This window comes from uncultured Porphyromonas sp. (assembly GCF_938039215.1).
Lineage (GTDB): Bacteria > Bacteroidota > Bacteroidia > Bacteroidales > Porphyromonadaceae > Porphyromonas.
Genome location: NZ_CALHVI010000028.1, coordinates 1 through 57,671, shown reverse-complemented (window position 1 = coordinate 57,671; position 57,671 = coordinate 1). Strand labels below are relative to the sequence as shown.

Annotated in this window: 43 protein-coding genes (1 of these 43 running past the window's edge); 16 read left to right on the top strand and 27 right to left on the bottom strand. The window is 54.9% G+C overall.

What is annotated here, in order from left to right; translation table 11 throughout:
• On the bottom strand, positions 1 to 772 hold the 5' portion of the coding sequence (locus Q0336_RS03775; RefSeq protein WP_298525870.1) for a HemK/PrmC family methyltransferase. 128 nt of this gene lie to the left of the window's left edge; 772 of the gene's 900 nt are visible here — the first part of the coding sequence; it begins with the start codon at positions 770 to 772; the stop codon falls past the left edge of the window.
• 22 nt (positions 773 to 794) lie between these two features.
• Between Q0336_RS03775 and ribD the strand changes: the two genes are divergently transcribed.
• Positions 795 to 1,799, top strand: coding sequence for a bifunctional diaminohydroxyphosphoribosylaminopyrimidine deaminase/5-amino-6-(5-phosphoribosylamino)uracil reductase RibD (gene ribD / locus Q0336_RS03770; protein WP_298525868.1), 1,005 nt, complete (start codon positions 795 to 797; stop codon positions 1,797 to 1,799).
• Positions 1,800 to 1,910: 111 nt separating this feature from the next.
• On the opposite strand, the gene Q0336_RS03765 is transcribed toward ribD, so the two are convergent.
• From Q0336_RS03765 to Q0336_RS03755, 3 genes are read right to left on the bottom strand one after another with little or no spacing between them, the layout of a single operon-like run.
• Complete coding sequence (locus tag Q0336_RS03765) at positions 1,911 to 3,095, bottom strand: cytochrome d ubiquinol oxidase subunit II (RefSeq protein ID WP_298525866.1); 1,185 nt, start codon at positions 3,093 to 3,095, stop codon at positions 1,911 to 1,913.
• A gap of 45 nt (positions 3,096 to 3,140) precedes the next feature.
• Positions 3,141 to 4,721 carry a cytochrome ubiquinol oxidase subunit I gene (locus Q0336_RS03760; protein ID WP_298525864.1) on the bottom strand — a complete coding sequence of 527 codons (1,581 nt, stop codon included), beginning with the start codon at positions 4,719 to 4,721 and terminating at the stop codon, positions 3,141 to 3,143.
• 57 nt (positions 4,722 to 4,778) lie between these two features.
• Positions 4,779 to 5,042, bottom strand: coding sequence for a DUF4492 domain-containing protein (locus Q0336_RS03755; RefSeq protein WP_298525862.1), 264 nt, complete (start codon positions 5,040 to 5,042; stop codon positions 4,779 to 4,781).
• A gap of 512 nt (positions 5,043 to 5,554) precedes the next feature.
• On the opposite strand from Q0336_RS03755, the gene Q0336_RS03750 reads away from it, so the two are divergent.
• The 4 genes from Q0336_RS03750 to priA are packed head-to-tail and all read left to right on the top strand — an operon-like array spanning position 5,555 to position 11,160.
• Positions 5,555 to 6,139 carry a cob(I)yrinic acid a,c-diamide adenosyltransferase gene (locus Q0336_RS03750; RefSeq protein ID WP_298525860.1) on the top strand — a complete coding sequence of 195 codons (585 nt, stop codon included), beginning with the start codon at positions 5,555 to 5,557 and terminating at the stop codon, positions 6,137 to 6,139.
• A gap of 1 nt (position 6,140) precedes the next feature.
• Positions 6,141 to 7,631 (top strand): cobyric acid synthase, encoded by a 1,491-nt coding sequence (locus Q0336_RS03745; RefSeq protein WP_298525858.1) that lies wholly within the window; start codon positions 6,141 to 6,143, stop codon positions 7,629 to 7,631.
• Positions 7,628 to 8,674 (top strand): aminotransferase class I/II-fold pyridoxal phosphate-dependent enzyme, encoded by a 1,047-nt coding sequence (locus Q0336_RS03740; protein ID WP_298525856.1) that lies wholly within the window; start codon positions 7,628 to 7,630, stop codon positions 8,672 to 8,674. Before Q0336_RS03745 ends, Q0336_RS03740 begins: the two co-directional genes overlap by 4 nt.
• Positions 8,662 to 11,160, top strand: a complete 2,499-nt coding sequence (gene priA / locus Q0336_RS03735; protein ID WP_298525854.1) for a primosomal protein N' — start codon at positions 8,662 to 8,664, stop codon at positions 11,158 to 11,160. Before Q0336_RS03740 ends, priA begins: the two co-directional genes overlap by 13 nt.
• A 24-nt stretch (positions 11,161 to 11,184) precedes the next feature.
• On the opposite strand, the gene dnaG is transcribed toward priA, so the two are convergent.
• From dnaG to Q0336_RS03700, 7 genes are all read right to left on the bottom strand, one after another.
• Positions 11,185 to 13,314 carry a DNA primase gene (dnaG, locus tag Q0336_RS03730; RefSeq protein ID WP_298525852.1) on the bottom strand — a complete coding sequence of 710 codons (2,130 nt, stop codon included), beginning with the start codon at positions 13,312 to 13,314 and terminating at the stop codon, positions 11,185 to 11,187.
• Positions 13,315 to 13,326: 12 nt separating this feature from the next.
• On the bottom strand, positions 13,327 to 14,073 hold the full coding sequence (kdsB, locus tag Q0336_RS03725) for a 3-deoxy-manno-octulosonate cytidylyltransferase (protein WP_298525850.1): 747 nt from the start codon (positions 14,071 to 14,073) through the stop codon (positions 13,327 to 13,329).
• A gap of 265 nt (positions 14,074 to 14,338) precedes the next feature.
• Positions 14,339 to 15,070, bottom strand: coding sequence for a hypothetical protein (locus tag Q0336_RS03720; protein WP_298525848.1), 732 nt, complete (start codon positions 15,068 to 15,070; stop codon positions 14,339 to 14,341).
• Between the two features lie 588 nt (positions 15,071 to 15,658).
• Positions 15,659 to 16,849: a DNA/RNA non-specific endonuclease gene (locus Q0336_RS03715; protein WP_298525846.1), complete on the bottom strand. Its 1,191-nt coding sequence runs from the start codon at positions 16,847 to 16,849 to the stop codon at positions 15,659 to 15,661.
• A gap of 9 nt (positions 16,850 to 16,858) precedes the next feature.
• Positions 16,859 to 18,559, bottom strand: a complete 1,701-nt coding sequence (locus Q0336_RS03710) for a DUF5689 domain-containing protein (RefSeq protein ID WP_298525844.1) — start codon at positions 18,557 to 18,559, stop codon at positions 16,859 to 16,861.
• A 50-nt stretch (positions 18,560 to 18,609) separates the two neighbouring features.
• The gene (locus Q0336_RS03705; RefSeq protein ID WP_298525843.1) at positions 18,610 to 19,431 is read right to left on the bottom strand and encodes a DUF5689 domain-containing protein; all 822 of its coding nucleotides are present in this window, start codon (positions 19,429 to 19,431) and stop codon (positions 18,610 to 18,612) included.
• Positions 19,432 to 19,444: 13 nt separating this feature from the next.
• A complete protein-coding gene (locus tag Q0336_RS03700) occupies positions 19,445 to 22,219 on the bottom strand; it encodes a TonB-dependent receptor (RefSeq protein WP_298525842.1) in 2,775 nt (924 codons plus the stop codon).
• 204 nt (positions 22,220 to 22,423) lie between these two features.
• Between Q0336_RS03700 and Q0336_RS03695 the strand changes: the two genes are divergently transcribed.
• Positions 22,424 to 23,485 (top strand): endonuclease/exonuclease/phosphatase family protein, encoded by a 1,062-nt coding sequence (locus Q0336_RS03695; RefSeq protein ID WP_298525840.1) that lies wholly within the window; start codon positions 22,424 to 22,426, stop codon positions 23,483 to 23,485.
• A 102-nt stretch (positions 23,486 to 23,587) separates the two neighbouring features.
• Here the strand turns inward: Q0336_RS03695 and msrB are convergent, their stop codons facing one another.
• The 7 genes from msrB to Q0336_RS03660 form a co-directional block, all read right to left on the bottom strand.
• Positions 23,588 to 24,664 carry a peptide-methionine (R)-S-oxide reductase MsrB gene (gene msrB / locus Q0336_RS03690; protein ID WP_298525838.1) on the bottom strand — a complete coding sequence of 359 codons (1,077 nt, stop codon included), beginning with the start codon at positions 24,662 to 24,664 and terminating at the stop codon, positions 23,588 to 23,590.
• A 453-nt stretch (positions 24,665 to 25,117) separates the two neighbouring features.
• A complete protein-coding gene (locus Q0336_RS03685) occupies positions 25,118 to 27,178 on the bottom strand; it encodes an Ig-like domain-containing protein (protein ID WP_298525836.1) in 2,061 nt (686 codons plus the stop codon).
• Positions 27,179 to 27,245: 67 nt separating this feature from the next.
• Entirely contained in the window at positions 27,246 to 28,574 is a 1,329-nt protein-coding gene (locus tag Q0336_RS03680) for an L-serine ammonia-lyase, iron-sulfur-dependent, subunit alpha (protein WP_298525834.1), read from the bottom strand.
• A 40-nt stretch (positions 28,575 to 28,614) separates the two neighbouring features.
• On the bottom strand, positions 28,615 to 29,475 hold the full coding sequence (locus tag Q0336_RS03675; protein WP_298525832.1) for a 5'-nucleotidase, lipoprotein e(P4) family: 861 nt from the start codon (positions 29,473 to 29,475) through the stop codon (positions 28,615 to 28,617).
• A gap of 14 nt (positions 29,476 to 29,489) precedes the next feature.
• Positions 29,490 to 30,080 (bottom strand): thymidine kinase, encoded by a 591-nt coding sequence (locus tag Q0336_RS03670; RefSeq protein ID WP_298525830.1) that lies wholly within the window; start codon positions 30,078 to 30,080, stop codon positions 29,490 to 29,492.
• Entirely contained in the window at positions 30,074 to 30,532 is a 459-nt protein-coding gene (tsaE, locus tag Q0336_RS03665; protein WP_298525829.1) for a tRNA (adenosine(37)-N6)-threonylcarbamoyltransferase complex ATPase subunit type 1 TsaE, read from the bottom strand. The genes Q0336_RS03670 and tsaE overlap by 7 nt, the downstream gene beginning before the upstream one ends.
• 186 nt (positions 30,533 to 30,718) lie before the next feature.
• On the bottom strand, positions 30,719 to 33,469 hold the full coding sequence (locus Q0336_RS03660) for a TonB-dependent receptor (RefSeq protein WP_298525827.1): 2,751 nt from the start codon (positions 33,467 to 33,469) through the stop codon (positions 30,719 to 30,721).
• Between the two features lie 558 nt (positions 33,470 to 34,027).
• Here Q0336_RS03660 and Q0336_RS03655 point away from each other — a divergent pair.
• Both Q0336_RS03655 and Q0336_RS03650 read left to right on the top strand, forming a co-directional pair.
• Complete coding sequence (locus tag Q0336_RS03655; protein ID WP_298525826.1) at positions 34,028 to 35,329, top strand: acetyl-CoA hydrolase/transferase C-terminal domain-containing protein; 1,302 nt, start codon at positions 34,028 to 34,030, stop codon at positions 35,327 to 35,329.
• Between the two features lie 316 nt (positions 35,330 to 35,645).
• Positions 35,646 to 36,392, top strand: a complete 747-nt coding sequence (locus Q0336_RS03650; RefSeq protein WP_298525825.1) for a WGR domain-containing protein — start codon at positions 35,646 to 35,648, stop codon at positions 36,390 to 36,392.
• A 94-nt stretch (positions 36,393 to 36,486) separates the two neighbouring features.
• Here the strand turns inward: Q0336_RS03650 and tilS are convergent, their stop codons facing one another.
• Genes tilS through Q0336_RS03620 form a run of 6 tightly spaced genes read right to left on the bottom strand, consistent with a single transcriptional unit; the run spans position 36,487 to position 43,579 of the window.
• Positions 36,487 to 37,845: a tRNA lysidine(34) synthetase TilS gene (tilS, locus tag Q0336_RS03645; RefSeq protein ID WP_298525822.1), complete on the bottom strand. Its 1,359-nt coding sequence runs from the start codon at positions 37,843 to 37,845 to the stop codon at positions 36,487 to 36,489.
• Between the two features lie 8 nt (positions 37,846 to 37,853).
• Entirely contained in the window at positions 37,854 to 38,729 is an 876-nt protein-coding gene (locus tag Q0336_RS03640; protein ID WP_298525820.1) for a C4-type zinc ribbon domain-containing protein, read from the bottom strand.
• Positions 38,729 to 39,835, bottom strand: a complete 1,107-nt coding sequence (locus Q0336_RS03635) for a Nif3-like dinuclear metal center hexameric protein (RefSeq protein WP_298525818.1) — start codon at positions 39,833 to 39,835, stop codon at positions 38,729 to 38,731. The genes Q0336_RS03640 and Q0336_RS03635 overlap by 1 nt, the downstream gene beginning before the upstream one ends.
• Entirely contained in the window at positions 39,832 to 41,388 is a 1,557-nt protein-coding gene (locus tag Q0336_RS03630) for a PepSY domain-containing protein (RefSeq protein WP_298525817.1), read from the bottom strand. Before Q0336_RS03630 ends, Q0336_RS03635 begins: the two co-directional genes overlap by 4 nt.
• Complete coding sequence (locus tag Q0336_RS03625; protein WP_298525815.1) at positions 41,389 to 42,570, bottom strand: 1-acyl-sn-glycerol-3-phosphate acyltransferase; 1,182 nt, start codon at positions 42,568 to 42,570, stop codon at positions 41,389 to 41,391. It abuts the gene before it with no gap.
• 22 nt (positions 42,571 to 42,592) lie between these two features.
• On the bottom strand, positions 42,593 to 43,579 hold the full coding sequence (locus Q0336_RS03620) for a D-alanine--D-alanine ligase (RefSeq protein ID WP_298525812.1): 987 nt from the start codon (positions 43,577 to 43,579) through the stop codon (positions 42,593 to 42,595).
• Between the two features lie 314 nt (positions 43,580 to 43,893).
• Here Q0336_RS03620 and Q0336_RS03615 point away from each other — a divergent pair, with 314 nt between their 5' ends.
• From Q0336_RS03615 to Q0336_RS03580, 8 genes are all read left to right on the top strand, one after another.
• Positions 43,894 to 44,688, top strand: a complete 795-nt coding sequence (locus tag Q0336_RS03615) for a thymidylate synthase (RefSeq protein ID WP_298525810.1) — start codon at positions 43,894 to 43,896, stop codon at positions 44,686 to 44,688.
• 27 nt (positions 44,689 to 44,715) lie between these two features.
• Complete coding sequence (locus Q0336_RS03610) at positions 44,716 to 45,210, top strand: dihydrofolate reductase (RefSeq protein ID WP_298525808.1); 495 nt, start codon at positions 44,716 to 44,718, stop codon at positions 45,208 to 45,210.
• A gap of 41 nt (positions 45,211 to 45,251) precedes the next feature.
• A complete protein-coding gene (hisS, locus tag Q0336_RS03605) occupies positions 45,252 to 46,619 on the top strand; it encodes a histidine--tRNA ligase (protein WP_298525806.1) in 1,368 nt (455 codons plus the stop codon).
• Positions 46,620 to 46,632: 13 nt separating this feature from the next.
• Positions 46,633 to 48,549: a 1-deoxy-D-xylulose-5-phosphate synthase gene (dxs, locus tag Q0336_RS03600; protein WP_298525804.1), complete on the top strand. Its 1,917-nt coding sequence runs from the start codon at positions 46,633 to 46,635 to the stop codon at positions 48,547 to 48,549.
• 23 nt (positions 48,550 to 48,572) lie between these two features.
• Positions 48,573 to 49,925, top strand: coding sequence for a Trk system potassium transporter TrkA (gene trkA, locus Q0336_RS03595; RefSeq protein WP_298525802.1), 1,353 nt, complete (start codon positions 48,573 to 48,575; stop codon positions 49,923 to 49,925).
• Positions 49,926 to 49,949: 24 nt separating this feature from the next.
• Positions 49,950 to 51,401 carry a TrkH family potassium uptake protein gene (locus tag Q0336_RS03590; protein ID WP_298525800.1) on the top strand — a complete coding sequence of 484 codons (1,452 nt, stop codon included), beginning with the start codon at positions 49,950 to 49,952 and terminating at the stop codon, positions 51,399 to 51,401.
• Between the two features lie 523 nt (positions 51,402 to 51,924).
• Positions 51,925 to 54,378 carry an FAD-dependent oxidoreductase gene (locus Q0336_RS03585; protein ID WP_298525875.1) on the top strand — a complete coding sequence of 818 codons (2,454 nt, stop codon included), beginning with the start codon at positions 51,925 to 51,927 and terminating at the stop codon, positions 54,376 to 54,378.
• A 9-nt stretch (positions 54,379 to 54,387) separates the two neighbouring features.
• Positions 54,388 to 54,759: a winged helix DNA-binding protein gene (locus Q0336_RS03580; RefSeq protein ID WP_298525798.1), complete on the top strand. Its 372-nt coding sequence runs from the start codon at positions 54,388 to 54,390 to the stop codon at positions 54,757 to 54,759.
• Positions 54,760 to 54,882: 123 nt separating this feature from the next.
• Here the strand turns inward: Q0336_RS03580 and Q0336_RS03575 are convergent, their stop codons facing one another.
• The 3 genes from Q0336_RS03575 to Q0336_RS03565 are packed head-to-tail and all read right to left on the bottom strand — an operon-like array spanning position 54,883 to position 57,511.
• Complete coding sequence (locus Q0336_RS03575; protein ID WP_298525797.1) at positions 54,883 to 55,629, bottom strand: HesA/MoeB/ThiF family protein; 747 nt, start codon at positions 55,627 to 55,629, stop codon at positions 54,883 to 54,885.
• Entirely contained in the window at positions 55,620 to 56,732 is a 1,113-nt protein-coding gene (thiH, locus tag Q0336_RS03570) for a 2-iminoacetate synthase ThiH (RefSeq protein WP_298525795.1), read from the bottom strand. Before thiH ends, Q0336_RS03575 begins: the two co-directional genes overlap by 10 nt.
• A gap of 5 nt (positions 56,733 to 56,737) precedes the next feature.
• A complete protein-coding gene (locus tag Q0336_RS03565; RefSeq protein WP_298525793.1) occupies positions 56,738 to 57,511 on the bottom strand; it encodes a thiazole synthase in 774 nt (257 codons plus the stop codon).
• Positions 57,512 to 57,671: the final 160 nt, after the last annotated feature.

The following is a 57,671-nucleotide window of genomic DNA, read 5'->3' as shown; positions in this document are numbered from 1 at the left end:
TGAGTTCGACCCAAAGGCTCCCACCCGAGCGAAGGTAGCCCTGCTGGATGAGAGCTCCTAGAGCGAGGTAGTAAATAATAGGTGAAGCTTCGGGGGCAAATAGCGCTAGATGGGGCTCATGGAGGAGGACTTGTGGTGTCATCTCCATAGCCTCATCGGGATGGATATAGGGGGGATTGCTGACGATGAGGTCAAAGGGAGTGCTGGGGGGAGTATGCTCCTCGACGAGGGCGAAGAGATCCTTCTTCCATAGGGTGATATGACGGCCTGTCTCCTCACGAAGTGCCTCGAAGTTCCGCTGAGCTATAGGTATGGCTCCGCTAGAGACTTCGATAGCGAAGCTCTCTGAGACCTCGGGTAGGAGTGCCGTGAGAGCATGAGCGATACAGCCACTCCCCGTACCTACGTCGAGGAGACGCTGAGAGGCTTGGCTCTTAGGGTGCTGAAGGATGAGCTCAATGAGTTCCTCTGTCTCTGGACGAGGAATGAGCACCCCAGGAGCCACCTGTATGCGTTGTCCTGCGAAGAGGGTATAGCCCAGGGTGTACTGCAGGGGACTACCCTGAGAGAGCTCGTGGAGCATACGCTCTAGTCTCCCCGCCTCCAGAGGGGATAAAAGTGTATCTTTGTCTAGGAGAAGCAGGTGCGTCCTAGAGCAGTCTAGGACTTCCTCAAGTAGCTGACGAGTGATCTCTCTGCTCTCCGAAGGGTCATAGAGCTTCGAGAGATGCTCTTGAGCTACATACTCGAATGATCGAATCGTATCCACCATAAAGCAAATATAGCGAATACAGATGACAGATGATGAGCGCTACATGCTCCGAGCTCTAGAGCTAGCATCACTGGGGATGGGGTCTACTGCACCCAATCCCATGGTCGGAGCTGTCCTCGTCCACGAGGGACGAATCATCGGTGAGGGGTATCATCATCGTAGTGGTATGCCCCACGCTGAGGTCATGGCCGTAGCCAGTGTACAAGCGCGTGACCTCCTTCCCCAGTCTACACTCTACGTGACGCTAGAGCCTTGCTCGCACCATGGGAAGACTCCTCCCTGCGCAGAGCTCATTATCCGAGAGCGCATCCCTCGGGTAGTAGTGGCTACACAAGATCCCTTCCCTCGGGTCTCGGGTAGAGGCATACAGCTCCTAAGAGAAGCAGGGGTAGAAGTCATCGTCGGAGTACTGGAGGAAGAGGCTCTGCGCCTCAATGCTCCCTTCATCACAGCACAGACGAAGCACCGCCCCTTCGTCACACTGAAGTGGGCTCAGAGCATGGATGGCTTCATCGACCGCCTCCGTGAGGATCGTACGATGAGCCCCGTGATCTTCAGTTCGCCCCTGCAGCAGCGTCTGGTGCATGCCGAGCGGATGCGACACGATGCCATCCTCGTAGGATATAGGACAGCCCTGCTGGATGATCCTCAGCTCACCAATCGTCTGTGGTACGGGAAGAGCCCACTACGCATCGTCCTAGATCCTCGCTTACAACTTCCCCACGACCTTAGACTCTTTAGGGATCAGCTTGCTCCTACTTGGGTGATCTACCTTTGTGGAGTAGAGCCTCCAGCTGAGCCTATGGAGGGTGTACGCTACCTAGAGCTAGAGGGGGAGCGCATTGAGGCCTCGGTCTTGCTGTCGCTCCTACACCGAAAGGGGGTGCAGTCGCTCCTTGTCGAGGGAGGTGCTTCGACACTGGAGTGCTTCCTCGAGAGTCAGCTCTATGATCAGCTCCTCATCGAGGTGAGCCCTCGCCCTCTAGGTAGGGGAGTACCTGCCCCTGCTATCAGAGACCTAGAGTAGGGGATCGACCTACTATATATAAAGGACTTGCCCCAAGGTGCGAGCTTATACGCTCAGTCACCTTGGGGCAAGTTCGTTGGTACGGGGAGTGAGGATTAGATCCTCATGCTCCTAGTAGTTGTGACCATTGGGGTCGAGGATCTCCTTTCTCGTGATCTTGTGTAGGTCAAGGGCACGCCAAGCATAGACGATATATGCCAGGACGAAGGGGATGAGGAGTGAGACCACGCTCATCGCCTTGAGGGTGAAGGGGCTGGATGAGCTATTGCGGATGTTCAGCGAGTTATTGATGATCTCGGGCATCTCAGGGCTATAGGCGGGGTAGAAGGAGGTATTGTTCCACCCAGCGATGAGTAGCAGAGCCAGAGCCGTCAGTACGACACCGATACCCTCGAGCCAGATCCCCTTGCGGAATCCCTCCTTGAGGAGCGTCAGCAGGATCCCTGCTAGCACGAGGACTACCCCGATGAAGAAGACGGCGAAGACGGCGGGCATCTCGATGAGATTGAGCCAGTACTTGTAGTCGACGAGGAAGGTGACCTCAGGGTGAGCAGGATCATAGCCAAAGCCCTGCTTAGTCAGTAGGAAGAAGAGCCAAGCGAGGAAGAGGAGGAGGAAGGCAGCCGCATTCCAAGGGAGGGCACTGCGCGAACGCTTGTAGATCGTCTCATCATCGATGTTGTTGATGAAGAAGAGAAGCGCTGTCGTGCGGGAGAGGAAGAAGACGGCTAGGCCGAAGACGACATTCCAGACGTTGAGCACTGCCTCTAGTCCGTGGAGCTGGAGACCCTTGTAGGGGAGCCACTGAGAGATGATCTGGTTAGCTCCGGAGAGGTCTGCGATGGCATCACGGTTCACCACGAAGGTCGATCCCGTGAAGAAGGTCGAGACGGCTGCTCCGAGGAGGATAGGAGCCAGGAGCCCATTGATGAAGAGGAAGATCTGGTAGGTACGGCTACCGAGCACGTTCCCATTCTTATTCTGATACTCGTAGGAGACTGCCTGGATGATGAAGCAGAAGAGGATGAGCATCCACACCCAGTAAGCTCCACCGAAGCTCGTCGAGTAGAAGAGGGGGAAGGAGGCGAAGAAGCCCCCACCGAAGACCACAAGGGTCGTGAAGGTGAACTCCCACTTACGCCCGACGGAGTTCACGAGGAGCTTGCGCTCCACCTGCTCCTTGCCGATGCTGAAGAAGAGTGATTGTCCCCCCTGGACGAAGAGGAGGAAGACGAGAAGAGCCCCGAGGACAGAGACTAAGAGCCACCAGTATTCTTGGAAGAATGCGTAGTCCATAATTGATCGTTTGCTTAGATAATAAATGTACTTCGTCAGGGAGGCTTAGTGCTTATCTGGCCCCTGCTTGATCGCCTTGCGCATGATGTTGATCTCAGCGACGAGCATGATCGTGAAGAGGAGGAAGAAGAGCGTGAAGGTGATCATCACCGAGGAGGCTTCGATCTTCGAGATAGCGGCCTTGACAGGGAGGAGGTTCTGGATCGTCCAGGGTTGGCGTCCTACCTCAGCTACGACCCAGCCGGCTTCACTAGCGATCCATGCCAGAGGGGTGAGGATGAGCGAGGTCCAGAGGAGCCAGCGTGTAGACTCGATCTTGTCATTGCGCTTGTAGGCGTACCAGGTCAGGATCAGGAGGAGCAGGATGAAGGCGCCACCTAGACCGACCATGATGCGGAAGGAGTAGTACGTGAGAGGCACGTTGGGCATGGTCTCATACTTGCTGGTGAAGTAGCCATAGCCATAGTAGGGGAAGTGCTCCATCAGCACAGCTCGGTGCTGCTCAGCGGAGATGCTATCACCAGCCTTGCTCGCTGCACGGAAGGCGTTGAGGGCATCGATAGCGATACGACCACGACGCATCTTCTCTTCGATCGATAGAGCCGTCTGCCCGTCTGGCTGACGATAGCCCCCCTCGAGGATGTTGTTGATCCCTGGGACGTAGTGCGTACCCGTGCCTGCTACCATGAAGGAGAGGAGGCGGGGAGCCTCGATGTTGAAGAGGTGAGAGGGCTTACCATCATCGGGAAGCTGCTTGTCGGGATTGAGCAGGCCGATGATACCGAGACCGACACCTTCGCCATTCTCAGTGCAGCCTTCGCTGGTGCACTTACCCGTGTCATAGATGGCCTCCATGGCGGCGAGCTTCATGGGCTGGTTGGTAGCGACATCGACAGCAGAGCTGTGCCCCGTCATAGCCGTCAGCAGAGCTGCTACGAGACCGAAGGGAGCGATGATCTTGAGGTTGCGACGAGCGAACTCTACATTGCGCTTACGCAGGAGATAGAGAGCACAGACTCCGAGGGCGAAGAAGGTACCCAGCGTCCAGGACGAGGTCACTGTGTGAAGAAACTTCACGATCGCCGTGGGGGAGAGGGCTACGGCCCAGAAGTCGTTCATCTCGTTGCGCATCGTCTCGGGGTTGAAGACCATCCCCTGAGGGTTCTGCATCCAAGCATTAGCGACGAGGATCCATACCGCAGAGATCGTTGCTCCGATGATGGTGAGCCAGCTGGAGGCTAAGTGGAAGCCCTTGCTGACCTTGCCCCATCCGAAGAACATCACGGCGATGAAGGTCGACTCCATGAAGAAGGCGAGGATCCCTTCGATAGCCAGAGGTGCGCCGAAGATGTCACCGACGAACCAGCTGTAGTTCGACCAGTTGGTACCGAACTGGAACTCTAGGATGATCCCAGTAGCGACACCGATGGCGAAGTTGATCCCGAAGAGCTTCTGCCAGAACTGGGCCGACTTCTTCCAGAATTCGTCACCGCTACGATAGTATTTCGTCTCCGCCAGCGACATGATGACGCCGAGACCTAGGGTCAGCGGGACGAAGAGCCAGTGATACATGGCCGTCAGCGCAAATTGCGCTCGTGACCAAGAGACTAATGATTCTACATCCATGTGTAAATAGTTATTTGTACTTGAGAATTTATATTCGGTCTAAGTGATGTGTCCAACTTAGTGGGGGAGTGTGTCCCCTGGTGCTCGGCGGTCAAGGAGTTCGCTTCCGACGAACTCAGACTTATCTATATGTTGCTCTGCGGCCTGCTGCTTCACGTGATTGGGGAAGAAGAATACCCGTAGGATGGCAAACATAATGAAGAGCTTGAGTGCAATGATGAGCCAGAGCTTCTTGCTCGTAGGTGTGAGGCCACGGAAGCCATCACGGTAGAAGCGATAGGCACGCACGAAAGGATTTGGTCTAGGTGTCTCAGTCGGCATAAGGTCGATGAGGTATATAATTTGAGTGTTACTTACTTATACTTATTTGTTCGGGCAAAGATAGGAATAAACTAGGGATTAGACCTAAGAATATGGCAGGATGACGAGGAAGTTACCCCTTTTATATCAATAGGTTTTATCTATGGGGTAATTTATGGAATTTATTCATCCATGGATGATGCTACTTTTTCCCTCTTTTAGATAGCAGTTATCCTTTAGGATAAGTTTGATCACGAAGATATATTTCTGGACGTCATTCTTCCTAGATGATCACTTTGTAGATCACATTCATAGCTCCCTCAAGTGACCCATACATGGGTCGCTCTTGTACCCCATGAATGGGTCGCCTCGGTACCCCATACATGGGTCCCTAGGAGGGGGTATGTATGCCTCGCTATGGATCTGCTTACTCGGGCTGAGTCAAGCGCCGTGAGCGTCTGGGGCAAAGGCTATCCGTGGAAATTAACTTATTTTTGTTTAGGCTCTAGTGGCCTGAACTCTTTATCGACAGCATGGCAAGAATAATGACCAAGACCGGGGATCGGGGCACCACAGGTATTTTCGGTGGTGAACGTGTCCCCAAAGATGATATACGTATCGAGGCCAATGGTACGATGGATGAGCTGAATGCTCATCTAGGGCTTATCCGCTCGCACCTCTCAATGGAGGATCCCCGACATCGCTTCTTCGGTGAGGTGCAGATGCGTATCATGCAGGCCATGAGCCTCATCGCTACTCGGAGTGAACGTAGAGAGGAGAATCCTAATCACTTCGAGCTGTCATGGGTCGAGGAGCTGGAGGCTGAGACGGCCCGACTGATGAAGGAGCTTCCTGAGAATGGCTTCTTTATCCTCCCTGGAGGGACCCCTCTCTCGGCGGAGATGCAGCTGGCACGAACGGTCGCCCGCCGAGCTGAGCGACGGCTCTGGACCCTTGACCGCCTTGATCCCCTCCCCGAGGGACTGATCCCTTGGGTCAATCGTATGAGCGACTGGCTCTTCGTCTCTACTAAATGGGAGATGAACCAGCAGGGCTGGCCCGAGGATCGCTGGCAGGCCTTTAGCTACAAACGTAAGCGCAAGAAGGAAGGTGAGTAATATGAAGCATCAAGAGCTTGCCCCGCTGATGTTCGTCGGTACGGGGAGTGATGTCGGCAAGAGCATCCTCACGGCAGGCTTCTGCCGCATCTTCCTGCAGGATGGCTATCATCCAGCCCCATTCAAGGCGCAGAATATGGCACTCAATTCCTTCGTCACCGAGGAGGGGCTTGAGCTCGGTCGTGCCCAAGCGGTACAAGCCGAAGCCGCAGGGATACCCTGCCATACGGATATGAATCCCGTCCTCCTGAAGCCGAGCTCAGATAAGACCTCGCAGGTGATCCTCCATGGTCGCCCCATAGGCAACAAGGATGCCTATCAGTACTTCCGTACCGTCGGGCGAGGCGAACTCAGAGGAGAGGTGCATGCCGCCTTCGATCGACTGAAGGCTCGCTACTGCCCCATCGTGATGGAGGGGGCAGGGAGTATCTCCGAACTCAATCTTCAGGATTCGGACATCGTCAACATGCCTATGGCAGCCTATGCAGGAGCTCGAGTCATCCTCGTGGCTGATATCGATCGTGGGGGAGTCTTCGCCTCGGTCTACGGCTCCGTGATGCTTCAGAAGCCCGAGTATCGTAGCCTCATCGCAGGGGTGATCATCAATAAGTTCAGAGGCGATCTCCGACTCTTTGACGAGGGACGCAAGCTCCTCGAGGAGCTCTGTGGAGTACCCGTCCTCGGGGTCGTCCCCTATCTCACGGATGTACATATCGAGGAGGAAGATTCGGTAGCGCTCTCTCGGCGTGCCTTCTCCTCCCAGCAGGGCAAGGTGAATATCGCCGTCGTCCTCCTACGCTATATCTCCAACTATACCGACTTCGCCCGTCTGGAGCAGGATGAACGGATCCACCTCTTCTATACCAATAATGTCGAGGAGCTCCAGAGTGCAGACATCATCATCGTCCCAGGAAGCAAGAGCACCCTCTCCGACCTCTACGAGCTACGACGCAATGGGGTAGCGCAAGCGATCGTCCGTGCTCATCGTGCGGGGAAGACCATCCTCGGGATCTGTGGCGGCTATCAGATCCTCGGGCAGGAGGTCATCGATCCCCATGGTGTCGAGGGTGAGCTCCACCGCCTCCCTGGTCTAGGGCTCCTGCCCATCACCACCGAGATGGCGGCCGAGAAGGTCACGACACAGGCTAGCTTCACCCTCCTTGATGATCCCGCACCCTGCACGGGCTACGAGATCCACATGGGGCAGAGTCGTGTCGTCGAGGGCTTTGAGCCTTCTCCCCTAGTACGCATGTCCGATGGTCGTGAGGAGGGCTATCTAGCTGGCACCCACTGCATGGGTACCTACCTCCACGGGATCCTCGACAATGCGGTCTTCGTGGACTATCTGCTTCGCCCCTTCGCTGATCGCATCCAAGACACGGGTGCGAGCTGGGACTACGAAGCCTTCAAGCAAGAGCAGTACGATCGTCTCGCCGAGCATCTCCGACAGCATGTAGACCTCGAGCGTATCTACCAGATCATGACCCTATGAGGAACGGACACGGAGATGACCTTCATCGCTATGAAGGGATCAAGGCAAACTTCAGCTCCAATGTGACGAGTCTGACCTCGGCAGACGACCTTCGTGCCTATCTCAGGGAGCAGATCGACTGCATCGGGTCATACCCAGATCCTACAGCCTCTTCGCTCGGGAGAGCCCTATCCTCGCACCATGGACTCTCAGAGGATGAAGTCCTCGTGACGAGTGGAGCTACCGAGGCGATCTACCTCCTAGCGCAGACCTACCGCTCGAGGACGCACTACTATGGGCCTCGACCTACCTTCAGTGAGTACCGAGATACGGGAGCTCTCTTTGCTCGGGAGCAGTGTCAGCTCACGGAGCTAGATCCCCATGAGCATCAGCGACTCGGGCTCTACTGGCTTTGCTCCCCCAACAATCCTACGGGCGAAGTCTATCCGCTCGCCGAGCTCCAGAGGCTCTGGCGGAGCTATCCGAACATCTACTTCGTCATCGATAGTTCCTACAGCTACTTCACAGAGGCGGAGCTCCCCGATCCACGAGTGACGCTGGAGCACTTCCCCAATGTGATCTTTGTGGCTTCCCTCACCAAGCGCTATGCGATGCCAGGTCTCCGCCTGGGCTACATCATGGCTCGTCGGGAAGTCATCGAGGAGCTAAGTGCCTATGCTCCCCCTTGGTCTGTCGCTTCGCTCGCTATTGCTGCGGGTGAATGGATCGTGGAGCAGGGCTTCCCAGACCTCCTCGATAAGTCGCTCCTCTTCGCTGAGTGCCGACGGCTGTGGCAGGCGATCGATGAGCTTCCGCACTTCAGACCTTGCCCTACAGAGACACATTTCTTCCTCGTGCACTGTGACCATCCCAGCATCTCCAGTGGTGCTGCACTCAAGACACTCCTAGCTCGTCGCTATGGGCTTCTGGTGCGTGACGCAACGAACTTTGGCTATTCCGAGCCAACGATCCGTATAGCTACCCAGCGCCCCGAGGAGAATGACCTCCTCATAGAGGCGCTCACCGACATATCCTCATCGACTACGCTCCCATGCTTCGAGTAGAGGTCATCATCCCCCTAGCCCTAGAGGGGCTCTTTAGCTACCTCGTCCCCGAAGAGCTCCTTTGTGATGCTCCAGACTTCGGGGTGGGCTGTCGTGTCGTAGTCCCCTTTGGACGAAAGCGATACTATACGGGGATGGTCTTCTCTCTATGGGAGGAGGAAGCAGGTGGGAGCTACAAGCAGGTAGAGCAGATCCTTGACGCTCGACCCATCCTCGCCCTAGAGACGCTCCGTCTCTGGCAGTGGATGGCTTACTACTACTGCTGTCCCATCGGCTCCGTCCTTCGTGATGCTCTGCCCTCGGGACTTCTACCAGAGAGCAAGACGATGCTCCTCATAAATCCCGACTTCGAGGCTACGGAGCCCCTCTCGGAGGTAGAGCTTTCGATCCTGGATCAGCTCACCGCACAGCGGGGTAAGGCCGTCTCTACCGAGCGTCTGGAGCATCTCCTAGGACGACGGCTCACCCGACCTCTCCTGCATCTCATCTCCTTAGGGGCGATCCTTCCCGATGAGCAACTTCAGCCTCGCTATCGCCCCAAGGTCGCTCGTTATCTCCGTCTAGCACAGAGCTACCAGAAGGACGAAGAGGCCCTAGCCTCGGTCTTCGATACCCTCGGACGAGCCCCTCGACAGGCGGAGCTCCTCACGGCCTTCATCCAAGGTCTAGAGCGGACAGGGCAGAGCCTAGAGGGAAGTCTCCATCGCTCCATGCTCCTCGAGACCCTCCCTCAGGGAGACGCTCCGCTGCGTAGCTTGATCGCCAAGGGAATACTGGAGCAGATCGAAGCTCCCCAAAGTCGCCTGCGGGAGCATGCCACAGAGACGGAGCAGCAACCGCTATCCGAGGTGCCCCCTCTGACGTATCCCGTCACCCTCTACTATGCCGAGGAGGTCAGTGCTAAGGAAGAGTATATCCTAGCTCAGATCGCCCGTACACTAGCTGAGGGAGGCCAAGTCCTCTACCTCACCCCTTCGGTACATTCAGTCCCTTCGGCCTTTGGTTTCCTCCAGCGTCTGGAGGCATTAGCATCAGGGTGCTACTATCCCTATCATAGCCTCATCAGTGAGGCCGTACGGGTAGAGACCTATATGCGCCTCTCCCAGCTTACGACCCCAGCCCTTGTCGTGGGGACACGCTCAGCGATCTACCTACCTCTGCCTCGCCTCAGGCTCGTCATCATCGATGAGGAGCAGGAGTATCTCTACAAGCAACAGCTTGTTGCCCCCCGCTATCATGCTCGGGATGTAGCTCTATGGCGAGCGCATGAGGCGGGAGCTCAGGTGCTCCTCGCCTCCATGACTCCTTCGGCGGAAGTGCTCTTCCATGCCCTTCGAGGGAAGTACCAGCTCCTTCGTCCTGAGGCTGCTTCTCCGAGCGCAGAGGAGGTGCTTCTCCCTACGATAGAGACCATCCATCTCAGACGCTTACGTTCGCTTCGTGAGGTGGCGTGGCAACATACGCTTACCCCTTACCTCATCGAGCGCATCAAGGATACTGTCGCCCGAGGGAAGAAAGTCCTTCTCCTCCAAAATCGCAGAGGCTACGCACCCTACATCCACTGCGACGCTTGCCAGCAGCGCATCCTCTGCCCCAACTGTGATGTGAGCCTCACCTACCATCGCTCACGACAGGCCCTCCTCTGTCATTACTGCGGGCATGTAGAGCCTCTTCCCGAGGCATGCCCACACTGTGGTGCTACCGAGGTCACGTCGAAGCAGGGGATGAAGCCTGCCCTAAGACAAGTCGGGTATGGGATCGAGCGAGTGGAGGAGGAGCTCGGAGAGCAACTACCGAGCCTAGAGGTACTTCGTATCGATAGCGATACGCTTGCTTCGAGGAAGAAGCAACTTGAGCTATTGGAGCGGATCGAATCAGGTTCGGCCGAGATCCTTCTCGGTACCCAACTGATCCGTAACCAACCGATATGGGATGATCTGGGACTGATCGCAGTCGTCCAGCTGGATGCTGTGCTGGGTGTCCCCGACTTCCGCTCTCAGGAGCGAGCCTACCAGCTTCTCCACCAGCTAAGACAGCGTACACGAGGGACGAAGGAGAGCCTCCCGACCTTCCTTCTGCAGACCAATGATCCTGAGACTCCCTTTGTGCGAGCTCTTCGAGAGGGGGATTATGATGCCTTCATGTCGGGGATCTTGGCAGAGCGAGAAGCTACTTCATTCCCACCCTTCACACGCTTGACTCATCTTTGGTTGAAGGGCAAGGATGAGCGACTGCTCTCCTCTGCTTCGTTGGTGCTCTCTCGCTACCTACAAGCCCTTCTCCCAGGAGAACGAGTGACGGACCCGCAGACACCCCACGTAGGACGTATCGAAGGCTACTATCTGAGACAGATCGTCATCCGCCGTCCCTTCCGACAGTCGTATCGGGAGGAGCGAGAGGCCTTTGTATCCGCTCTGCACCAGCTACGCCTATCCGTACCGGAGAGCACACGCCTACAGATCTACTACGATGTAGATCCACTATAAGAGTAAGTATAGGGAAAGGGTGGGCTAGCCGACGATAGTACGTTCGCCTAGCAAGTCGGAGAGTCTACGCTTCTCAGCGTTGAGTCTATTGATCTCGGCCATGCGCTCTAGGATCGTCGCATGATCCCCCGAGCGCTGTGCCTGCTTGATCTCCGTATGTATGTCTTGGATGAGGCGTACGAGGAGCGCCATCTTATAGCTATTGCAAGCCCTTAGAGCCACTGATCCCAGATACCTTGCTTCCTTCCTTTGTTCTTCCTCCCGAGCCTCTTCTTCGGAGAGGGCTGCGGAAGCTGTAGCAGAGGCTGTCGTCAGGTAGCTGGGAAGGAGATCTTGGTCAGGACGGTACTCCAGCAGTTCGCTCTCACTCACTAGATCCGTAGTGACCTTGCGAAGGTGATCCTCGGGATGATTAGCAAAGTGCGTGACCGTCGTACTCCCTTCTCCCTCCGTCATCGAAGAGAGTTCCTCCATGAAGCGACCGAAGAGAGGGGAATACATAGTTTCTGCCCCGACGAGCACGAGCTCTCGCTCGATGAAGGTGCGTAGCATGAAGTAGCTATCCTCTTCGGGGTACTTCTCGCCCTCATACTCTGGAGTAGCCATGCCCATGGGGATGATGATCTGCCGATCGCTGTAGAGGAGGAGGAGCTGCATCAGTTCCCGCTCGAAGGGCTCGATGCTATCCTCCCGTGCCACCAGAGATCCAAAGGCTTCGTCTGAGGCGGCCTCTGTCTTGTCGGGGGCTTCCTCTATCTGAGGGGGGATGGATGCGGAAGGTTGAGGGGTATGTTCGCTCGGCTCATAGCTACGCTGAGGAGCTACGAAGCCTTGAGCCGTGACACCACGACGACGGAGCTTATTCACCTCCTCTTGCAAGAGATGCTCCCCCATCCTGAGGGTAGATGAGGAGCTCTGGATGAGGACGGCTCGCTGGATGCTGTCGGGGATGAGCGCAATGCTACGCATGATGTCGGAGATCAGCTCGGCACGTCGCAGAGGATCTCGCTCCATCTCCTCTTGGTAGAGCTCAATCTTGAAGTGGATGAAGTCCGTCTCATGCGTCTTCAGGTATTCCTCTAGTTCGCTACTGCTGTGACTACGGGCGAAGGAGTCGGGGTCTTCACCTTCGGGCAGAAGTACGACCTTGATACGGAAGCCTTCTTCGAGGAGAAGGTCGATCCCTCGGAGGGCGGCCTTGATCCCTGCAGCATCTCCATCATAGAGGACGGTGATGCTGGAGGTGAAGCGACGGATGAGTCGTATCTGATCGAGGGTAAGAGCCGTGCCTGAGGATGAGACTACATTCTCTATCCCCGCCTGATGCATGGAGAGCACATCGGTGTAGCCTTCGACGAGGTAGCACATGCCCTTCTTGGCAATAGCACTCTTTGCCCAATAGAGACCATATAGCTCTCGGCTCTTAGAATAGATAAGGCTCTCTGGGGAATTGACGTACTTGGCGGTCTTGGCTGACTTAGTCATCACACGGCCACCGAAGGCGACGTAGCGTCCACTGAGATTGCGTACAGGGAAGATGACTCGTCCACGGAAGCGGTCGATACCTACTCCTGGGCGGTCTTCGTATTCGATCGTAAGGCCTACCTCGGAGAGACGGCGCATAGGATAGCCCGCCTGCAGTGCAGCTTGGGTGAATGCCGTCTTGCTCTCTGGCGAATAGCCTAGCCCGAACTTCTCGATGGTCTCAGGGCGTATCCCACGCTCCCTAAAATAGGCCATCCCGACCGATCGCCCTTCTTCGGTATCGGTCAGTTGCTTCTGGAAGAACTTCGCCGCAAAGTCATTGACGACGAAGAGGCTCTCTCGTTCGTTATTGCGCTGCTTCTCTTCTTCGGTCTCTTCCCGTTCGACGACTTCGATATTGTACTTCTTCGCTAGGTACTTGAGCGCCTCGGTATAGGAGAGCTGCTCATGCTTCATGATGAAGTTGAGCGGTGTACCGCCTTCCCCGCAGGAGAAGCACTTGCAGATATTCTTCGCAGGGTTGACGTAGAAGGAGGGGTTGCGATCGCTGTGGAAGGGGCACAAGCCGACATAGCTTACCCCTTGGCGGCGTAAGCTGATGAAGTCGCTGACTACATCTAGGATCTGAGCGGAGTCAAGGATCCGCTGTCGTGTCTGCTGATCGATCAAGGGTGGGAAGGGCTAGAGCGGGATGCGCTGGAGGTCTTCGGGGGTGTCGATGCCGATGGTAGCGTGATCCGAGAGCATGACCCGTATGCGTAGGCCAGCGTCGAGCCAGCGTAGTTGCTCTAGGCTCTCACCTTGCTCTAGTGGCGAGGGAGGAAGAGCTTGGATCTGGGGAAGGATCTTCGTGCGGAAGGCATAGAGACCGATGTGCTTGAGGTATTGGTGCTGGAGCGCCCAAGGCCCTTCACACCCTCGGAGATAGGGGATGACTGACCTACTGAAGTAAAGGGCATTACCCGAGACGGAGCTACGGACTAGCTTCACGGCATTGGGGTTGGCTAGCTCCTCGTTGGAGGTCGTCGATGGGAAGGGTTGAGCAAGGGTAGCGATATCTACGGCTTCATGATCACCTTGGGTCTCAAAGGCTGAGATCAGAAGGCGTATCTGTTCGTCAGCGATGAAGGGCTCATCCCCCTGAAGGTTGATCAGGATATCCGCCTCCTTACCCAAGAGCTCATAGGCTTCGAGACAACGCTCCGTGCCCGAATGGTGATCGGGCGAAGTCATCACTGCTTGATAGCCATGCTCCCGAACTACGGAGAGGATACGCTCATCATCGGTAGCGACCACCACGTCGGGGGTCACTTCAAGGGCTCGCTCCACGACACGGATGATCATAGGCTTACCACCGATGTCTACGAGGGGCTTGCCTGGGAAACGAGTAGAAGCATAGCGAGCGGGGATGATCGTGATGACGCGCATAGCAGGGATGAGTAAGGGTTGATGTGATTGAAATTCCTTGGCAAAGGTACGAGATTCTATGATTCTAGAGGGAAGGCGACGCCAGGTAAGGATCGCCCCATCTCCCTAGGTCGCTATGCAAGGTACCCCTCGCTTCTCCTCCTTACTTTACAGCTCTCAAAGGACAAGAGCACCTACTATTCCTAAAGAACGAGGTCATCCGATGAAGACGCTTAGCTCCATCGGATGACCTCGATAGTCTTGTTCTATTAGGTAGTACCTCTACCTACTTACTGGGGCTAATATACCTTGCTGGATTTTGGGCTCCCTTAAGATTACAGGTCTCTGGCAATCTCTTCCCCAGATAATGGTCTTGTATCTCTTGGCAAGCGGGTTTGCCCTCAAATTCGATTCTCCCAGATCCCTCATTAGAGGGTTTCCATTTCCCTTCAAAGATTCCTTCGATAATTCCACGATGCACGGCGAGAAGATAGGATGTCTGGTTAGCCCTACTCAGGGATAGCTTCCATGCCTTTCTAGCAGCTTCGTAAATATCCTTCCCCTCAGAAATAGCACGATCTATCTTTACGGCTATAACCGAGTGCTCAATTACAACAGGGGTAGCTGAATAGATCTTATTTATTTCCTCAGCAGAAGCTAAACCGAGCAAGGCTGAGTGGTGTCCTCCTTGTATGTTGGTCAAGCGTTTGGACTTATCGTAGAGGAAGGTGTGTTGAATCGAGTTGAATACATCGATTAAAGTCGCTTCTACTTGGTAAGCCAACTCCTCGTCCGCGAAGCCAAAGCGAGCGATGTAGATATCGACAGATAAGCCTTGCTTTTGGATCTCTCTTATTCGGCTTGCCTTCTCGCTTTCTCCATTGGGATTTTTGATGTGATCAAAGCATCGATCTTTATTTCCCTTCCCTACATAGAAGCAGGAGGAATCCCGTGGATCAACAAGGAGGTAGACATAGTAATTAAGTACGTCATGCACTTCAGAGGTAAATCTTTCCATCTTTTATTCTTTTAAAGGTTAGTATGTCTTCACGAAGGTAAGGATAATATCAGAGCATACATAGCCCATCAGAGTGTAAGATGTAATTATCTGGGAGGTTTCTTTGGATGTGTCCCTTCTTCTGTGATGTTTCCCCTCGCTCAGTCATCAGATGAGCTCCTAAAGCATAGAAGGAAAATCTCGGGTAGTTGCGAGGATAGATGACGGAGCTATACTGAGAGGGGAATCGAGGCTCAATATTGGGGAAGAATTACCTCGACGGAAGGGACTCTTCGGGAGGATGAAAAAACGACCTATGGTGGGTCGCTTAGAAAACCTACTGTGGGTCGTCGATGCGACCCACAGTAGGTCGCATCGACGACCTACCGTAGGTTTTATTTTGCCCCTGCTCTAGGGGATGATGATCAGGCTTGGCTGGGAGGAGCGAAAAGCAGGGGAAGCACCCTAAGAATACCCTAAATCCTTTGGGGTACTTTTCGTCTTAGCTCTATGGACGATGACCCTAGGCGATGGGGATAGAAACAAGAAGTCCTACACCCAATGGATGGGTGTAGGACTTCTCGTAAAGCGTGGGGAGGGAAGGTGGGACTAGAGCCCGGGCCAGTTGCTGAGGAAGTCAGGCGAGGCGGGGCTCTCTGCTTCGAACTTCTTCTCGATGTCATCGGGGAAGTTCGGGAAGAGATCAAAGCCGAGCTTGGCCTCTAGATCATCGATGGAGAGGGCAACTGAACGGATAGGCGTATCCTTGCCATAGGCGCGGTGCTCTACCCAAAGACCTAAGCCATGGTAGGTAGAACCCTTCTTGACGACGAGCGCCATCCAGTAGTACTTGGGGACGACGATCTTGCCCTTCACCTTCTTCTCTTCGACCTGACCATCAGCGATGGTACCACCCTTGGCAACATAGAGTACGTCACGGAAGCTGGAGTTACGCCCCCAGCCTTGTACCTGCTGCTCGAGCTGCATCCAGTACTGCTGGTTCAGATCGCCGAGCTGTGGGCTCATGTTGGAGTAGTAGAAGGTCTGCTGATTGGCTTCGAGGCTGAAGGTGCGATCGGATGAGGCAACCATGTGCCCTCGGTCATACCCGCTACCGCTGAACATGAATTCGGTCGAATACTGCTTGGGGATGTTGGGATCCCAGCTCCAGGCATTGGTGCGCTTGACCTTAACGGCAGAGTTCACGTCGTCAAAGGTGAAGCAGACGAAGCGAGGATGTAGCTTGTTTACATCATATTCGACGGAATAGTTGACGATGCCATTAGCTCGGTGCGTGATGTAGTAGTTGTGACTACCTCCGCTGAGGGCTGGAGCTTCGAGAAGGGTAGCATCTCCTAAGACATGCTCTCCCGTAGGATCAACTGGACCGCCTCCCTTACCTTGCTGTGTGATACGAAGGGTATCTTGCACGCCTTGGGAGGAAGCGATGATCTTAGCCTCTCGTGTAGCACCAAGGTTTTCGCTCACCGAGACGGCTACACGTAGCCCAGTAGTGCTCTCTCCCTTAGTTTGCTCTAGTTGGATCCAAGAGCTGGCTTCGCTGGGGACGACAGAGAGTGTCCAGCTGGAGCGAGCACGTAGCTTGATGAAGAAGTTAGCCCCTTCGGTGGGGATAGCCTTGATCTTGGTATCTGAAGGGGGGAAGAGTAGCTGTAGCTGGTCAGAAGGACGGATAGGCTGATCTGACTTCTTCGTGGTACAGCTGCTCCAGAGCCCTCCTCCTAGCGTAAGGGCTAGGAGGAGATACTTGAGGCGATGTGATTCGAACTTGATACGCATAGCTGAGACTTATCGTTTGCCGAAATACTGCGTGATGAGCGAAGCGAGGAGCTCCTTCTGATTCTCCTTAGTGATGGCCGTAGACTCCCATTCATCGAGGACGAAGGTCTGTGAGGGGGCATTGATGGTGAGCTTACGATGGAGGAATACATCTTCTGCTGCGGGCTTTCCTTCACCTACGAGCCAAGCCTTAGAAGGATCACCCCCTAGGTAGTCAATGACTGCACCGCCCTTGAGTAGAGCGATAGGATCATTGCCGTTGTAGTTTAGTTCAGCTGCGAGACCAGAGCTGGTGTAGAGCTCTGCCTTGGTATGGCGACAGACTAGAGAAGCCTTCGGTGCTAGCTTACCCGAGAGGGGAACGAGCACCTGATCATTAGGAGCCTTCGCAGGGGTGTTATTCTTCCCATAGATCTTGATCTGGATCGAGTACTGGCTGAGGTCTACCTCTTCATCCGAAGGATTATAGATCTGTAGATACTTCTCATTGCCCGCTGCACCCTCGGCATAGACCGTGAACATCAGCCCCTTCAGCTCTACCTGTGCCTCAGAGCAACGCTCTGCAGTAAGGCCCTTGAGATCCTCGAGGGTACGAGGCCAGAGGTTGTAGTGGACGGTCTTAGCCTGCGTATTCTTGTCCGTGGTGGTGGAGCGCTGGATGATACCGATGATCTTACCATTCTTATCTGAGGCATTCTCTGACTTGAAGGTGCTGTAGAAGGAGATGGCTACAGAGAGCTCGGATACTCCCTCGGGTGCTTTCGTGACGCAGTCGGTGATCCTATTGAAGAAGGTAGGTGCAGAGGTCTTACCTGGAGCAGGCTTATTGGGGTTGAGTGCCTTGCCTGGGTCTTGGAACTGAGCCCCGTCTACTGCGACAAGGATGTTGTCATACTTGCCGGTATAGACTTCTGCGAAGGAGAGGGCCTTAGGCTTGATCTCTGAGACCTCACCCGTAGGAGTGACCATCGTGGCTGCATTTGCTAGACCGGTATAGTCGATCTGGAGCGAACCCTCCTGATAGCGTGCTACCTTAGCCCCCTTGGTCTTGATCGAGAAGACCATGCCAGACTTCCAATCCTTGGAGGCATTGGCTGTGAGTCGTAGGGTGATGCCTTGATCACCAGCCTGCACGACGATATTCTTGAGGCTAACCATGTTGTTAGCTGGGATATCGGAGAGGAGGACAGCCTTGAAGGTCACCTCTTCGTCCACAGTGACACTCTGTCCCGTATCGTACTTCTTGATGAAGTTCGCTAGATCAGTGCCATCGACTTCGACGGGAGTGAGTGGCTGGTCGGGATCCTGGCCTGGGGTGATGGTCGCTGAACCATCGCCTGCTTGGGTGATCGTGTAGAAGATCGTCTGCCCACCAGCACGGAAGGCGAACTGCCCCCGTCGAGCTTGCTGAGAAGGATTCTTGAGTACACGGATGGTCACATCCTGCTCGCCAGCCTGACCTGACTCGGGCTGGATGCTCAGCCAGTCGAGGGCGGTGGTAGCTGTCCAAGCACGGTTGGAACTGATATGTAGGGTAGCGGTGCTCTCGTCCTTGCCTATGATGGTCTTACCCTCGCTGTCTTTAGTGACTTGGCTGACCGAGATCGTGGGGCGATCATAGACATCATCATTGTCCTTACAGGAAGGAAGGGCTAGGGTGACGCAGGAGGCGATGATGAGGCTCCAGCGAGTGATCTTATTTGGTATCATCAGTCGATTATGTTTGTCGTGATGGGATGATGGTATATGTAGAGGGAGGGCTAGAAGCGAGGAGCAGTCAGCTGGACATCACTCTCACGGAGGATGATCAGCTGTGCGGTCTCTCCGAAGTAGGTGAGTAGGGCGGTGACGCTACCCGAGCCTTGGGGAAGGGTGCGACCTGCGAACTTCGCATAGCTACTCGTACGGACGATGACCTTGCCACCCTGACGATCCACGAGGGTGCGATTGACATTCCTATTCTTGTCCTTCCCTTGGGGATCGGCATAGGTCTGTCCTAGTTCGGAGGAGAGGAACTGCACGTCATCTAGACGGATGAGCCTCCCTGCGTGCTGCTTGTTCAGTGTACCTACCGAGAGAGCGAGCGGAGTGACTTCGCTTCGTCCTTCCTTGAGTAGGGAGCGTGGGACAAGGAGCTCAGGGTAGAAGCCTGTCTCGTACTTCTCTTCCTTGGAGGGGTAGCCCAGATTGATCTGGCCACCATATCTACCTAGCTTCAGATCTTGGCATAGTAGGCGTACGCGAGTCCCCTGAGGGTAGATCGAGCTAAGGTTGCCTAGGGCGAACTTGAGCTCCATCCCTCCCGTCTCGTCCTCGATGTAGCAAGTCTTGTAGAGGTTCCCCTCGCTGTCGTCGGAGATGATGACAGCTGAGATGACGATGGGCTTCGAGATGACCACCCCTCCAGGCTTATAGAGCTCCTTGAGCTGGCGAATGGTATGGGTGGGCAGGGGTAGCTTCTCCAGAGCTTCGGCTTGTGTGTCGAAGCGTGGGGGTGCTACTTCATTGTACTTCTCACAGCTGGTGGCTCCTAAGCCGAGTAGCATAGCGAGCGAGAGCGCATATTTGTGATAGCGATGCATAGTCTAGGCGGGATTAGAATTGGAGCGTCGTGTTGAAGAAGAAGGTCGTACCGTAGACATACGAGAGCTTGGTGTCGAAGGGACGATAGAGTTGCTGTTCGCCCTCCTCGGTACGGATCGTACGGATACGCAGCTGCTCATAGCCTCCGTTGGGTAGTCTACGATTGTTGAGGATATTGCTCACAGAGAGGTTGAAGCGCAGATAGGTGCCGTAGTTGATGCGCCAAGAGTAGCTAGCGAAGACATCTACGGTGAAGCCATCCTTCAGTCGCTCGGGGAGGATATAGCTGTAGTCTAGGGAGGTGCGTCCTCGGTCGGTGCGCACGACGGGCGACATAGAGACATAGTTGCGCCCGAAGTAATTCGCATTGATCCCGAAGTTGGCATACCAAGGAGCGTAGTAGGTAAGCCCTACCGTCGCCGCCGTCTGAGGCGTGCCACTGAGGTTAAGTCCCTTCCAGTAGACACGATCCCGATCGATGATCTCATTGGAGTTGTCGATCGACTGGATGTAGGTGGGATTGTTCGCATACTGATACTGCCCCAGAGCAAGAGCGGCATTAGCGGTGAGCGTTGGGCTCAGCTTAGCTTCGAAGCCTGCCTCTACCCCCAGATGACGTGTAGCGATGCCTGTGATCGTATAGTTCGAGAAGGAGGCATGACTATCGTCGTAGAAGTTCATCGACCGAGTATGGTCAGCGATGTGGGTATAGAAGGCAGTCACACGCCCACGGAGCCAAGGGAGACGTACTAGATACGAAGCCTCCGAGGAGAAGATCTTCTCACTCTTGGGATCCTCTACGTAGCTGTGGCGGGTACGAGGAGAGATGAAGAGGTTCTGGAACGTAGGAGCTTGCTCTACATAGCTCACATTGGCTTGGAGGTAGTGATGGCCACTGAGCTTGTAGGTCAGCCCTGCCTTAGCAGCAAGGTCGTTGAATCGGATCTGATCCGACAGGCCATAGGAGTTGTCGGGGAAGAGACCTCGCTTCTGATGCCCTTCACGCTGGAGTGCCGTATAGGTATAGGAGAGACCCGTGTAGGCATCCAGACGCTGGAGATGGTAGCTCGCATTAGCCCACATCTGGTAGCGGTCAGTCATCGAGCTGTAGTCGTAGCTGAAGCGATCGCCCTTGTGGACGATGCGGTCGGGATGGAGGAGGTCTACTTGGCTCTTCGTGGCATCACCACCGAAGTCACGCTCAGCGAACTTATCTATATCGTAGGCGAAGTCTGCACCGAGGAGGTCACCCACCTCAGCGTAGTTGGCCGTGCGGTTGTGACGGAAGTTGACCCCTGCCGTCAGCTCTAGCCAACTCTTGGGGAGCCAGTTCATCGAGCTAGCCCAAGCAAACTCACGCTGATCGGTATGTCTATCCTCGATCATGTAGAGCGCCTTACGTCCCTCGGCTAGGACACGACCATTAGCATCACGCACGGTCGTTAGGTTGCCTCGGTTCGCTTCGTAGAGGCGATCCCAGTTGATGTAGCGTACATTGGGATCAGAGCGCCATAGCTCTGCATAGCGAGCAGCGGTCTCTGCATCCTGCCCGTTGGGATCAGCCATGCGGGTGAAGTACGAGGGTAGGTAGCGGTAGTAGTCTGCTCGTGGGTCGGGAGCGTTGTACCAGTTCAGCGCCGAATAGGCATTCTTCCCGAAGCGGTAGCTGAGGGTAGAATTGATGCTGAGGGTCTTCTCTAGGTTGGTGAAGTAGTGTGCGAGCTGTAGGATCGGCTCATGATTGCGTCGCTCACGAGCGTTGCGCCACTTCCCTCCCTGACGACCGATATTAGGATTGTAGAAGTTGGAGCCTACGAGGTCATAGGCCTCTTGGGTAGAAGCACTCGCTACACCTCGGCGGGTAGGAGCTCCGAGGGCGATGAAGGCGAGGCTATTTGATTCGTCCAGCTTCTTCTCGACCCCGAGGAAGTAGCTCCAAGCATCGTAGTACTGCCCACGGACATAGGAGTACTGCCCATTACCCGAGCGGCGCACGAGACTCCCTGCGAAGCTCCAGCCATCACGTCGCTCCCCAGAGGTATAGGTATAGGCGAAGCGGTTGCTGTAGGTGCGGTTGCTATTCGAGTAGGTGAGTCGCTGCTGAGCGGAGTACATCGAGGGGCGTGTGGTGACATTGTTGGTGATGCCGACGCTCCCGAAGCCTGAGACGATGGGCTCAAAGGTCTGTGAGGTCTGCTGCTGTCGTGTCATGTCATTGAGACCTCCCCAGAGAGACCAAGCGGAGTAGCCACTATTGAGGTCGTTCATCCCGATACCGTTAAGCATCTGCTCGTTGTAAGGGGAGTCGTAGCCACGATTACGGAAGCGGGCGGTGCTGAAGACATAGCTCGAGGCACTGAGGTAGGGATCACGGGAGGAAGTGAGTAGGGATACTCGGTCCTGTGAAGACGAACTCTCACTGTCTGTATCCTCCGATACGATGAGCTCATCGTATCTCGCTGCTGGGCCTTCGGGTAGGGCGACTAGCTTCAGCTGAGGGAGGCTTAGAGCTTCGCCATCCTTCTTGACTAGCTCGATCTGCTTCGTCTCGTAGCCGTCAGCAGTGAAGGTCAGCGTGTAGCGTCCTCGTGGTAAGCTGGCTAGGAGCTGGCGGGCATCACTCCCGAGGAGCACCTTCCTCGATACGGGCCCGTAGATACTGACTTGTACCTTGGAGATAGGCTTCCCACTGTGGCTGTCGATGACCAGAGCACCATCAGTCGTCTGCGCTAGACTAAGGCTACTGAAGACCAGAGTACAGGCAAGTACGGTAATTAGTTTATTCATGCGGCTGCATTTAATGATGATCCTATACTCGCCTTAGGTGCGCACCAAGAGCCTCCCCCTAGGTTAGCTCCGAGAGTGAGACTCCATGAGATGCGCTTGAGCCTACTAGATCTGATTGACTCTCAGGACAGAAGGACAGCGAGCAAGTTTTGTTACATTTGCACTACTAAATTACACATTCTGCTCGTATCAACCCCTAGAATCATGTACATACATCTGTCAAGAAAACTCCTAGCCATCGTTCTTGCTCTCCTCTTCACCTCCTCGATGATGGAGGCACAGACGAAGAAGCAAGTACGCCTGACCGTAGCCTTCTACAACCTAGAGAACCTCTTCGATACCATCGATGGGGAGAACAATGATGCCGACTTCCTCCCCGACGGCAAGAATCAATGGACTCCTGATAAGTACAAGCAGAAGCTCCACAATATGGCCTATGCGATCAGCCAGATAGGCTCCAAGCGAGGCCCCGATATCTTGGGTATCTGTGAGATCGAGAATAGAGGTGTCCTCGAGGATCTGCTGAAGGAGCCCGAGCTAGCAGATGCAGGCTATGAGATCGTACACTTTGACTCTCCCGACAAGCGTGGTATCGACTGTGCGCTCTTCTACCGCTCTCGCTACTATCAGCTCTCTGATGCTCGCCCTCATCCCGTTCGACTCAAGGGCGAGGACTACATCAAGACACGTGATGTCCTAGAGGTCAATGGCCTCCTCTTGGGCGAACCCGTCACCTTCCTCGTCGCTCACTGGCCTTCGCGTGTCGGTGGGGAACAAGTATCGCTCAAGCGTCGCTTGCAGGCTGCCGAAGTGATGCGCTCGGTCACGGACTCCCTCCTTGCCGCTGATCCGAAGAACAAGGTCATCCTCATGGGAGACTTCAATGATGATCCTACCTCTCCTAGTGTCGTCGAGGGCCTTCGCTCTAAGGGAACTCCCGAGGGTCTTGCCTCTACGGAGCTCTACAACCCCATGGCAGCGCTCTATTCTTCGGGACGAGGCACCTTGGCCTATCGTGATGTATGGAATCTCTTCGACAACATCCTCGTCACACCTAACCTCATGGCAGGACCTGAAGACACTCTTCACCTCCAGGCGGATAAGGCCTCGGGGCACTATGGCTATATCTACAATGCAGACTTCCTGACTCAGAAGACGGGGCACTTCAAGGGCTATCCCTTCCGTACCTTCTCCTCGGGTCGCTTCCAAGGGGGGTATAGTGACCACTATCCCGTGTACATCTATCTGACGAAGACCATCGAGTAGCCTCTGGGCTACATCCCATCCCTCTATACAGATCGAGCCTTGCTCCCATCGTGGGGGCAAGGATCGATCTCGTTTAGTGAAGCCGTATGAGCGGGCAAGGCGCTACTTCTTAGTCTTCGCCTTGTCGAGCAGTGGTAGGTACTTGGCATAGCCCGCCTGCTTCATCTCTTCACGAGGGATGAAGCGAAGGGCAGCGCTATTGATGCAGTAGCGTAGCCCTCCGAGCTCTTGGGGACCGTCCTCGAAGACATGCCCCAGATGAGCGTCTCCTGCCTTGCTCTTGACCTCGGTACGTATCATGCCATGGGTCGTATCTCTCTTCTCTACGAGTAGGGTCGTGTCGATAGGGCGAGAGAAGCTGGGCCATCCACAGCCCGACTCGAACTTGTCCGTAGAGATGAAGAGGGGCTCTCCCGTGGTGATATCGACATAGATCCCTTCACGCTTTTCGTCCCAATAATCATTGTCGAAGGGGTGCTCCGTGCTCGCATGCTGGGTCACGGCATACTGCGTGGGGGTGAGTCGACGGCGTAGCTCTTCGTCGGAGGGCTTGGTGTAGGGGTTGGCTTCCTTAGCTAGGCGGAAGAGCTCAGGGCGAATATGGCAGTAGCCTCCAGGGTTCTTATCCAAATAGTCCTGATGATAGTCCTCGGCGTTGTAGAAGTTCGTCAGGGGCTTAGCCTCGATGACGATCGGAGCAGTGTACTTCTTCTGAAGTGCTGCGAGTGCAGCTTGTATCGTCGGAAGATCCTCTGCATCGGTGTAGTAGATCCCCGTGCGGTACTGGTCTCCGATGTCACCTCCCTGCTTGTTGAGGGTCGTGGGGTTGATGGTCATGAAGTAGAGCTCGAGGAGCTTGCTGAGGTCGATCTGCTCTGGAGCATAGACGATATGCACGGTCTCGGCGAAGCCCGTCGTATGCTCGCAGACCTCCTCGTAGGTGGGTGCGGTAGACTTGTGGCCATTAGCATAGCCTACCTCGGTGGAGACGACTCCCCGTACTTGCTTGAAGAAGTGCTCGGTGCCCCAGAAGCACCCTCCCGCTAAATAGATCTCTTTCATTGGGCGAATATCTTTAGTTTGCTTTTCTCTTCGGTGGGTGTGTGCCCATAGCCCTAGACAGCCCAAGAGAAGGAGGCCGAGGAGAGCAAGGCTACGCATGCTTTTCTGTTTCATCATCGTGTATACAGGTGGGTTAACTGGTTATTAGAGAGTGGTAGGTGTCTCCTACCTCCTCGTTCGTCATAGTCCTTGGGAGGAGCTTGCTAAGCATCCGCTCAAAGGGGGCGAAATCTAAGCCCACATCCTACTAACAAACGGCTGTACCCAATGGTTACGTGCGGTGAAACTAAAGATTATCTATTCTCTGCGCTCGGGGACGATGATGGGTCGCTCGAGCGACCCATTCATGGGTCACCACAGGACCCCATGAATGGGTCGGTGCGGTACCCCATGAATGCCTCCCTTTCGTAAGCTATGGATGGGGGGCTGAGGGCTTGGACTACTAGAGTACCAAGGCCAGGGCTTTAGCTAGGGAGGTAGGGTCATGTCAGGTGAGGGAGAAGAAAGAGGGCGAGATACCAGCCGTGGCTGATATCCCGCCCGTGGGGTGTGTTCATGCGAGAGGGGCGCTTAGTTTCGTTTTCGTCCCCAGCGCTTGTAGTACTCGATGTTCTTGTCCTCACGCTTCTTCTTCGCTTCGTCAGGCTTTACCTTGCGTAGTTCTTCGGGCTTAGCGACGAAGGGGGAGACAGCGTGGATGTTCCACTTCTCCTCCGAAGTGAAACCCTTCTTCACAGCAAAGGTCTGAGGGCAATAGTACACCTCTTCGGGGTCTCGAGTGGGATAATCCCCTGGGGTAAATTCGTCATTGTGGTCCTCGTCTACGATGAGTCGTAGGTAGTAGTCCCCAGGCTTGAGGTCTCGGAAGGTCACGAGACAAGACTCGATGGGCTGGGACTTCCCTTGGACACTATCGATCGGAAGGCTGTCTGGTGCTACGACTTGCCCTCTCTGCTGGGCGAGAAGGTCCTTGAGCATCTTGTCTCCTTCGGCAGAGGAAGCACCCGAGGATAGCTGTGTCGTGTCGCTCTTCACCGCACTTGCCCGAGCTTGTAGGAGTACGGCATCGTTCTTGTCGAGGAGTTGCACGAGGGCATTGGTACGGATCCCTTGGAGCATCACGGAGAGATGTCCTAGTTCCTCCTCTTTCTGGATCTGCTGGGTATAGGCGGTCGAGTCAGAGACTGCTCCGTAGATGTCTCGTAGAGCAGCGGAGTCGAGTGTCGCTCGGTAGCTACGGCCATAGGCACGATCGAAGCGTAGGGTATAGCGTAGACGATCAAGCGAATCCACCTCGAGGGTAAAGGGCTGAGGCTTGTAGGTCGAATCTTCTCGCACCTCTAGGCGGACGGCGGAACTGGGGAATGCCTCCAGCGGACGAGATGCCACGAGGTACATGCTGTCGCTAGGAGTGCCTGACCGTAGTCCCTTAGCACCAGCGATCGTCAGCTGAAGGGGAGAGGGCTCGGGAGTACCTTCCTTAGATCGCTTCTTCTCACGAACTTGCGGCTTGATGAAAAGCAGTGTGTCTGTCTGCTCTCGGACGACGAAGAGGGAGTCGGTCTTGGGGTAGGTGAGGGTGAAGCGTACCGAGTCTCGGGCGATGAGTTCGGGATCCTTGAGCCAGAAGTCTACGCTACGCCCCTTAGCGGTAGCCCAGTAGAGCTGATCCTCGGCGGAGGAAGGCTTGTCGAGCGAGCGTAGGCGAGGTAGCTCCTTGACTTCGGTCAAGAACTCTACGTGACAGACCAGACTATCCAAGCGACTATATCGCTCCATGCCGACCTGCTGGAGCTGGGCTACAGAGTAGCGCAGGGCGATGTCATTGGGGAAGTAATAGGTGTAAGGGCGGGTGACAAGCGAGTCCCGATAGAGGGTATCTCGGCGCACGATCGAGTCAATGCGTATCGTGTCGGTACGCATGCTGTCGAGGAGGCTCGTCTTGTAGTCCCCTCGGGAGAAAGCTAGCCCTTCGCTTCGGTCGCTATACTGATAGTTCGCATCGTTATCCTTCGTAGCGAAGACACGGTAGGTACTATCGGGAAGCCCACGCATGGTGAAGTAGCCCATCTTGTTCGTCTTGCTGACGTAGGGGAAGGCTACTTTCTGGAGGGTGCTATCCTGAAGCATAGCGCTGGGATAAGCTCCCACGATGAGCCCGCCGATGGGCTCGTAGGTGAGGGCATCGACGATACGACCCGCCACCTGCATGGAGTCAATGCGCTGACCTGTGGAGATGAGATAGCTAAAGCCTTCGAGAGGATTGTCCTCGTTGTTGTCTACGATGACATCATCGAAGTAGAAGCTATAGGTCGTATTGGGGCGGAGGGTATCTTCGAGATGGATATTGACGTGCCGTCCCCCAGCGGTGATACGTGCAGCCTCTCGCTGCGGGGGAGATACGATGATCTTGTCGGTTTGGCTTGAGAGCTTGACATTCTCATCGAAGGTCAAGACGAAGTGGCGTGCTGTGACCCCCGTCGCCTTGACCTCAGGGTTGGCTTGGAGTAGCCGAGGAGGTTCCATATCATAGGGCCCCCCCTCGGGCGCTCCTTGGTTGGCACAGCCCCACAGCAGAAGAGTTCCTGCTAGGAAGCTGAGGGCAAAGTGCATCGTTCTATTTGGGTTCATCCAATAGGGTGCTGATTATATGAGTTGATACGAGCTGAGAGATGCTATCGGTGAGCCCAAGAGAGGACTAAGCACTGGCGTGCTTCTTCTTGCTCGTCATGATCTTCAGGACCTTGAGGTCGGTCTCGGCCATGCCGTCCCGTCCTAGGTCTGCCAGATTGTGGATGCAGATATCGATGTCGTCATCTACGATCCCTTCGGTAGAGGTCACTACATGGCCTTGCATCGAGAGCATCGCAGAGATGAGGGCAGAGCTTACCCCCGTAGAGGCCTTGAGGCTACAGCTGGGCTTAGCTCCATCGCAGATCATACCCGAGACATTGCCGATCATGTTCTTGACCGCTCCGATAGACTGCTCCTTCGTGCCACCCATGAGGTAGGTGATCGCACACGCAGAGCCTACCCCCGAGACGACCATACCGCAGAGGCAGGAGAGACGACCCAGATGCTGCTTGATATAGACCACGAGGAGACTACTCATCATGATCGCACGTGTCGTCTTCTCTTGGTTTGCCCCCTGCTCTTCAGCAAAGGTAAGGACGGGGAGCATCGAGGAGATCCCTTGGTTGCCACTACCTGAGTTGCTCATCACCGTGATAGGCGCTCCGTCCATGCGTGCATCACAGGCCGAGCTGGTGTAGGCAAGCATGCGGGTCAGTGGGGTATTGCCGAAGTACTGCTTCCCGAGGTCACTATTCAAGAGCTTTCCGAGGCTATGTCCGAAGTTGTGCGCCAGTGAGAATTCGCTAGCTCGCTTGTTCTGTAGGGCAGCCTCGTAGATGAAGCTAATCTCCTCCAGAGGGGCCTCTAGTGCATAGCTATAGACGAGGTCGAAGGTGAGCGCTATAGGCTCTTCTTCGGGTGTCTCGTCAGCACATGCATCCTGTGCTACCTCTTCTTGCTTTGGCTCCAGACGATCCACTCCATCCAGCGAGAGCTCAGTGAGCCCCGTGTGAACTGCCTTGATGACCGATCGAGCGACATGCCCTTGGGTATCGGTCAGTCGTACCTCGATATACAAGCGGTCGATACCGTCCCCTTCTTTGAGTCCCACCTCGATACATTCAGTCTTGGTGAGAGCTTTGGCTCTCTGTAGCTCCTCCTCGGTGAAGCTATCCAAGAGCTCAAGTTGCTTCTCGGGCTCGGCTAGGACTGCTCCTAGAGCGATCGCTATCGGTATACCGAAGGTCCCTGTACCGGGGATGCCTACGCCCATAGCGTTCTTGAGCATATTGGCGCTGAGTAGGACTTCGATACTCTTGGGTGCGGCATCTACAAGGGATGCTGCATAGGCGACAGCTAGAGCGACAGCCGCGGGCTCTGTACAGCCAGTAGCGGGGACGACCTCACGGCGTATCAAGGCAGTGATCTGCCGAATTTCATTAGGTGTAAGCATGGATCTGGAGTGGTCTAAGGTAGCGTGTAGTGTAGTGTGACTACTTTCTCTGGGTGCGGAGCTTGGTGACGAGCTTCTGGTCCTTCTCCGTGAGGCCTATGTAGCCGCCATTCATCGCAGGCTCCCAAGTGCCATAGTTAGGATTGGGGAGGACGATGAAGCGTCGACCAAATTCCTCAGCGAAGCGAACAACCCCTTGGTCACGTACCGCTTCGTCATGGATGTCGAAGAAGTGATCGAAGTCCCCGAGGTTGTCGCCAAGGAGCATCAAGATATTGTGTGTCTCTAGGACCTTATTACGACGAGCGGTCTTGTCCGAGGTCTTGTCCTTGAGCATGAAGTGGCTGTCGTCGATCTGGGGGAAGCCTAGAGCACGGAGGTTGCGCATCGTCCCCGCCCGATTGAGCTCATTGCGATTGGAGATGTAGTAGATATCTACACCGAGGGCATCTGCTCTACGGAAGAAGTCTACTGCTCCCTGCAGTGCTACGGCATCGGCCTGATCGCACCACTTGTCCCATGAGGCTTGTACGTAGTCTTCGCCTCGGAGAGCTTGGTAGACGGAGTTGGCTGTATTGTCGACCATCGTCTCGTCGATGTCCGTGACGATCGCCCAGCGCTTCTCCCCTGCAGCTAGAGGTCTGGATGTAGTGGCGAGGAGTCGCTCGGTAGCGATATTGTAAGCCTGCTGACAGAGCGCCTTGTATTCTGCTGATCGCTGGATCCAAGCCGAAGAGAAGAGCTTACCCCCGAGGGTAGGGCTCATCGCATGGGATACCTGACGCTCCTGCTGGTAGACCGTACTCCCTCTAGAGCCTACGCTGATGAAGCAGCTTGAGAGAAGAGATAGTGATAGGAGGGAGGATGCTCCCAGAGTAAGAAGTCTCTTGGTGTGAAGCATGATAGGGTGGGAGATTAAGAGTTCGTTTGATTCTTGAGATACTTGAGGTAACAGGTGCGACAGAGTGGCTGGTATTCCTTGGCCTCACCCAGCATCACCTGCTGGTCGCCAGAGACGAGGCGGTAGGAATAGTTTGCCCAGCTACCACAGCCGACACAGATCGCATGGATCTTGTCGACAGAGTCGGCGATGGCGCAGAGGTGAGCCATAGGGCCGAAGGGGAGACGCTTGAAGTCCATGTCGAGACCAGCTATGATGACTCGGATCCCCTGATCTGCTAGCTGCTCTACCACATTGGGCAGGCGCTCGTCGAAGAATTGTGCCTCGTCGATGCCGATGACATCCACGTCAGAGGCCAGAAGTAGTAGGTTGGAGGAATTGTCAATAGGGGTAGAGGCGATGGTATTACGGTCATGGGAGACGACAGCGACTTCATCGTAGCGTACATCGACCGTAGGCTTGAAGATCTCAACTCTAAGGCCCGCGATCTTTGCTCGGCGAAGACGGCGAAGGAGCTCTTCGGTCTTACCGCTGAACATCGCTCCACAGATCACCTCGATGCTGCCTCGTACACGGGCTAGACCCGTCTCAAAGGTGTTTAGCATGGTTCGGCTCCTCCTTTATGGTATCGTGCCGTGAGTCGGCGTGCTCCGCCCTCTACTTCTTCTAGGGTGACACGTACGGTATCAGCGGGGAGGAGATCCTCCATCACTTCGGGCCACTCGATGAAGCATAGGGCACCACTCTGGAGGTAATCCTCTACTCCTAGATTGAGTGCATCGGAGAGCTTCTCTAGGCGATAGCAGTCGAAGTGGTAGATGAGCTCACCCGAGGGCTCAGCTCGATATTCGTTGATGATGGAGAAGGTAGGGCTATTGATGACATCCTCTACGCCCAGAGCTGTGCAGAGCGCTTTGATGAAGGTGGTCTTGCCCGTACCCATAGGGGCATAGAAGGCAAAGACATCTCCCCAAGGGAGGACCTCTTCGATGAACTGCCGAGCGATAGGCTCTAAGGCATCAGGGGCAGCTAAGAGGTAGGTGGTCTCTGTGTCCATTAGTCAGTCTTGTTGGGAGGAAAATTAGGGGTTTCTCCTCAGTATTCTTGCTTACAAATTTAAGATATTAAGTGCATAGTGTGATAAGGTAAAGTCCGCCCCTTGCATCCACAGAGATGCTAGGGGCGGACTTTGTAGGATAGAGCAGGGGAGAAGCCCTAGCTCATCGGGTGAAAACGACCACGATTAGAAGGTGAACTTCAGACCAAAGTAACCTGATCGGGGCATCGTAGGACCGTAGATATAGCCACTATCACGGTCTGCTCCGAAGTCATAGTCACTCTGGAAGGCATTGAATAGGTTGTTGAGCCCGCAGTAGATCTGGACATTTGCTCTGGTGAAGAGGCGGAGGTCATAGGTGATCTTAGCTCCGAGGTCGAAGAAGCCCTTGGTCTTGACCAGCTCGTTCCATTCGACATCGGCTTCCTTCTGCTTCCCGTCCTCGAGGATGGGTGCACCCTTGTCGTCGACAAGAGGAAGCTTGTAGCCTTCGGTGCGAAGTCCCTGTGCGATGGCATTGCGGTCGGTGACAGCAGAGCCCTGCCCCCACTTGACGACATGAGGCACGTACATCGATCCCGTGTAGGTACCCGTCAGGGCGATATTCAGCGGACGAATAGGATTGATCCCAATCGTGAAGTAACCATAGGTAGAGGGCGTACGAGTGATCTCCTTCGAGGTCATTGATACAGTCTGAGGCTCTCCGTCGGCAGCTACGTTGTCGAAGTCCGATCCATCAGCCTTGGGGACGAAGGTCTCATAGTAAGAGGCATCGTGATCACCCTTGATCTTCTGACGTACACCCCATTCTTGGTTCACGTCATACTTGTTGCTCGTCAGGGTGAGCCCAGCTTGTAGGGAGAGCCAGCGGTAGGAGATCTTCCCTTCGAGATTTACGCCAAGGACCTTAGCCCCCGAGGATACCTGCTTGCCGTTGTCATCGATCCCGTAGTTGTGACGGGTGTAGTAGGAGATCCCGTTTTCGGACTTGTCCTTGTAGTTGGTGAAGACATCTAGCAGGCGGGTGTAGAAGCCTTCGACGAGGACGTTAGCCTGTGCTTCGCCCAGACGGAAGTACATATCATTGCTGAGACTGAAGGAGTGAGAGATCTCAGGACGAAGGTCATCTGCGTTGGTGACACGCTGAGCCTCACCACCCACGACTCCTACGTGGAGGTCTTCGTCGAAGACCTGTGGAGCACGGAAGCCCTTAGCATAGGTCGCACGGAGGTTGATGTTCTTCGTGGGGTTGAAGCGAAGAGTAGCACGAGGGCTGAAGATAGCAGCCTTCACTGCGGAGTTCTCATCTAGGCGAGTCCCGACGAGGAGGCTCCAGAGATCGTTCTTCCACTCTACCTGAGCGAACTGGCTAGCATTACGGATCACCTGATGAAGCGCAGGGGAGAGGGAGAGCGGGTTTGCACTGAGGTCGAAGCCATTCTCTAGGGTCTTCTCCGTCTCCCACTCTCTCAGAGGCATCTTGTCCTCTAGGCGGTCGTAGCTGTATTCAGCACCTAGGAGGAGCTGGGCAGGCATGAAGAGTAGACGAGAGAAGTCGTAGGTGTACTGAGCGCCACCGACCCAAGTGAGACCACGGGTGATCCCGAAGTTCTTCCCATAGTCTAGAGGATGGATGGGCTGGCCGATCTTGCCTGTACCTAGTGCTTCACCCTCATTATCTGTCTCAGTACCTTGAGGGGTGATTAACTTGTCTCCAGCCTTGTTGCGGAGCTTAGGTTCGCCGATACCTCCGTAGTAGCTATTACGAGTGACGTGCTGCGCCGAAGCGTAGAGCTGGAAGTGGCTCTTGTAGTCTGAGCTGTAGCCATCGAACTTGAGGTTACCACTATAGACCGAGTGACGGACGGATTCTGCTACACCTGCGACATGCTCGGGCCAATCGATATGGTCACCCCCACGACGAGCTTCGCTGAAGGTGTGGACTTCACCGGTCAGACGCGTGTAGTCGGTAGGACGGAGGTAGCCACGGAAGCCCAGTGAACGGGAGTCAAGTCGCCCCAGTTCGCTGTAGCCATCGCCATTGACATCGTGCTCCTTACGGTAGCGAGCTTGGGCGAAGACCATCGCTCCAGCACGGTTGTCATCACTGACGAGGGAGCCGTTGAAGCTGAGGTTATTGTCGAGATCCTTGAAGCCAGAGAAGCCTACACTTTCGTTGAAGGAGAAGCTATTACGCTGAGGCTCCTTCGTGATGATATTGATCACCCCTGCGATCGCCGAAGAGCCGAAGAGGGCAGAGCCACCACCACGGACGACCTCGACACGCTCGATCATGTTAGTAGGGATTTGCTCTAGGCCATAGACCCCTGCAAGGGCACTCATGATGGGACGGCTGTCGATGAGGATCTGTGAGTAGCGACCATCAAGCCCATTGATGCGAACTTGGTTGAAGCCACAGTTCTGACAGTTGTTCTCGACACGCACACCTGGCTGGAAGATCAACCCTTGGGCGAGGTTCGTCGCATTGGTGTTCTCGAAGAGCTTTGCATCGAGTACCGTCACGAGAGTAGGAGCTAGACGACGGAGCGTAGCCTGACGGTTGGACGAGACGACGACTTCGTCGATACGGATGTTGTCCTGCTCAGCCTCGAAGTTGACTTCGGGGACCTTGTGGGGTTGGACTTCTACGACTTTCTCCTGACTCAGATAGCCAAGCCCACGCATGACGAGGGTGACCTTCTTTTGCTTGAGATTTTTGAGGAAGTAGTGCCCAGTAGCATCTGTTGCCGTGCCGAAGGTCGTGCCTTTGATCGCAATGGTGATCCCAGCGAGGTGCTCTCCGGTCTTAGCATCAGTTACGTGCCCGATGATATTCATATCGGTCGGTTTCCCTTGAGCAGCAAGCTCTGTACTTAGTCCTAGGGCGCAGGACAAGAAGAGTTGCAGAAGGAGCGTCAAGGAGTAGAACTTACGCATGTTGTTGTGTTGTTAGTTTGTTAATTCGCCTATAAGGCATGGCAAAAATAGCATATAGGCCAATTGATTAGATGGGCTCAATACAATATACATATATATAGGTAGGGACAGAGTCCTTTTCTGGGGATTATTTCAGGTTCTCTTCCCAACTCTATGGTAGCCTTCTTTCTAACCCTATGGTAGGTCGCCTTTACGACCCACGGTAGGTCGTCTTACCGACCCACAGTAGGTCGTGATGAGGACCTACCGTAGGTTTCTTGAGCCCCTTTCCCTAGCCCCCTTCCAAACCTAGATGGATAGTGGGATGTCACAGGGGTAATCTATTCTCAAGAAAAGCCTCTTTAGAGGGGGAGATGCCCCCGCCTATTTAGCACTTAGTAGGATGGGTAAAACGTGATTGGGAGATTTCAGAGGAATATGTATCTTTGGCAAGTCTTCGCTATCAATACAAGCGAAGGCTGTCTGCACCATGGCACGACTCGATAGCTCTCATCTCGGAGCAAAGGCCTTCCCTTTGGTAGAGAAAGAGCACCCTCATTCTAATTTATAGCTAAAGCAATGAGTACTAATTGGCAAGAGTACTATACAAGCCACACAACGACTGCCCTCGGAGCCGTGCAAGCGGCTGTGAAGAGCGGTGACTTCTTGGTCTTCGGGCACGCAGTAGCGGCTCCCAACGACTTGTCGAAGGCCCTTTATGAAGACCGAGAGCGACTGACTGATGTCAAGGTCTTCCACATGCTGTACTTCGCAGAGCCGTGGCATCTGCGCCCCGAGATGAAGGGGCATGTACGCCCCGTCCTTAACTTCCTAGACAAGAATAGTCGCCTCGCCTTCCGAGAGAAGCGAGTAGACTACCTCCCTTGTCACTTCCATGAACTCCCCAGCTTCTTCCGAGAGGGGATCTATCCTGTGGATGTCGCCTTCATCTCGGTGAGCGAACCCAACGAAGAGGGGTATTGCTCCTTCGGGGTCTCCTGCGACTACACGAAGCCCGCGGCCGAATGCGCCCGCATCGTCGTCGCAGAGGTCAACAAGCAGATGCCCTTCATCGGCGGAGACAACCTCATCCATGTCACGAAGCTCGACTACATCGTCCCCGTAGATCGCCCCCTCGTCGAGATCCCACCCGCTCCCATAGGCCAGGTGGAGCAACGCATCGGAGAGATCTGTGCCGAACTGATCGAGGATGGCGATACGCTTCAGATAGGTATCGGAGCGATCCCTGATGCCGTCCTGCAGTGCCTCAAGGGGCGCCGAGATCTAGGTCTACACACAGAGATGTTCACCGATGGTGTGATGCACATGATCCAGTCGGGCCATGTGACAGGAGAGAAGAAGACCATGCACCATCGCAAGGTCGCTAGCTCCATCATCATGGGCTCCAAGGCGCTCTATGACTTCATCGATCACAATGAGATGATCGAGATGTATCCCGTCGATCACATGAATGACCCCTATGTCATCGGGCAGAATGACCGCATGGTCTCGATCAATTCGTGCCTCGAGATCGACCTATACGGGCAGGTGGCTTCCGAGGCAATTGGCTTGGATCAGTTCAGCGGTACGGGCGGGCAAGTAGACTACCTTCGTGGGGCAAAACGCTCTCGAGGTGGACGCTCTATCCTTGCCTTTACCTCTACGACTAAGGGAGGGACTGTCTCCCGTATTGTCCCCGTCCTTCCTCCAGGCGCTACGGTGACCTCGGGACGTAACGAAGTGGACTACATCGCTACAGAGTACGGAGCGGTGCGCCTCAGGGGATTGACCCTTCGTGAGCGAGCTCTTGCTCTGACGAGTATTGCGCATCCAGACTTCCGCCCAGGGTTGATGGCGGCGATTGAGGAGCGTTTCTCCTAAGGAGATACCTGCTCTTCCTCCTAATATAATGAGCGATGATTACCTAAAAAGCTTAGGCAGTCGTCGCTCGTTTTTAGACCGAAATTGTACCGTTCTTGGTACGCTAGCTTACTCCTCTCCCTAAAAGTAGGTAGCCACTTGGTAGGGTAGTGCTACGATTTGAGACGAATTTATTGGATAAATAGTTTTTTATATGATAAATGCCTACATTTGCCTAGGTACTACTGGAGTCTATGTCGTATAAGTCTTGCCATAGTGACACCACCAAGCTTGAAGGCTCCTACCCAATTACGACCACACGAGTATGCTTAGAGTAATGCGTTTTTCTGATCATCAAGCGGAGCGCTTCTGGCGAATTGAAACGCTGGGAGTGGACTTGATGACTAATTGGGGGAAGATAGGTACATCGGGACGCTATGAAGTGAAGACCTTCCCTAGCGAGACCGAATGTGAAGAACGAGCCCAGCAGTTGATCGACACCAAGATCAAAGCTGGCTACGAAGATTACCCAGAGTTTGATCCCAACCAGTCCTTCTATTACGATGACGATGAGATGGGGCTTCATCCTCTGACCAGCCATCCCGCCTTCCGTAAGTATTTCTCCTCAGAGGTTTACTACTCGAGCATACAGGATGCAGCACCCTTTGGTAATGATGAAGGGAGTGATGCCCTATGGGAGCTCAGTGACTTGCTTCGCCGTAGACCCAAGGCCGACTTGACCAATTATCCCACCTCACTTATCTCAAAGCTCTATCATCTGCCCTTCTGTCCACCCAAGGGTGAGACAAAGGAAGAGCTCGAAGCTCAGCGTGGGATCATCCTCGGTGATCGTGATACTCTGGAGCAACTGAGACGTACCGATCGAGTCATCGTGGCACTAGCATTAGCTCAAGTGAAGATCACGGGCGAACTATCTAAACAACTCTATCAGCTGGCTCTTCGCTCTCTAGAGCGCCTCTCCAAACTCAAGAGTATCGGTGTCACGGTACGTTGCTCAGAGGAGCTCCTTGCTCAGGAGCGATCGGACCTAGAGACTTACGCAGGCTCCGTGCCACTCGTCTAGACATACAAACGCAATACCATGAAAGGAGAACGCCCACTTAGCCTCAAGGCTGAGTGGGCGTCTCCCTTTATATGCTACGGTGAGAGGTCTTAGGCTAAAGGGTATAGATGAGGCGAAGTACTTCGCGGGTATTAGCACCTAGAGCATAAGTGCTATCCGCTACATGCCCCACGAGCCAGAGCGGAGTCTCACCCTTGCAGAGGAGCAGGGCTTCTCTGCGCTCTTGGTGGGTGTACTTCCCATCGATGAAGATGCGACGGAGTAGCTTCTTCCCCTTCATCCCGTAAGGTCGTAGTGCATCGCCTTCTTCTCGAGTGCGAAGGGTAAGTGTAGTCCTCCCCAGTCGATCGTAGTCGAAGAGAGCTACTGTGGGTGGTACTCGTACTCCTCCCTCTAGTTGCTCTATAGGGAGTACTTCCCAAGAGAGCTCCCCTCCGAAGGGTAGAGGCATGCTCCCTCGTGAAGAGATGTCGATGCTTAGGCTGACCTTCTCTGCCTCCTCCCTAGGAAGTAGTTCAAGGTACTTAGCTCCATGGTAGAGGGTGTAGTGTGGAGCATGGAACTTCCTTCCCGCTTCTCCTCCTTTCTTTAGATGCTCTTCAAGATCCAGGATCACCTCACGATTGAAGCCATAGGGACGTAGGAGTTCGAAGAGAAGAGTCCTTCGCTCGGGGTGATGGAGTAGGGGATGAAGCTCGATCTTGTCTTGGCTGAGTAGCTGATCTCGGTAGCGACTGATGCACTCCAGATAGAGGGCTTCCGTGGAGCGTAGATGATCGATCGTCCGAAGGGCTGCCCCTCGGAAAGAGGGATTAAGCTCCTCAAAGAGAGGGATGAGGCGATGACGGATGAGATTACGCTTGTACTGAAGTTCCTTGTTGCTACTATCCTCCCGATAGTCTTGCTTGAGATCACTTAGGTAGGAGAGGATGAGGCTTCGGGGACAAGTTTGTAGCGGACGGATGATCCCCTCCTGAGGCTTGAGGAAGGGCATCCCACTCAGCCCTCGTATCCCCGTACCCATCGATAGGTTGAGTAGGAGGGTCTCTATCTGGTCATCTGCATTATGGGCTACAGCTATGACCGTCTTCCCCTCTGTATGGAAGGTGGAGAACCAGCCGTAGCGCAAGGATCGAGCAGCCATCTCGATCGAGATCCCTTCCTGCTGGGCATAGGCTCGGGTATCAAATCTCTTTACATGGAGAGGAATATGGTACCGCTCACATAGGGCCGATATGAAGGCTTCGTCTTCATCACTCTCGTCGGAGCGGAGGGAGAAGTTGCAGTGCAGCGCTTCAAGACGCTCCTTGTAGCCCAATGCAATCATAGCCATCAGCAGAGCGACCGAATCGGCCCCTCCGCTGATGGCTATGAATATCTTGTCTGTGTAGCTGGCTACGAGCCCATGACACTCGATGGTCTCAGCGACCCGCTGCTCGAGTGTATGGTGCATGAGGTAGCTTAGTTGTGCTGGTGAGCTTCTTCTACCAGCTCTGGATCGACGAGGATACGACCGCAGTATTCGCAGACGATGATCTTCTTGTGAAGCTTCAAGTCTACCTGACGCTGGGGTGGGATCTTGTTGAAGCAGCCACCGCAAGCATCACGGTCGATGGGCACTACGGCAAGACCATTGCGAGCACCCTCGCGGATACGGTTGAAGGCATGGAGTAGACGCTCTTCGATATCCTCTTCGAGTCGGATGGCTTCAGAGCGCAGAGCCTCTTCTTCTTGCTTCGTTTCGCTCTTGATGCGAGAGAGCTCCTCCTGCTTAGCCTCTAGGTCTACTCGACGCTCAGCGATGGTCTCCTTGAGGGAAGTGATACGCTCCTTGCGGTGCTGGATCTCTGCGTTGCCCTCGTTGATACGCTTCTGCGAAAGTTCGATCTCAAGCCCTTGAAATTCGATCTCCTTAGAGAGGTTGTCGTACTCGCGGTTGTTCTTGACGTTGTTGAGCTGTTCCTTGAAGACCTCGATACGCTCCTGCGCCTTTTGGATCTTAGCCTTCTCAGTAGCGACAGCCTGGACTTGGCGCTTGCTGTCCTCTTCGAGATGCTTTAGTCGTGTCTCCATTCCTTCGATCTCATCCTCTAGATCCTGTACTTCGAGGGGAAGTTCGCCTCTGAGGGTCTTGATGTGATCGATCTTGGTGAAGGTCTCTTGCAGGCGGCTCAGTGCGATGAGCTTGTTTGCAATGGTGCGATCAGCAGAGTTGATATTAGCCTCAGGAGTAGCTACCGTAGTGCTTACTTCAGGATCAGCCACTGCTGCCTCTGCCTTAGCCTTGGTAGACTTCTTTGCTGTTGTCGTCTTCTTTGTCGTTGTTTCTTTCGCCATTATGGGTGCTGTAACGCTTTTATAGGATTGGAGTCTAACTCGCTTTGATAGACTGCAAATTTAGGTATTTTCTGTGAGATGATCTGTGCAAAGAGCCGAGTAGCAATGTGTTCGCTCTCGTAGTGCCCTACTGTGGCTAGGATAGGAGCGCCCTCGCAGTCGAAGTAATCGTTGTACTTAGCCTCCCCTGTGATAAGGATATCAGCGCCTGCTCGTTTGGCTTTGGGCCAGAGGAAAGCCCCTGCTCCTCCGCAGATGGCGACACGCTTGACGGAGGTCTTCGTCGTCACGCTATAGCGGAGTTGCTCGGTCTTGAAGTAGCGAGCGATGCGCTCTAGGAAGGAGTCTAGAGGCTCCTCTTCTGCGAGCTCTCCGATGACACCTGCACCGATCCGTGGGTTAAGGTTCGCTAGGCTCGTGATGTTATAGGCTGGAGTCTCATAGGGATGAGCGGAGAGGAGAGCACGCTCTACCTGCGACTGAAGGTAAGAGGGGAAGGTCACGCTCAGGCGCTGCTCCTGCTCCTCGTGCAGACTCCCGACTTCTCCCACAAAGGGTTGAGCCCCGTCAAGGGCTCGGAAGGTGCCCGTGCCCTCGCTGCGGTAGCTACAGCTGTCATAGGCTCCGATCTTCCCCGCTCCAGCAGACCAAAGAGCCTCGGCAACACGGCTGGTGTACTCTGTGGGGACGAAGGTCACGAGCTCCATAAGTGTCCCTCTCTGAGGCTCGAGGCTGGTCACGGAGGAGAGTCCTAGATCCTCGGCGAGAAGATAGTTAAGTCCGCCGTCGGCATTGTCTGCATTCGTATGAGCTGCATATATAGCTAGGTCGTGACGAATAGCGAGGCGTGCACAGCGCTCTATATAGCTATCTGTACCGATCCGCTTTAGTCCCTTGAAGAGAAGAGGATGGTGAGCAATGACGACATTGCACTTCTTCTCGATAGCCTCCAGAAGTACCTGCTCTGTGATATCTACACAGCAGAGCACTCCTGTGGCAGGTAGCGACGGATCACCGACTTGCAGACCACAGTTGTCGTAGCTCTCTTGGAGAGCGGGAGGGAGCAGCTCGGTGATGGCGCTCCAGATGTCCTGTATTCGTATCATGATGACTCGTGCTTCTTTTTCGGGCTTCTACGCTTGAGCCCCGTGATGAGTACGATGACGGAACTTAGGCCTAAGAAGAAGATGAAGAGGGCAGTGCCCCATGAGCCTAGGAAGGGCTGATAGAGGCGGCCGGCGTGGAGCTCTAAGGCAGCCTGCCAGAGAGAATACGGGCTCTCGTTGAGCGCCTCAGGCTGGGGAGCGAAGGGGCGGAGCTGAGCCCCACCATCTGGGAGCACAGAGCGTCCTACCGCTCCATGATCATAGAGGAAGACGAGGTCGTCCTCGGGGCGCTCCCCGGCAAGTAGCCCTGATACTGTGAAGGAGCCTACAGGAGGTCCCATCTTCACCTCACCGACGCTCTCGCCCGTGAAGTAATTATGTATAGGCTCTGCCCACCCTGGGTGTACCTCGAAGAGACCGGTAAAGGAACCGACGAGCCACGAGCCGTCTGCTCGCTGGGCGAAGCCATTGATACCCATCGGGCTTACCTGAGGCTGCAGCTCCCAAGGCTCTGGTTGGGAGGAGAAGTCCTTGAGCTTGAAGAAGCCTTCGCTCGTAGAGAGGAGCCACCCACCTTGGTGCTTATCCTGCCGGATAGCTCGCAGGCGGTCAAACCATGGGTTGTCGCTATAGAGGCTACTGAAGCGGTTAGGTTGAGCCTTGGTGAAGACCAGCGGAAGCATCAAGGGAGGACGAAGCACCCAACCCGTGACGAAGACGAAGAGCACAGCATAGAAGGTCTTCCTGCCTACCGTCTTATGCCACTTGAAGTTGGTAGAGAGCTTTTTAGCGAGTCGATGCTTTCGATCTTCCTCCTTCTTCGTACGCTCTTGACCCTTCTTAGCTTCGAGGCGATGCCGAAGGAAGGTGTAGAAGATCCCCGTTAGTGAGAGGATCATGACAAGCAGACCAAGGAGGTCGACGATGATACGTCCCACGAGACCGAAGTACTCTCCGCTGTGCAGGGCCCAGACGATTTGGAAGAGGAGGATCTTACCCGTGTAGCCTTCGGGCTTCTTCAGTTCGTAGGTCGTCCACTCAGGGGAAGCGAGACTGCGGCGATAGAGGAGTGATCGGCTGAGTAGGAGTACTGAGTCTCCAGAGATCTGAAGGTCAGCCAGTCGGCCATGCACCGAGGAGGGAAGGGGTTGCTCGACCCAGCGTGTCCCCTCGGGGGCAAGCTTGTAGAGGCGATACTGGGAGGCTACCCATACTCCACCAGCACTATCACGAGCCATGGACATGATCTTAGCCTCGTCGGCTCCCGAGACCAAGCCCGAGGTCATCGGCTTAGCCTCTCTCCTTAGGCTACTATCTGTGACCCATACCCCTGCCGAGCCATATATATAGGCTAAGCTATCGGAGCGGAGTACTCCTCGGACGGCACCATTGTTCCACCCTACGAACTGATAGGATCGAGGCAGAGCGCTACGAGGGATGTCTACACTCTGGAGTAAGTCTCGGTGATTGAGCAGGATCCCAGAGAGGGCAGCGAAGAAGAGGAAGAAGCAGAGGGGGATCCCTAGGTACTTGTGGACTTTCTTTGCTTTCATCTAGGGCTCAAGGCTTACTCTTGTCTCCAACTCCGTCTTGAGTTTGCTGAGCACGGGATTGGCATACATCATCAGGAGGCAGCGACGTAGGAACTCTCGGTCAGGGGTTAGGCTCTCAGGGAGGCGGACAAGATCAATGCGGCTCTCGATGTACTGGAGTACATCGCTCTTCTCCTGCTCTGTATAAGCTCCATAGTGGTGCTCGATGCCGTCGATGAGGTCTAGGGCAATGTAGTTGATGGGGAAGAGTTTGTAGTGGCTATGGATCTCTCTATCGATGATGGCGGCGATCGCCTCTACGCTAAGGGATAGCTCGAGAGAAAGTTCTTGGTCGGCGATGAGTTCAGCGAGAGGTCGTCCGATGTGGAAGGAGACCTCACCCTTCCAGCCAAAGATCCCCGTGCGCATGTTGATACCATCGTCTGCGGGGCTCTTCTTGAAGCCCTCGACATCCCGCTTGAGCTGCATCTCTTGAGCCTTGAGGTAGTCACAGGGGTCATACTCGTAGTTGCAGGTGACGGGCACGATATTGAGGGGAGAGATAGCCTGCAGAGGGTCTTTCGTCTGAGCACCTAGGGCAAGCATCTTCAAGAGGGCGGGCTGGGTCTTATCCGTAGAGTCCTTGGAGCGACCTTCACGCTGAGCGATCCAGAGGCTCTTCCCCTCCTGGATAGCATCGTGCATGTATTCGGAGAGGAGACGAGCAGCTAGGAGAACTTCACGTCCCTGAAGGTTGCGTCGGACAAGGAAGCTCCCATTGAGCTTGACCAGAGTCTCGATCCAAGGATAGAGCATGAGGTTGTCCCCGATAGCGATCTCAGGGAACTTCGCCCCCGCATCAGCAAGGAGGACATTGAGGAAGGCCGAGTCTAGGATGATGTCTCGATGATTGGAGACATAGGTATAGGCCCCCTCGGGAGAGATGTGCTCCGTACCTGTGAGTTCGACCGAGGCGCAACACTTCGCCATGATGTGCTTGACCCAGTGGTAGCTCACCCGAGCCTTGAAGTCCTCTACGGTACGGCAAGTGCGGAGGACGGCGACGAGCTCGTCCCAGCTGGTCTCTAGCCCAAGGCTATCATAGACGGCACGTAGGGGCTCGAGGCTGGTCAGGAGCTGTATGGCTGTCTGCACCTCTTCGGGGGCAAGGGGGCGGATGCTTTCGTATTTCTTGAGATCCATAGTTGGCTAAGGTGATAGTTGGCTAGCGAAGATGATCCTGGATGAGATCCGTGAGGAGTTGAGGCATGGTGAGCCCTGCGGCTGCTACCTGCTGAGGGATGAAACTCGTCGGAGTCATCCCTGGTGTCGTGTTTACTTCTAGCAGGGTAGGGATACCATCTGACTCTATGATGTAGTCTACACGTATGATGCCACGTGCATCGATGTGCTGGTAGATCTGGCGGGTCAGCGACTGGATCTCAGCGGTGAGCTCAGCACTGATACGTGCAGGGGTGATCTCCTCGACTGCGCCGTGGTACTTGGCTTCGAAGTCGAAGAAGCTATTCTTAGGCACGACTTCGGTGACGGGCAGGGCGGTGACCTTGTCTCCGAGGCAGTAGCATCCGCAGGTGACCTCTGTACCAGAGATGAAGCGCTCAAGGAGGACTTCATCACATTCGTCGAAGGCAAGGGCGATGGCTTCCTTCAGTGCTTCGGGTGTCTCTACACGGCTGGTAGCCACGCTGGAGCCTCCAGCATTGGGCTTAGCGAAGAGGGGAAGCCCGAGACGAGCTACTAGTTCTTCGGTGGAGGGCTGAGCTTCGCCACGCTTGAGACGCACCGAGTCTGCCACACGGAGCTGAGGGAAGGTGGAGAGGTAGCGATTGCAGTAGTACTTGTTGAAGGTCAGCGCTTCGGTGAGTACGCCCCCCGTATTGTAGGGGACTCCGACGAGGTCTAGATACCCCTGCAGGAGCCCATTCTCTCCAGGGGTGCCATGTACGGTGATGAGGGCATAGTCGATCTTGATGTGCTCCCCTCCAAGCATAAAGCTAAAGTCACACTTGTCTACGGGGATAGGGTCTTGTCCCTCGATTTGGACGAACCAGCCCGTACGCTCGATGACGACGAGGTAGGGATCAAAGAGACTGCGGTCGATCCAAGAGAGTAGTCCAGCTGCACTACGCAGAGAGACGGCATACTCTCCCGAGAAGCCCCCTGCGATGACAGCTATATGAGTTCGATTCATATTTAGATTTTTGATCGTGCTGATAGGATGATTTATACAGAGAACAAAAATACATCTTTCCTCGTTCATTGCCTCGGTATTTCCTTGGCTGAAGCCCTCTATTGGCCTCTCAGCTTCTGATCATAGATCCTCCACATGAAGACCTCTACATACCCCCTAGAGGCACTACTGTAAACTCCTAAGAGGCGCTACTGCTACCTCGAGTGAGGCAACAGTAGAAATCCCATGGAGGTGAAACTTGTCCAATCTCGGACTGACAATGCGAGTAGGCAGGTACTAATTTGTGTATCTTTGTGCACTATTCATTGGAAGAAATGAAGCAATACTTAGACCTGCTCCGCCACATCTTGAGTGAAGGGCATCACAAGGGAGACCGTACAGGTACGGGCACGATCAGTACCTTCGGCTATCAGATGCGCTTTGATCTCAGCAAGGGTTTCCCCCTGCTGACGACGAAGAAGCTCCATCTGAAGAGTATCATCTACGAGCTCCTATGGTTCCTCCGAGGCGATACGAATGTCCGCTACCTCCAAGAGAAGGGCGTGCGGATCTGGAACGAATGGGCTCGTGAAGACGGATCCCTAGGGCCGATCTATGGCTATCAGTGGCGCTCCTGGCCCGACTACAAGGGCGGGCACATCGATCAGATCCAGCAAGTCGTAGACCAGATCCGTCGTGACCCGACCAGTCGACGTATGATCGTCTCGGCGTGGAATGTAGCACAGATCGATGAGATGGCGCTGGCTCCATGCCACTGCCTCATGCAGTTCTACGTCGCCGACGGACGCTTGAGCCTGCAGCTCTATCAGCGCAGTGCTGATGTCTTCTTAGGCGTACCCTTCAACATTGCTTCGTACGCTATGCTCCTTCACATGGTCGCTCAAGTGACGGGTCTAGAAGTAGGGGACTTCGTCCACAGCTTCGGTGATGTCCATATCTATCGCGACCATATCGAGCAGGTAGAGCTTCAGCTGACACGTGAGCCCCGAGAGCTCCCTCAGTTGCGCCTTACCCCTACCATCACTCGGCTTGAGGACTTCGGCTACGAGGACTTCGAGCTCCTAGGCTATGACCCTCATCCGCACATCGCTGGTAAGGTCTCAGTCTAATCACTCATTCGGGCTATTTCATACACTATGCTACTCTCTATCGTCGTGGCTGTGGCCAAGGATGGCGCTATAGGCAAGGGGAATGACTTGCTCTGGCACCTGCCTGGTGACCTCAAGCGCTTCAAGGCGCTGACCACAGGGCATACGATCTTGATGGGACGTAAGACCTTCGAATCCCTCCCCAATGGGCCCTTGCCCCAGCGACGCAATGTCGTCATCAGCCGCTCGCTCCAGAGCTCTGATGGGGTAGAGGTCTTCCCCTCGATCGAGGAAGCTCTCACCGTCCTCTCCGAGAGCGACGACGAAGTCTTCGTCATCGGCGGAGGAGAGATCTACCGTCAGCTCCTAGGGCAGGCACAGCGCATCTACTTGACCGAGGTCGATGCCAGCTTCCCTGATGCAGAGGTCTTCTTCCCTGAGCTTCAGAGCTCGGACTGGGAGGAAGTCCAGCGGACGACCTTCCCTCGCGATGAGCGGAATGAATATGAGAGGCAGCTTGTTGTACTCCACCGGAGGAACTAAGCCCCCGATACAGCTTATCATAATCTATCTACATAAAGAAGATGCAGAAACCAACGATACCGAAGGGCATGCGGGACTTTGGCCCCATAGAGATGGCTCGTCGTAACTATATCTTTGACACCATCCGCCAGGTCTATGCACTCTACGGCTACCGACAGATCGAGACCCCCACGATGGAGCAGCTCTCGACCCTGATGGGTAAGTACGGGGAGGAGGGAGACCGCCTTCTCTTCAAGGTGCTCAACTCGGGAGACGCTCTGAAGGAGCTTTCCGATGACGAGCTCCTCCAGCGCAATGCCATTCACTTTGCCAATAAGGCCTGCGAGAAGGGGCTCCGCTATGACCTCACCGTGCCTTTCGCCCGCTATGTAGTGATGCATCGCTCTGAGCTTACCCTGCCCTTCCGCCGCTATCAGATCCAGCCTGTCTGGAGAGCAGATCGCCCGCAGAAGGGGCGCTATCGTGAGTTCTACCAGTGTGATGCCGATGTCATCGGCTCTACCTCACTGATCAATGAAGTCGAACTCCTAGCGATCATAGACGAGGTCTTCCGTCGCTTCGGGCTCCGTGTCCGCATCCTCCTCAATAACCGCAAGATCTTAGGCGGTATCGCCGAAGTGGCTGGCCAAGCTGACCGCCTCATCGACATCACTACTGCTATCGACAAGCTAGAGAAGATCGGTGAAGAGAAGGTCTTCGATGAACTCAAGGCGAATGGCTTCTCTGAAGAAGCCATCAACAAGCTTCGCCCCTTCCTCGCTCTCTCGGGGACGAACCGAGAGAAGCTAGCCCAACTCAAGGAGCTGCTCGCTTCTTCCGAAGAGGGACGAAAGGGGATCGAGGAACTGGAGTACATCCTTGACCACGTCGAGCGCCTCCAGTTCTCCGCCGAGCTCGTTGTAGACCTTAGTCTTGCTCGTGGCCTCTCTTACTACACCGGTGCTATCCTCGAAGTCAAGGCGCTAGATGCCTCGATGGGGAGTATCTCGGGCGGAGGACGCTACGACAACCTCACTGGTATCTTCGGCCTCGAAGGACTGAGTGGGGTAGGGATCTCCTTCGGTGCAGACCGCATCTATGATGTCCTCATGGAGCTGGGCCTCTTCCCAGAGGAAGCTGAGACGGGGACACAAGTGCTCTTCGCTAACTTCAGCGAAGAAGATGCTGCCTACCTCCTACCACTCGTCGCACAACTTCGCCGTCAGGGCCTTCGCTGCGAACTCTATCCTGAGTCCGTGAAGATGAAGAAGCAAATGAGCTATGCCGACAGCTTGAAGATCCCCTTCGTCGTCCTTGTAGGCGAAGAGGAACGTATGACGGAGACTTTCACCCTTAAGAACATGCAGACGGGTCAGCAGACCAAGCTGAGCCTCGACGAACTGATCCATACATTCGCTCTGCAGCACTAACGCCAGATAATCTATGCCAGATAGTAGTACCCAAGAGCAGGGATACCCACTACTTGATCAGATAGAGACCCCGAGCGACCTCAGACGGCTCAAGCCAGACCAGCTCCCTGCGCTCTGTGCTGAGATTCGTCACTTTATGCTCTCTACGCTCTCCAGCATCCCAGGGCACCTCGGTGCCAATCTCGGTGCTGTCGAGATCACGGTAGCGATGCACTATGTCTTCGATACGCCCCATGATCGGATCGTATGGGACGTAGGGCATCAGGCCTACGTACACAAGATCCTCACGGGACGGCGACGGGACTTCCATACCCTCCGTACTTGGGGGGGCCTAGCAGGCTTCCCCATACCGTCGGAGAGTGAGTACGATACCTTCGCCGCAGGACATGCCTCTAATTCCATCTCGGCAGCTCTAGGGATGGCCGTGGGCACTGCCCTCAAGGAAGAGGATCGACGTGTCGTCGCCTTCATCGGTGACGGAGCGATGTCGGGAGGAATGGCTTTCGAGGGGCTCAACAATGCCTCTTCCTTCCCCAACAACCTGCTGATCATACTGAACGATAACAACATGTCCATCGATAAAAACGTCGGTGGTCTCAATAGGCACATGGTCAACTTACTGACCAATCCTACCTACAACAGCATGCGCTACGACATGTATCGTATGCTGCGTAAGCTCCACATCGTTCACGAGGATCAGCACAAGGATCTACAGCGCTTCAACAACCGAATCAAAGCGCTTCTCTCGGGGCAGACGAACTTCTTCGATAGCTTCAGTATCCGATACCTCGGCCCTACCGATGGGCATGATGTCGTCCACCTCGTGCAGATACTGCAGGATATCCGAGACATGAAGGGCCCCCGTCTCCTTCATATTAGTACCACCAAGGGGAAAGGCTATGTGCCTGCAGAGAAGGAGCCTACGATCTGGCATGCCCCTGGGAAGTTCGACCCCTCTACGGGCGAGCGTATCCAGTCGGTCTCCTCGACGCCACAGCCTCCTAAGTATCAAGATGTCTTCGGCAAGACCTTAGTAGAGCTAGCTGATCGGGACGAGCGTATTGTCTCCGTCACCCCCGCTATGCCTACTGGTTGCTCGATGACCTATATGATGGAGAAGTATCCCAAGCGCTCCTTCGATGTCGGCATCGCTGAAGAGCATGCAGTGACCTTCTCTTCTGGTATGGCGGCGGAAGGCTTTATACCGGTGTGCAATATCTACTCGACCTTCATGCAGCGCGCCTATGATCAGCTCATCCATGATGTAGCGCTAACGCAGAGCCACGTGGTCTTCTGCCTTGATCGTGCTGGCCTTGTCGGCGAAGATGGGGCAACACACCAAGGGGCCTTCGATATTGCTTATCTCCGGACGATACCTAGCATGACTGTCTGCTCCCCTTATGACGAGGTACAGCTACGACATCTCATGTATTCCGCCGCTTTCGATTGGGTAGGGCCTGTAGCCATTCGCTACCCTCGTGGATCGGGATCTGTAGTAGACTGGCAGCAGCCGATGCAGTCCTACCCCCATGCTCGAGCACGTGTCTTGAGCGAAGGCTCTTCCCTTGCGATCCTTAGCTTAGGGCCCATAGGAGTGTCTGCTACGCACGTTGTAGATCGACTGAAGGCAGAGGGGTATAGTGTTGCGCATATCGACTTAGTCTTCGCTAAGCCTCTTGATGAAGCCTGCCTAAAGGAAGTCTTTGCTTCGACTCAGAAGATCCTTACCATCGAGGAGGGTTGTCTCAATGGAGGTGTAGGCTCGGCGATCCTGCAGCTAGCTATGCAGGAGGACTATACGGGACGTGTCAAGACGCTTGGTCTGCCCGATGAATTCATACCTCATGGTACTCCTCAGGAGCAGAAGCTCTACTGCGGGCTCGATGAAGAGTCCATCTACCAAGCAGCTAAGCAGCTCTTGGTCCATTAGTCTTACTGGATAAACGATAGAGCATGAGAATAGTCATCGCTGGCGCTGGTGAGGTCGGGACGCACCTAGCGAAGATGCTCTCCAATGAGGAGCAGAATATCGTCCTGATGGATGCCGATGCTAAGAAGCTCGAGCGAGCAAGTCATCACCTAGAGGTCTTGCCCGTGGAGGGGAGTCCCACGCTCCTGTCTGATCTGGAGCGGGCGCACGTAGAGGGTGCAGACCTCTTCGTAGCGGTAACTCCTGATGAGTCCACCAACATCATGGCTTGCCTTCTCGCTAAGCGTGTGGGGGCTCGACACACGATCGCTCGTATCAACAATGCCGAGTACCTCGAAGGCGAGTACAATACCCTCATGGAGGAGCTAGGCGTAGACTCTATGATCTATCCCGAGGAGCTCGCCGCCAACGAGATCGCAGCGATCACCGAGTATCCCTGGGCAAGACAGTACATCACCCTCTTCAATGGTGCTCTGGCACTTGTAGGGGTGAAGGTGCGCAATGGCTCTCCCATCGTCGGGAAATACCTCAAGGATCTAAGTGGTCTACTGAAGGTAGAGGAGGAGAAGAGCTTCCACGTCGTAGCCATCAAGAGAGACTTCGATACCCTCATCCCACGAGGCGATACGCTCATCGAGCACAATGACCTGGTCTTCTTCACCTGCGCTGTCGATCATATCGATGTCGTACGCAAGCTGGCGGGCAAGGAAGCCCCCGAGGTACGCCGTATGGTCATCATGGGGGCTAGCCCTGTGGCGCTACGCACGATCTCCAAGATCCCTGAGGATATAAAGATCGCCCTCGTCGAGATCGACAAGGAGAAGTGCCTACGTCTCTCGGAGCAACTTCCCCGCAATGTCGAGATCTACCACGGCGATGGTCGTGACCCCGAGATCACCAATGAAGTAGGGCTGGAGGATGCTCAAGTCTTCGTTGCCCTGACCGAGAACTCCGAGACCAACGTCCTAGCCTGCCTTGCAGCCAAGCGCTACAATGTCTACAAGACAGCGGCCAAGGAAGAGAACATCGACTACATACCGCTGGCCTACCGCCTCGATATCGGTACACTGATCAATAAGAAGCTGCTCGCTGCTGGCTACATCTACAGGACGCTCCTAGGGCAGGAGACGGGGCAAGTCACCTGCCTCTCCCTCGTAAGCAATGCGGAGGTCATCGAGCTCGTCGCACGCCGAGACTCCCGCATCGTCGGTCAGCCCATCCGTGAGCTCAAGCTCCCAGCGAACATGACCTTCGGAGGGATGATGCGCAATGGCCGTCCCTGCATGATCGATGGGGATACGATCCTAGAGCCCTATGATCATGTCGTGATCTTCTATCACGACCTTCCACTCAATACACTGAAGGAGCTCTTCTAGCTAAGCTAGGACTCTCTATCCGCTATGCACTCGATCAACTTCCGTTTCATCAGTCGCATCCTCGGGATGATGTGCTTTGTCGAAGGGCTGATGATGCTACTGGTCGTCCTGACAGCACTTATTTATGGCGAGGGGCTTCTACCGTGGGCCGTGACCATCGGGGCTTTCTTTGCCCTGGGGTCGATACTCCTGCACTTCGGGAGGAGGCTCAAGAAGAAGTTCGCCTCCCGCAGAGAGGGTATGCTGGCCGTGACGCTAGTATGGCTTCTACTCTCACTTGTGGGGATGCTTCCCTTCCTCCTCACGGGCTCTCTGGAGAGACCCATCGATGCTTTCTTCGAGACGATATCAGGCTTCACTACGACGGGGGCTACGGTCTTCAATGAGGTCGAGAGCCTGCCTCACTCCATCCTCCTCTGGCGCAGTCTCACTCAGTGGCAGGGGGGGCTCGGTATCGTCGTCTTCACCGTTGCCCTTGTCCCGATCTTCGGGGGCGGTGCTAGCCAGATCTACAATGCCGAGACTACGGGCATCACGCATGACCGCTTCCTACCACGCATCTCTGATGTCGCCAAGTGCCTCTGGGCCGTCTACTTCGTAGAGACGCTTCTGCTCTTTACTCTCCTGTGGGCAGGGCCTATGGGATGCTTCGATGCCGTATGTCATGCCTTTACGTGTATCTCTACCGGGGGCTACTCGACACGAGATGCCAGCGTCGCTGCCTTCGACTCCGCTTATGTGGAGTATGTACTCTCGCTCTTCATGTTCATCGGGAGTCTCAATCTCACCTTGGTCTACTTCGCAGCTACGGGTAAGCCCAAGCGCCTCTTCAAGGATGAAGAGTTCCGCTTCTTGACCTTCTTCATCCTGACGATCTCAGTGATCACGACGATCTGGCTGTGGGTACAAGGGGAATATCCTTCGCTTGAAACGACCTTCCGTCAGTCCCTATTCACGACATTGTCTTTAGGGTCAAGTACGGGATATACAGTCTCTGATATTACGCTCTGGGGACCCTTCTTCTGGATGCTGGCTTTGCTCTTGATGTTCGTCAACGGCTGTGCTGGTTCTACCTCGGGGGGGCTAAAGGCTTCGCGCTTCCTTGTACTGATCAAAAACCTCTACAACGAGTTCAAGAAGCAGATCCACCCTCACCTGCTGACTCCCGTTCTGATCAATGGTCGCCAGCTCAGCGTGAGCGTGGTGCATCAGATCCTTGCCTTCTGTGTCCTCTATGTCGCTTTAATCTTCGTCGGGGCATCACTTCTGATGCTCGATGATAATGGCTTTGTATCAAGTATTAGTATCGCTTGCTCGGCAGTCAGCAATTCAGGCCCTGGTATCGGGGAGTATTCTGCGAGCGTAGCGGGGGCGGGTACGTTCTCCAAGTCGATCCTTTGCTTCCTAATGCTTGCTGGCCGTCTGGAGGTCTTCACGGTCATCGGGATCTTGACCCCTCACTTCTGGAAGCGCTAAAGGGATTGCCCTAGGTAAGCTTATTAAGCGAGGGTAGGGTAAGCCTTAGCCTTCTCCTAAGATCATAAATTCGTTCCTCCCAAGGAGGCACTAGTACTCCCACCGAAGAGGCACCAGTAGTAACTCAGTTGAGGCGCTACTGGTGCCTCTTCGATGTTTCTGTTGATATGCTTTTAGGATTGCTTAGTGGAGTCTCGGAGCGGCCTAGCTAGGAGCTCCCTCGGGAGAAGAAGCTCTTCCTAGTTACCTGTGCCACTTCCCTTGTTCTGGGAAATACTTGGCTCCTCTTAGCCGGCTGCATGTAGCAAAACGGAGACTTCGGGGGTAGTGGCGAAAGATAGGCCAGCTCTGTGCGTCGAGGTAATTACCCTTTGTTTGTGTTTCACGTTTATATTTTCCGATGGAAACTTTGTACGCTGGTGGATTTTTATATCTTTGCACTCGTTCTCCTAGAGTATATGCTCTGGTGAGAGCTCCCAAGACAAGTAATGATACCTAACTGATGAAAGAAAATAACCAGCGTATGCGCTACCTTATCATTGGCGGAGTAGCCGGTGGAGCTACTGCAGCAGCACGACTAAGACGACTCACCGAAGAGGCTGAGATCATCCTCTTTGAGAAGGGGGAATATATCTCCTATGCCAACTGTGGCTTGCCCTACTACATCGGTGGGGTGATCGAGGAGCGTGACCGCCTCTTCGTTCAGACCCCTGAGGCATTTGGCAAGCGCTTTGCCATAGATGTTCGTACCCAGAGCGAGGTCGTCGCCATCGACCCAGCGAGCAAAGTGGTCACCGTGAAGACTGCTGACGGTCGGACCTATACAGAGGCTTATGACAAGCTTCTCCTCTCTCCAGGGGCTGCACCCGTGCGTCCTCCCCTGCCAGGAATTGACCTAGAGGGGATCTTCACCCTGCGTAATGTCCAGGATACCGACCGCATTAAGTCATACCTCTCGAAGCATCAGGTACGCCGAGCAGTCATCGTAGGTGGTGGCTTCATCGGACTAGAGATGGCGGAGAACCTCGTACACGCAGGAGCCGAAGTCTCCGTCGTCGAGATGGCTCCTCAGGTCATGGCACCCATGGACTACTCGATGGCAGCTTTCGTCCATGAGCATCTACGAGAGCAAGGGGTGAAGCTCTTCCTCGAGCAGGCGGTCCAGTCTTTTGAGCAAGTAGGAGAGGGGCTGGCTGTGCACTTCCAGTCAGGCATCTCGCTAGAGACCGATCTCGTGATCCTATCCATCGGGGTGCGTCCCGAGACCAAGCTTGCCACCGAAGCAGGGCTACGCATCGGGGAAGCGAGAGGGATCTTTGTCAATGAGTACCTACAGACCTCCGATCCCGATATCTATGCTGTCGGTGATGCGATCGAATTCCCACATCCTCTGACGGGTAAGCCTTGGCTCAACTACCTCGCTGGGCCTGCCAATCGTCAGGCTCGCCTCGTGGCGGACAACATCCACCTCGGCAACCATCAGAGCTACGAAGGGGCTATCGGTACAGCCATAGCCAAGGTCTTTGACCTCACGGTAGCTACCACAGGGCTACCCGCTAAGCGTCTTCGCCAGCTGGAGCTGCCCTATCTCTCGGCTACGATCCACACCGCCTCACATGCAGGCTATTACCCTGGTGCTCGTCAGATGGATATCAAGATCACCTTCTCGCCTACTGACGGCAGACTCTACGGAGCACAGATCGTCGGCTACGAAGGGGTAGACACACGCATCGACCAGTATGCCCTAGCCATCAAGCGTGGAGCTACCGTCGGAGAGCTTACCCAGCTAGAGCATGCCTATGCTCCGCCTTTCTCCTCGGCGAAGGATCCCGTGGCTATCTCTGGCTACGTAGCGAGCAACATCCTTTCGGGGAAGATGCTTCCGCTCTACTGGCGTGAGCTCCGTGATGCTCGCCTCGATGAGATCACCCTCGTCGATGTGCGTACGGAGTACGAAGCTCGCCTAGGGTCACTACCAGGGGCGATCAACATTCCCCTAGATGACCTCCGTGAGCGCCTAGGGGAGATCCCAAGCAATAAGCCCGTCTGGCTCTTCTGCGGTGTCGGGCTACGTGGCTATCTGGCATCCAATATCCTACGAGCTAATGGCTTCGGCGAAGTCCGCAACCTTATCGGGGGGATCAAGACCTATCGTGCAGCTACAGCTCCCAATCTTCTGCCAGATACGACCTCTGACTCTTCAGTGAAGACCCCTTCCTCCGACAACGATCCTTCGCCTGCATTGGCAAGCGTGCATCAGCTCAATGCCTGCGGTCTACAGTGCCCAGGTCCTATCATTCAGCTCAAGCAAGCTATGGAGGCGCTCTCCCCAGGGGAGATCCTAGAGGTGCAAGCTACGGATGCTGGCTTCCCCCGAGATGCAGAAGCGTGGTGTCACTCCACGGGGCACCGCTTCCTCTCCAAGGCTGCTTCGGGTGGTGTCTATACCGCTCGCATAGAGAAGGCTTCCCCCTGTGCCATAGCCACTGCTCAGACTCAAGACGGAGGGCATGGCAAGACCTTCATTCTCTTCAGTGAAGATCTAGATAAGGCGCTGGCCACCTTCATCCTCGCTAATGGTGCAGCGGCAACAGGTACGAAGGTCAGCATCTTCTTCACCTTCTGGGGGCTCGGTGCTATTAAGAAGGAATGTAAGCCCTCTGTGAAGAAGGACTTCCTCGCCCGTCTCTTCGCTTGGATGCTTCCCTCGGACTCGAGACAGCTTCCTCTCTCTAAGATGAACTTCCTCGGCATAGGGCCTCGCCTCATGCGCTACTTGATGCGCTCTAAGGGTGTCGATAGCCTCGAGACGCTTCGTCAGCAAGCGCTGGATCAGGGGGTAGAGTTCATCGCCTGCCAGATGTCTATGGATGTCCTTGGCATTGATCGGAGTGAACTCCTCGACGAAGTCACTGTCGCTGGGGTCGCCTCGTACATGGAGCGAGCTGAGCGTTCGCGTGTCAATCTCTTCATCTAACCCCTGCACATGGAGCCCGTACAGTCTATCTGCCTGATGCGTGATCTCGCTAGGGCCTTGGCCGAACTAGAAGGAGCGCTGGATGAAGCCTTCGCCCTCTCCCTCAATGAGGCGATGACGCTCTGTGCCATTGCCCAAGAGCGTGTCCCTGCTTCCTTCGTCAGTGAGCAGACGGGGCTGAGTGCCTCACTGACCTCACGGGTAGTCAATGCCCTAGAGGAGCGAGGCTTCGTCATTCGTAGCTTGGGACGAGAAGACCGCCGTCAGGTGTTCTTTGAATTGACCTCCGAGGGAAGCAGCCTGCTGGCTCGTCTGAGGGTACATCCTTTTGTCTTGCCCAAGTTCTTGCAGGGCTTGCCTCTCGAGTCGCTTTTATCCTAAGCGACAGCACTAAGAGAAGAGGGCTTCGCCTACCAGTAGGGAAGGGAGATCACTCCCACCTATCGGTAGACGAAGCCCTCTCTGTATCTATGGGGGCAAAAGGCTTGGGGCGTACAGACTAAGCTAGCGCTTGAGGAGCTGGAAGGAGCAGCTTAGACTATCGACAAGCAGAAGATGATCGGAGAGCGGAGATCTGAGGCCGAGTAGGAACTTGAGTGCCTCTGCTCCCGCTATGCTCCCTAGTAGAGCGGGGGTGGAGGAGATCACGGGGATAGGAGGTGAGCTAGCGGAAGACTCCGCCGAGGAACTAGGGCTCTCGGGGAAGAGTTCGCAGTATCCTTTGCCCTCGGGAGGGAAGAGGGCCACCTGCCCGCTCCAGCCATCAAGCGAAGTGTAGAGCCAGTGCTGACCCGCTCCCCTTGCAAAGCTGTCGATGAGACGGCGAGCCTCTTCATTGTCCGTAGCATCAAGGATCAAGTCAACTCCAGAGAGAAGCTGATGGACATTCGCTGGATATAGAGGCTCGATGGAGGTCTTGATGGTGCAGTGAGGGTTATTAGCTCTCAAGCGCCGAGCAGCGAGCACGGCCTTATATCCCCCGATCTCCTCGGTAGTGTAGAGGGTCTGGCGAGGAAGGTTGCTTCTAGAGACGACATCTCCATCCACGATCAAGATATGCCCGACACCAGCCCCCGCCAGTAGCGGTAGGAGGGTGGAGCCTAGCCCTCCAGCACCGATCACCGCTATGGACTTATGGACTAGTCGCTCTTGCCCCTCTATCCCGACTTCGGGTAGGAGGATCTGGCGGGCATAGCGCTCCTGCCATTCATCAGACCTCACTGCTTCTCTTCGGCTTTGCCTTACATCCATGTATCCCAATCCTTCCAAACGGGTTCATAGCCCACGGAGCGCAGGTACGTGACGAATTCCTCTGGACTACGGCCGTCATTGATGGTGAATTGCTCCAGGTCCTCATGCTGCTCGGCATAGCCTCCTGGTTCTGTATGGCTCCCCGCACTCATGCTCGTGATACCGAGGGGAAGGACATGATTGCGCAGCGTCTCCGACTCTCGTGTGGAGAGGGAGATCTCGACATGGGGATCGAGGAGACGGAAGGCAAGGATGAGCTGCACAAGGCCTAAGTCATCTATCGGACAAGAGGGTTTGTAAGCTCCTGCCGCAGGGCGCAGGCGAGGTAGCGAAATGGAGTAGCGAGTCTGGCGATACTTCTTCTTGAGGTAGCTTAGATGTAGTGCAGTGAAGGTACTATCCGTACGCCATTCTTCGAGGCCGAGGAGAGCCCCCAGTCCGATCTTCTCTATCCCTGCCTGTGCGATGCGATCGGGGGTCTCTAGGCGGTAGCGGAAGTCTGCCTTCTTCCCCGCAAGGTGATAGCGGGGATAGTTCGCCTCGTGGTAGGTCTCCTGATAGACGCATACGTAGCTGATACCAGCCTCGCCGAGGGCTTGGTATTGCTCTGTGGTGAGTGGCTGTACTTCTAGGGAGAGCTGTGCGAAGTGAGGACGCAGATGCTTCACCACCTCAAGGTAGTACTTCCAGGAGGAGCTACGCAGATCCTCTCCACTTACCAGTAGCAGATGCCTGAAGCCAAGCCTCTTGATCGCCTCTACTTCCCGATTGATCTCCGAGAGAGTGAGCTGGCGACGGTGGATCTTATTCTCCTTGCTGAAGCCACAGTAGACACAGCTATTGGAGCAGATATTAGAGAGGTAAAGGGGGAGGTAGAGCTGAAGGGTCTTGCCGTAGCGCTCAATGGTCAGTCGGTTGGCTTCACGAGCCATCACCTCCAGATAGGGTATCGCCGCTGGAGAGACGAGAGCCATGAAGTCCTCTGTCGTGCGGTAGGGGTGAGAAATAGCTCGCTCAACATCCTCCGCCGTCTGGTCGTAAATACTCCTGCGGAGAGCCTCAAAGTCATACCTCCGAAGGAAATCGTATGCTGTAGTCTCCACGGGATCTATTTTGTAGCAAAGAGGAATGAAGTGAAGGGGGAGGAGGCTTCTGCCTCCATCCGCTGAGGAGCGAGCTTAGCTAGGTAAGCCCGACGACCCGCTTCGACTCCTAGACGGAAGGCTTCGGCCATGCCTACGGGATCTTGGGCTGTGGCGATGGCGGTATTGACGAGGACGGCATCGGCTCCCATCTCCATACACTCCGCCGCATGGCTTGGAGAGCCTATCCCAGCATCGACGACGACGGGGATCGAGCTCTCTGCGATGATGATCCTGAGAAGTGCTCGTGTGTCTAGTCCCCTATTACTACCGATCGGAGCGGCTAAGGGCATCACCGTGGCACAACCTACCTCTTCTAATCGCTTGCAGAGAACAGGGTCGGCTTGGACGTAGGGCAAGACGATGAAGCCTCGCTTTACTAGTTCTTCCGCCGCATGAAGGGTCTCGATGGGGTCGGGCATGAGGTAGCGGGGATCGGGGTGGATCTCTAGCTTGAGCCAGTCGGTCTCTAGTGCTTCTCGCCCGAGCTCAGCAGCGAGGATCGCTTCCTTGGTGGTACGTGCTCCACTCGTATTCGGCAGTAGGGAAAGCCCTGGGCGATCAAGCGGGGAGAGCATGTCGTCCGAAGAGGTATTGCCCAGCTCTACTCGCTTGAGGGCTACGGTCACGAGTTCAGTACCCGAGGCTTCTACGGCCTGAGCCATCAGTGAGGGGGAGGCAAACTTGCCTGTCCCGAGGAATAAGTGGGAGTGGAAGGTCTTGTTCGCTATAGTTAGCATGGGGCTGTGGTATTTACAGTAGATGTGTGATAATCGGAGTGTAGGTCAATCGAGGTCGCTTCCTCAAGAAGGGCACCACTCATAGCGAGCCCATAGATGCCTGTAGCGTAGAGTGCAGGAGCATCTTCTAGGCGGATCCCTCCGATAGCATAGATGGGGA

Excerpts from the sequence above, each read along its gene's own strand:
- ribD (WP_298525868.1), top strand. The coding sequence starts at position 795 with ATGACAGATGATGAGCGCTACATGCTCCGAGCTCTAGAGCTAGCATCA.
- Q0336_RS03765 (WP_298525866.1), bottom strand. The coding sequence starts at position 3,095 with ATGGACTACGCATTCTTCCAAGAATACTGGTGGCTCTTAGTCTCTGTC.
- Q0336_RS03760 (WP_298525864.1), bottom strand. The coding sequence starts at position 4,721 with ATGGATGTAGAATCATTAGTCTCTTGGTCACGAGCGCAATTTGCGCTG.
- Q0336_RS03755 (WP_298525862.1), bottom strand. The coding sequence starts at position 5,042 with ATGCCGACTGAGACACCTAGACCAAATCCTTTCGTGCGTGCCTATCGC.
- Q0336_RS03750 (WP_298525860.1), top strand. The coding sequence starts at position 5,555 with ATGGCAAGAATAATGACCAAGACCGGGGATCGGGGCACCACAGGTATT.
- Q0336_RS03745 (WP_298525858.1), top strand. The coding sequence starts at position 6,141 with ATGAAGCATCAAGAGCTTGCCCCGCTGATGTTCGTCGGTACGGGGAGT.
- Q0336_RS03740 (WP_298525856.1), top strand. The coding sequence starts at position 7,628 with ATGAGGAACGGACACGGAGATGACCTTCATCGCTATGAAGGGATCAAG.
- priA (WP_298525854.1), top strand. The coding sequence starts at position 8,662 with ATGCTTCGAGTAGAGGTCATCATCCCCCTAGCCCTAGAGGGGCTCTTT.
- kdsB (WP_298525850.1), bottom strand. The coding sequence starts at position 14,073 with ATGCGCGTCATCACGATCATCCCCGCTCGCTATGCTTCTACTCGTTTC.
- Q0336_RS03720 (WP_298525848.1), bottom strand. The coding sequence starts at position 15,070 with ATGGAAAGATTTACCTCTGAAGTGCATGACGTACTTAATTACTATGTC.
- Q0336_RS03715 (WP_298525846.1), bottom strand. The coding sequence starts at position 16,849 with ATGCGTATCAAGTTCGAATCACATCGCCTCAAGTATCTCCTCCTAGCC.
- Q0336_RS03710 (WP_298525844.1), bottom strand. The coding sequence starts at position 18,559 with ATGATACCAAATAAGATCACTCGCTGGAGCCTCATCATCGCCTCCTGC.
- Q0336_RS03705 (WP_298525843.1), bottom strand. The coding sequence starts at position 19,431 with ATGCATCGCTATCACAAATATGCGCTCTCGCTCGCTATGCTACTCGGC.
- Q0336_RS03700 (WP_298525842.1), bottom strand. The coding sequence starts at position 22,219 with ATGAATAAACTAATTACCGTACTTGCCTGTACTCTGGTCTTCAGTAGC.
- Q0336_RS03695 (WP_298525840.1), top strand. The coding sequence starts at position 22,424 with ATGTACATACATCTGTCAAGAAAACTCCTAGCCATCGTTCTTGCTCTC.
- msrB (WP_298525838.1), bottom strand. The coding sequence starts at position 24,664 with ATGATGAAACAGAAAAGCATGCGTAGCCTTGCTCTCCTCGGCCTCCTT.
- Q0336_RS03685 (WP_298525836.1), bottom strand. The coding sequence starts at position 27,178 with ATGAACCCAAATAGAACGATGCACTTTGCCCTCAGCTTCCTAGCAGGA.
- Q0336_RS03680 (WP_298525834.1), bottom strand. The coding sequence starts at position 28,574 with ATGCTTACACCTAATGAAATTCGGCAGATCACTGCCTTGATACGCCGT.
- Q0336_RS03675 (WP_298525832.1), bottom strand. The coding sequence starts at position 29,475 with ATGCTTCACACCAAGAGACTTCTTACTCTGGGAGCATCCTCCCTCCTA.
- Q0336_RS03670 (WP_298525830.1), bottom strand. The coding sequence starts at position 30,080 with ATGCTAAACACCTTTGAGACGGGTCTAGCCCGTGTACGAGGCAGCATC.
- tsaE (WP_298525829.1), bottom strand. The coding sequence starts at position 30,532 with ATGGACACAGAGACCACCTACCTCTTAGCTGCCCCTGATGCCTTAGAG.
- Q0336_RS03660 (WP_298525827.1), bottom strand. The coding sequence starts at position 33,469 with ATGCGTAAGTTCTACTCCTTGACGCTCCTTCTGCAACTCTTCTTGTCC.
- Q0336_RS03655 (WP_298525826.1), top strand. The coding sequence starts at position 34,028 with ATGAGTACTAATTGGCAAGAGTACTATACAAGCCACACAACGACTGCC.
- Q0336_RS03650 (WP_298525825.1), top strand. The coding sequence starts at position 35,646 with ATGCGTTTTTCTGATCATCAAGCGGAGCGCTTCTGGCGAATTGAAACG.
- tilS (WP_298525822.1), bottom strand. The coding sequence starts at position 37,845 with ATGCACCATACACTCGAGCAGCGGGTCGCTGAGACCATCGAGTGTCAT.
- Q0336_RS03640 (WP_298525820.1), bottom strand. The coding sequence starts at position 38,729 with ATGGCGAAAGAAACAACGACAAAGAAGACGACAACAGCAAAGAAGTCT.
- Q0336_RS03635 (WP_298525818.1), bottom strand. The coding sequence starts at position 39,835 with ATGATACGAATACAGGACATCTGGAGCGCCATCACCGAGCTGCTCCCT.
- Q0336_RS03630 (WP_298525817.1), bottom strand. The coding sequence starts at position 41,388 with ATGAAAGCAAAGAAAGTCCACAAGTACCTAGGGATCCCCCTCTGCTTC.
- Q0336_RS03625 (WP_298525815.1), bottom strand. The coding sequence starts at position 42,570 with ATGGATCTCAAGAAATACGAAAGCATCCGCCCCCTTGCCCCCGAAGAG.
- Q0336_RS03620 (WP_298525812.1), bottom strand. The coding sequence starts at position 43,579 with ATGAATCGAACTCATATAGCTGTCATCGCAGGGGGCTTCTCGGGAGAG.
- Q0336_RS03615 (WP_298525810.1), top strand. The coding sequence starts at position 43,894 with ATGAAGCAATACTTAGACCTGCTCCGCCACATCTTGAGTGAAGGGCAT.
- Q0336_RS03610 (WP_298525808.1), top strand. The coding sequence starts at position 44,716 with ATGCTACTCTCTATCGTCGTGGCTGTGGCCAAGGATGGCGCTATAGGC.
- hisS (WP_298525806.1), top strand. The coding sequence starts at position 45,252 with ATGCAGAAACCAACGATACCGAAGGGCATGCGGGACTTTGGCCCCATA.
- dxs (WP_298525804.1), top strand. The coding sequence starts at position 46,633 with ATGCCAGATAGTAGTACCCAAGAGCAGGGATACCCACTACTTGATCAG.
- trkA (WP_298525802.1), top strand. The coding sequence starts at position 48,573 with ATGAGAATAGTCATCGCTGGCGCTGGTGAGGTCGGGACGCACCTAGCG.
- Q0336_RS03590 (WP_298525800.1), top strand. The coding sequence starts at position 49,950 with ATGCACTCGATCAACTTCCGTTTCATCAGTCGCATCCTCGGGATGATG.
- Q0336_RS03585 (WP_298525875.1), top strand. The coding sequence starts at position 51,925 with ATGCGCTACCTTATCATTGGCGGAGTAGCCGGTGGAGCTACTGCAGCA.
- Q0336_RS03580 (WP_298525798.1), top strand. The coding sequence starts at position 54,388 with ATGGAGCCCGTACAGTCTATCTGCCTGATGCGTGATCTCGCTAGGGCC.
- Q0336_RS03575 (WP_298525797.1), bottom strand. The coding sequence starts at position 55,629 with ATGGATGTAAGGCAAAGCCGAAGAGAAGCAGTGAGGTCTGATGAATGG.
- Q0336_RS03565 (WP_298525793.1), bottom strand. The coding sequence starts at position 57,511 with ATGCTAACTATAGCGAACAAGACCTTCCACTCCCACTTATTCCTCGGG.